Origin of the sequence: Burkholderia seminalis, assembly GCF_001718535.1 — a bacterium.
Classification (GTDB): domain Bacteria; phylum Pseudomonadota; class Gammaproteobacteria; order Burkholderiales; family Burkholderiaceae; genus Burkholderia; species Burkholderia seminalis.
The window spans coordinates 393566-449262 of record NZ_CP013400.1 but is presented as its reverse complement, the minus strand read 5'-3'; the positions used below and the strand labels follow the sequence as shown (position 1 = coordinate 449262).

The following is a 55697-nucleotide window of genomic DNA, read 5'->3' as shown; positions in this document are numbered from 1 at the left end:
GGTCGTTGAGCAGCTTCCGGTATTCGTCGAGCAGCACCTGCCCCGAATCGTCGACCGGAATCACGCGCAGCTTCGCACCCTTGAGCGCGGCAAGCTGCTGCCACGGCACGATGTTCGCGTGATGCTCGAGATTCGACACGATGATCTCGTCGCCCTCGCCGACGTTCTGCACGCCCCACGACTTCGCGATCAGGTTGATCGCCTCGGTCGTGCCGCGCACGAACACGATCTCGTCCGGCGACGACGCGCCGATGAAGCGCTGCACCGTTTCCCGCGCATGCTCGTACGCATCCGTCGCGCGGCCCGCCAGGGCATGCGCCGCGCGGTGAATGTTCGAGTTCTCGTGTGCGTAGAAATACGCGAGCCGGTCGATCACGGCCTGCGGCTTGTGCGTCGTCGCCGCGTTGTCGAACCAGACGAGCTGCTTGCCGTTCACGCGCTCCTGCAGGATCGGGAAATCGCGGCGGATCGCGTTCACGTCGAACGGCGGGTGCGCGCCGCGATACAACTGACCTTGCGGCTCGGCGGCATGCGTATCGTCGACGAAGTAGCGCGGCACGTCGGCGCCCGACGCGCGCGACACCGGCACTTCGCGATGCACGGCGAGCAGTTCACGCAGAGCGTAGTCGCCCGGCAGCCCGAACGCTTCCGGCGACGCGAGGCCGTTCGACGGCACGACGATGTCCTGCGGCGTCCGCTGCCAGCCCTGCAGCGAGCCGTCGGTGAAGTAGTACGGCGAGGCCTTCGCCGCGCCTTCCGGTGCCGGCGCATTCACCTGCGGCACGCCGAGCGCCGCGCCGCCGACGCGCGGTTCGAGCGCGGGCGCGATCGACACCGCGTTGTCGGGCAGCCCGTTCTGCGCGGCCGCATGCGGCGCGAGCGCCGGCACGCGGTTGCCGAGCGACAGCACGTGCGTCGGCGCGGACGGCGCGAGGTTCGCGCCGGGCACCTTGCCCTGCGGCAGCGCGAGCCCCGGCACGCCGGTGCCGGCCCCGCCCGGGCCCGCGAGCGGCGAGCCGCCGGGCACCGGATTGCTGACCGACGCGAGGATCGGCGCGGCCGCCGGCAACGCCGACGGCACGCCGCCGACCGCGCCGCTGCCGGCCGACAGCTCGGGCGCGGTGGCCTGCCCGGGCGGCGTCGCGAAGAACTCGGACGCGAGCCGCGCGAGCGTCGCCGGGTCGGGCAACCCCGCCGGCAGCGGCGCGTGCGGCAGCGCGTGCGCGTCGCCGCCGGGCAGGCCGGGATTAACGGTAGGTGTCGGGATAGTCATGGAACTTGCCGATTTCGACGTCATCGAGGACAGCCAGCGCATCCGGCGAATGGACCGCGAGCGAGCAATACAGCGAGATCAGGTACGACGCGATCGCCTGGTTGTTGATCCCCATGAAGCGCACCGACAGGCCCGGCCCCTGCTCGCCCGCGACACCCGGCTGATACAGGCCGACGACGCCCTGGCGCTTGTCGCCGACGCGCAGCAGCAGGATCTTGGTCTTGCCGTCCGCGACCGGCACCTTGTCCGACGGAATCAGCGGGATGCCGCGCCACGTGAGGAACTGCGAGCCGAACAGGCTGACCGTCGGCGGCGGCACGCCGCGCCGCGTGCATTCGCGGCCGAACGCGGCGATCGCGAGCGGGTGCGTGAGGAAGAAAGCGGGTTCCTTCCACACTTTCGTCAGCAGCTCGTCGAGATCGTCCGGCGTCGGCGCGCCCGTCAGCGGGAAAATCCGCTGTTCGTCGGTCACGTTCGCGAGCAGCCCGTAGTCCGGGTTGTTGATCAGCTGGCTTTCCTGCAGTTCCTTGATCGTCTCGATCGTCAGGCGCAGCTGTTCCTTGATCTGATCGTGAGGACTGCTGTAGAGATCCGAGATCCGCGTATGCACGTCGAGCACCGTGCTGACCGCGTTCAGGAAGTATTCGCGCGGCTGTTCCTCGTACGGCACGAAGGTCTGCGGCAGCACGCTTTCGTCCTCGAGCTGCGTGCACGCGGCGCGCACGGCTTCCGGGTTCTTCACCTGGTTCAGCCGGTAGATGCCGGCCTCGACCGGCACCCATTGCAGCAGATGGGTCAGCCAGCGCGGCGTGATCGTGGAAAGCTGGGGGACGGTCTTGGTAGCGTTCGCTAGTTGGCGGGCGGCGTGATCGCTCAGCGCAGCCGCGCCGCTTGCAACGGTCGACATGTGTGGCTCCGGGTTCTTAAGATGAAAAACGGGATTGCTTATGACGCTGGGTGATTATCGGAAGCACGCCCCTGCCGGCTCAACATGCTATAGCCGTCAGGTCCCGTACAACCGAAAGGGAAACGAAATAAGGCAGCCTCAGGTGACGTACGCGCCCGGCAGCAGCGCGGAGATCGACACGTCGAATGCGCGCGCGATCTTGTCGGCGGTGACGATCGACGCGATCGCCTCGCCGCGCTCGATCTCGCCGACGTACGAGCGGTTCAGCCCCGCATGCTCGGCCAGTTGCTCCTGCGACCACGTGCGCGCTTCGCGCAGCTTGCGCACGTTGGCGCCGAAGTGATGGATGAGGTCGCTCATCGCGCCTCCTAGGCGACGCGCGCCGCCGCGCGCGGCGCGGCGTTCGCTTCGCTGCGCAGCACGGCCTGCGTGACGTTTTCGCCGGGCGGCACGTCCTGCGTGAGCCACACGTTGCCGCCGATCACCGCGCCGCGTCCGATCGTCACGCGGCCGAGGATCGTCGCACCGGCATAGATCACGACGTCGTCCTCGACGATCGGATGGCGCGCGAGCCCTTTCTCCAGATGCCCGTCCGCATCGCGCGGGAAGCGCTTCGCGCCGAGCGTGACGGCCTGGTACACGCGCACGCGCTCGCCGATGATCGCCGTCTCGCCGATCACGACGCCCGTGCCGTGGTCGATGAAGAAGCCCGCGCCGATGCGCGCGCCCGGATGAATGTCGATGCCCGTTTCCGCATGCGCCTGCTCGGCGATGATCCGCGCGAGCAGCGGCAGGCCGAGCCCGTACAGCTCGTGCGCGAGCCGGTGGTGGATCATCGCGAGGATGCCCGGATAGCACAGCAGCACCTCGTCGACGCTGCCGGCCGCGGGATCGCCGTGAAAGGCTGCCAGCACGTCGCTGTCGAGCAGCCGGCGGATCTCGGGCAATCGCGCGGCAAAGGCCTGCACGGCTTGGGACGCGACCGCGTCGATGTTGTCGGGCGGCGCCCCGTCGGTATGGCGGTGACGCGCCGCGTAGCGCAACTCGAGCGTCACTTGCGCGAGCAGCGCATTGAGCGCCGCGTCGAGCGCATGGGCCACGTGGAAGTTCTCGCTCTCCTGCCGCAGGTCGGGCGGCCCGAGCCGCATCGGGAACAGCACGCCCTTCAGCGCGCCGATGATCTGCGCGAGCGCCTCGCGCGCCGGCAGGTCGCGCCCGCCGGGTTCGAGCGAGCGCCGCTGCTTCTCGCGCCATGCGCGGCGCACCGTCTGCAGCGATTGAACGATGTCGTCGATGTCGAATGCGGCCATGCTGCCTTCTCCCCGTAACGGCCGTGAATCAGTCCTGCGCCCACGGCAGGCCGCGGAAGCGCCAACCGTTCTGGCTACCGCGCTGCTGCCGCTCGTCGAGGTCGCCCTCGAACCCTTCGAGCACATTGAACACCTGTGTGAAACCGCCCTTCGCCGCGGCCTCGGCCGCCTGGGCCGAGCGGTTGCCGCTGCGGCACAACAACAGCACGACGGCGTCCTTGCCGGTCTTCGCTTCCAGTTCGCGCACGAAGCGCGGGTTGCGCGTCAGGCTCGTGCCGGTCGCCCACGGCACGTGCAGCGATTCCGGCACGTGACCGACGAATTTCCGTTCTTCCGCCGTGCGCACGTCCACCAGCAATGCGTCGCCTGCCGAGAACAGCGCCCACGCGGTTTGCGGCGACACGCCGCCCGCATAGGACTTGCCAGCCGCCGCGGCCGCCGTGCGCGCATCTTCGAGCGCCTGTTGCGCAGCGGTTCGTTCTTCCAGTTCAACCGTCATGACACTTCCTTGTTTTCGCTGATTCGTATGAACAAAAACACCGGGAATTCGGCCGTCGCAGCTTGCGTGCTGTCTATAGCCGTCAGCACCACTATGCGAGGGCCGCCGGGGAAGCAGAACCAATAAAAATTCATTTCCTAATCAGCGCCGCGGGGAATGCAATAGCAGACGCGCGCTATGCGTGCGCGGTCGCTGGCGGGCAGGAAAGGCAGGACGACGACCGTTCGATGTCAGCCATCGAAGGAAATTGAAAGGAGGCGGGAGGCGATCAGCGCGGCATGCGGCGCGCTGTCATGGATTCCAGAATGGCATGAGGGGCGCCATGCATCGACGAGGCCAGCGCACCTCGTCGACGCATGCGCCCGTCAGTGAAGTCAATCAGGCCACCGGATCGACCGGCGCGATCGGCGCACCGCGCGCTTCGATATCGCGCCCCGCGAGCAGGCACAGATCCTCGCGATGATGCGTGGCGACCACCTGCACGCCCACCGGCACGCCGTTCACGACCGACGTCGTGACGGCCAGCCCCGGCAGCTCCATCGCGGGCAGCGCGCGCAACGTGAGCTGCGCCTCCCACACGCGGTCGAAGCCGTCCGGCCCCTGCCTGTCGAGATCGTCCGGGAACGGCAGTTCCGACGACACCGGCAGCAGCAACACCGGGTACGCGTCGAGAAACAGCCGCCATTGCCGCGCCAGCGTCGTGCGGCGAACCAGCGCGCGGCCGATCACGTCGGCGGGCAAATCGCGCACCTTGCCGCGCACGGCCTCGATCACCGCGGCCGCGCCCGGATCGCCGTCCTGCCCGACCGCGTTCGCCAGCGCATCGAAACCGTCGCCCAGCCAAAGCTGTTCCTGCAGCAGCGCGGCCTCGCGCAGCGGCGGGGTCTCGTCGATCTCGTCGATGCTCCAGCCCGCGTCGACCAGCCGGCGCGCGGCATCGCGCAACGCGGCCTCCACTTCGGGCACGACCGCCAGGCCGCGCGGCCGCACGCACAGCGCCGCACGCTTCGGCACCTCGCGCCCGTCGAACGGCGCCGCCACGCTCCACGGATCGCGCGGATCGGGTGCGGAGAACGCGCGCAGCGCGAGCGACAGGTCGTCGATCGTGCGCGCGATCGGCCCCGCCGCCGACATCAGTTGCGCGCCGATCGCACGCTCCGGCGACGACGCATTGAACGCCGGCACGCGGCCGAGCGACGGCCGGATTCCATGGACGCCGCACGCATAGGCCGGGTAACGCACCGAGCCGCCGATGTCGGTGCCGAGCGCAAGCGGGCCGATCCCGGCGGCCACCGCAGCCGCCGCGCCGCCGCTCGATCCGCCCGGCGTCAACGACGGATTGCGCGGATTGCGCGTGCGGCCATGCACGAGATTCGACGTGAACCAGCGCAGCGCGAACGTCGGTGAATTGGTGCGGCCCAGCAGAACCCCGCCGGCCTTCCGGATGTTGGCGACCACCGGGCTGTCGGCGTGCGCGATCAGGTGTTCCTGCAGGCGCGTCCCGTTGGTCGTCGCGAAATCGGCCTGGTCGATGTTGATCTTCACGGTGACGGGTACGCCCGCGAGAGGGCCCGGATCGTCGCCGCGCGCGATCGCGCGGTCGACGTCATCCGCCTGCCGCCGCACGTCGTCGGGGCGGTGTTCGACCACGGCGTTGATCGCCGGATTCACCGCATCGAGACGATCGAGCACGGCGTCGGCCACTTCACGCGCGGACACGTCGCGATGCCGCACGCGCTTCGCGAGTTCGCTTGCCGGCAGTTGCCAGAGTTCGGTCATGACTTCTCCTGGTGGAAAGACATCACACGCGCGCGCGGCGCCGCGCTTCCTCGCGAAAGCGCGGCACCGTGTTCACTCACTGCGCCGCCTGCTTCGCGCGTTCGGCCGCCGCAATGATCGCGTCGGCCACGGCCTTCGGCTGGCTCAGCATCGCGACGTGGCTGCCGTTCACGCGCGTGAGCGTCGCGCCGATCCGCTTCGCCATCGTTTCCTGCAGTGCCGGATCGATCATCCTGTCCTGCGTCGCGACGACGAACGTCGACGGCTTCGCATGCCACGCGGCCTGCGTGACCTTCTCCGAGATGCACCCGCCGTACCAGGGCCCCTGCGTCGCCGCGACGAGGCGCTGCTGCGCGGGCGGCAGGTCCGGCGCGAAATCCTGCGCGATCGCCTTGTCCGACAGCCGCGCGAAACCGCCCGCGTCCTGGCGCAGTTCGCCGGCCCACGACGGGGCCGGCAGCCCCTGCGTGACGTCGGCGATCGACTGGCCGTTGTCGGGCGCGAACGCCGCGACGTACACGAGCGACTTCACCTTGTCGTCGTTGCCCGCCTCGCTGATCACGACGCCGGCCCACGAATGGCCGACCAGCACGACCGATCCCTTCTGCTCGTCGATCGTACGCTTCGTCGCGGCCGCATCGTCGGCAAGCGAACTCAGCGGATTCTGCACCGACACCACGTGCAGACCGCGCGCCTCGAGCAGCGGAATCACGCGGTTCCAGCTCGACCCGTCGGCGAACGCGCCGTGCACGAGCACGACGTTCGTGCCCTTCAGGTCTTCCTTCGGCGCGGCCTGCGCCGCGACCGCACCGGACAGTCCGCCGATCACCGCGGCGGACACCAGAACGCGTTTCATCAAACCGGCCATCGTCATGCTCCTTTCTCTGTCGTGTCGTTCAAATGAAGTGCTGCAACGAAGGCCGCGCCTGCTTGCGACAGGCGCGGCAGCGGGTCACGAATGCGCGTACAGGTCGTCGGCCGCGTTTCGCGCGGCACGCGATTGCGCCGCGTCGCGATGGCCGGCAGACGTCGACGCATCGGCCACGTTGTCGCCTTGCGACTTCGACGGGCCGTTCTGGTCGGAACGCGCGACCTGCAGCGCGGCGATGACGTCTTCCGGGTAGTGCGGTTCGCTACGCGCCGGGTTGTAGCCGGCCTGTTCGAGGCGGACCAGGTCGGCGCGCACGTCGGCACGCGTGAGGCCGTGGCCGGTATCGGCGAACGACAACGCGGGAGCAACGGCGAGGACGGCGACAGCGAGGATTCGAGCGGCTTTCATGAGGGTTCTCCTTGACGGAAGTTGAGGTGTCGATCACTGGGCGCCCGGTGCGAACGTCTGGCACCGAACGTTTGCTGCATGTCGACAGTAGAACCCGCCCACGTATCCCGAATGTTTCCGGAACCGGTGCTTTCTGCATGCCAGTTTTTCCGGAATGGCCGCAGATACAGTGCGATACAAACCCGCTCGCCGATGCATGCCGCCACGCCACGCTCGCCACGCATCATGAAAAAAGGCGTGCCTCGCAAGGCACGCCTTTCCATCGAACGCACACCGCCGCGTCGCGTCAGGGCGCGAGTCGCGTGAACACATAGTCGTGGTTCTTCACCCGCGCCTGGTGACACGCAAAGCACGTCTGATGCTGGCCGATATCGGCCGGCACGCCGTTGATGAAGCGCCCGAAGCCCCAGCCGCCCGTCGACGCATAACGATGCGAGTCCTTCACCATCACCTGCACGGTCGTCGCCTGGCCGGGTACCGTCGCCGGCGCGAACTCCTCGGACTGCCTGCGCTTGTACGCGAGCTTCACGAGGATCGTGCCGTCGGGAAACGGCAGCGTCGCCTGTTCGAGCGCGCGGATCGCGACCGGGTTGCCGAGCACCACGCGCAACTCGTCGAGCGGCGCGGCCTCTTCGGCCGGCGCGACCATTTCCCACTTCCGGTAGCCGGGCGGGATCGTCACGCCGTAGATCGGCGAGGCCGCCGCCGCCGGCTTCGGCTGCTCCGCGAACGCGGCCGGCCCACCGGCCGACAGCGCGCCACCCAGCAGCACGCCGGCGACGAGCGCACGGCGCGCGTCGCGCCGCCATACCCGCACGCGTGCCCGCATCACAGATGCTCCACTTGCAGGATCGCATCGGCGAACGCCTGCGGCGCTTCCTGCGGCAGGTTGTGGCCGATGCCGCCGGAGATCGTCCGGTGCTGGTACTTGCCGGTGAACTTCTTCGCGTAGGCGGCCGGCTCCGGATGCGGCGCGCCGTTCGCGTCGCCTTCCATCGTGATCGTCGGCACCGTGATCGCCGGCCCGGCCGCCAGGCGCCGCTCGATGTCGTCGTACTGCGCCTCGCCCTTCGCCAGCCCGAGGCGCCAGCGATAGTTGTGGATCACGACGGCCACGTGATCGGGGTTCTGGAACGACGCGGCCGTGCGTGCATACGTCTCGTCGGAAAACTTCCACTTCGGCGACGCGAGTTGCCAGATCAGCTTGTTGAACGCGTCGCGATTCGCCGCATAACCGAGCTCGCCGCGCTCGGTCGTGAAATAGAACTGATACCACCACTGGAATTCGGCCTGCGGCGGCAGCGGCTTGCGGTTCGCCTCCTGGCTGCCGATCAGGTAGCCGCTCACCGACACGAGCGCCTTCACGCGCTGCGGCCACAGCGCCGCGATGATGTCGGCCGTGCGCGCGCCCCAGTCGTAGCCGCCGAATACCGCGCTGTCGATCTTCAACGCATCCATCAGCGCGACGATGTCGACGGCCGTCACGGCCTGCTGGCCGTTGCGCACCGTGTCGGCCGAGCGGAACGTCGTCGAGCCGTAGCCGCGCAGGTACGGCACGATCACGCGATAGCCGGCCTTGACGAGCAGCGGCGCGACGTCCGCATAGCTGTAGATGTCGTACGGCCAGCCATGCAGCAGGAACACGACGGGGCCGTTCCTCGGTCCGAGGTCCGCATATCCGACGTTGAGCACGCCCGCGTCGATCTGGTGGATCGTGCCCAGCGACGCGCTGCCGGCCGGGCGCTTCGCGGCCGGTGCATCAGGCGCCGACTGCGCATGCGCGAGCGCGCTGAAGCCGAGGTCGGCCAGGCTCAGGCTCGCCAGCGTCGAGCCCAGGATCAGGCGGCGGCGGGTGTTCACGGTATCGGGCATGACTCGTTCTCCATTGTCGATCGCTAAGGAAGAGGCCCGCGGCACAGGCGGGCAATCAGGTGTCGCCGTTCGCAGCGGCGGCGCATGGCACCGCGCCGCCGTGTGAATCGCTTCACCGGTTTTATATCCGAACCCTCGGGAGGCTTTGTATCCCAACGTATCCGCGTGCGAACCCGACACACAGCGATTCAAAAATCGCGCGAGAAACGACGCTTTCGGGCGACCGCGCGGCACACGCGGCCACCGTGTGGCGGTACGTCAGAGCAGTCTGGCGATCGCCGGCACGCTGAGCACCGCGACGTAGTAGCCCATGAACTGCACGCCCGTGTTGAACGCGAACAGGCGCGACAGCATCCCGCCGAACAGGCCGATCGTCACGATCACCGCCAGCCCCAGCAACTGCCCTTCCCACACGCCGATCACGACGATCAGCCCCGCGAAGGTCGCGATGATCGCTTCATGACTCAGCTTGCGCGCGACGAACGATGCCGCGCGGTGCGCGTGGTGCATCGCGAGCGGATACGCGATCAGCGCGGCCAGCAGGATCGACAGCAGCCCGTAGCCGAGAAACTCGGGCCAGCTCATCAACGTATGCAGGTTGTGGATCTGCCCGCTCGCCGCGTCGACCGTGAAGCGCGGCGGCGCATTGAACAGCGGCGCGGCCGGGCCGGCCGCCACCGGGCTCAGCGGCAGCCCGAACGCGATCAGCGGAATCAGCGCCTCGGCAATGTAGGTCGCCTCCGTCACGCCGTTGCGCGCGGCGATCACCGTCGTCAGCCGCTGGTACGCATGACGCACGCGCGCGCCGACGACCTCGCCCATCAGCACCGTCATCGCGACCGGGCTGAACACGAACGTCGCGCTCGATACCGCGGCCGTGCCGACCGTCCACGCGACCTGCTCGCGGTCGAGCACCTGCAGCGGATTCGGGAAATAGCCGCGCCAGCTTTTCACGTCGGGCGCGAGCACGAACGTCGACGGCCCGTCGCGGCGCATGCGCCGCCGCTCGGCCGGCGACAGGATCGAGAACAGGTCGGCCACGAGCGGCCCGATCGCGATCCCGAGAAAGTAGCTGACGCTCAGCTTCACGCCGTAGCGACCGGTCAGCGCCTGCAGCCCGACCACCAGCATCACGAACGGCACGAGCAGCAGCACCGACGCCCAGCGCCCCGCGGAAAAGTACGCGATGCCGATGGCCGCCGCGAGGAACACCCACGGCGCGGCCTTGGCGATCGCCGCGCCGAACGGCGCGAGCAGCGACGCGAACAGCACCGCGAGCGGCAGCGCGACGAACGCGGCGACGATCGCGCCGGAAATCATCTTGCGCAGCGCGATATGCGGCACGCCCAGCGCGCGCAACAGCGTCGCCTGCTGCAGCAGCGGCGCGGCCATCGTGTCGCCGGGAATGCCGAGCAGCGCGGTCGGGATCGAATGCGTGATGTGCTTGGCCACCGCGCCCGCGAGAAAGAACGTGAACACGCCGGCCGGCGGGACGCCGAGCAGTGCGACGAGCAACGTGAGCGGCGCGATCGTCGTCGTTTCGTCGGTGCCGGAGATCAGCCCGATGGCGGAGAACACGATCGCGCCGAGCAGCCCCATCGCGAACGCGGCCGGCAATGCATGCAGCAGCGCGTCCATCAGCGGCCTCCCGCGCGGGCGCGCCCGGACGACGCGTCGTAGGAGGCGAACAGGTCGAGCAGCCCGAGTTCCTCCATCTCGGCACGCGCGCTGGCCGACAGGTCGCTCGCCGAACCCAGGCCGCCCGACGCTTCGGCGAGCTGCCGCAATGCCGCGTCACGCTCGGCGCCGCCGGCCGCATGTTCGATCACCGTGCGCTTCGGCTTGAACAGCACCGCGCAGATCGTGCCGGCCAGCAGGCAGCCGCCGAGGCCGATCAGCATCGCGTAAGCACGCGCGATCGCCGCGTCGTGGACGAACGACGCGAGCACGACGCGGCCGATCTCGAACGCTCCGAGGCTGATCGCGATGCCGAGCAGCACCGACCACGCGAGATGTTTCGTCGCCACCGTGTCGCCCCATACCTCGACGAGCGTCGCGGCCGATGCATCGGCACCGGCCAACGGCCCGGCACGATGCGGCGCGCGTGCGAGCGCGCTTGAACCGGTCTGTTCCATGTGTCTCCTCCTGGATTGATATGTCGCCGGCCTGGCCGGCGTGGCGCGCCGCACGCCGCGTGCGTGACGCGGCGTGCAGTCCGCGCGTCAGCCGCCGCGGCGGCCCGCGAGCAATTCGACCGCGAAGTCGGTGCGCACGTCTTTCGCCGCGACCATCTGCTGCGCGATCCGGTCGATGTCGGCGCCGGTCGCGCCGGCCGCGACCGCGATGTTGCGGGCATGCAGCGCCATGTGGCCGCGCTGGATGCCTTCGGTCGCGAGCGCGCGCAGCGCGCCGAGATTCTGCGCAAGCCCGACCGCCACCGCAATTTCACCGAGTTCCTGCGCGGAAGTCACGTTCATGATCTTCAGCGCGAGACGCGCGAGCGGATGCGTCTTCGTCGCGCCGCCGACCAGCCCGACCGGCATCGGCATCTCGATCGTGCCGACGAGGTCGCCGTTCGCGGCCTTCTCCCACGTCGTCAGCGACGTATAGCGGCCACTGCGGCTCGCATACGCATGCGCGCCGGCTTCGACCGCGCGCCAGTCGTTGCCGGTCGCGACCACGACCGGGTCGATGCCGTTCATGATGCCCTTGTTGTGTGTCGCCGCGCGGTACGGGTCGGTCGCCGCGAACACGTAGGCGTCGATCACGCGATCGATGACGTCTTCACCGGAATAGACGTCGGTCGCGAGCGTGGCGGCCGCGTACCGTACCTCCGCACGGGCCAGCCGGAGATCCGCGAGGTTGGACAGTATCCGCAACCGTACCTGGCCCCCGGTAATCGCCTCGATGCGCGTCGCGACCGTTTCGGCCATCGTATTGACCGTGTTCGCCCCCATCGCGTCGCGCACGTCGACGATCAGGTGCGCGACGATCATCGCGCCGCGCGGCGTGTCGGGAAACACGTGAACCTCGATGTCGCGGCAGCCGCCGCCGAGGCCGACGAGCACCTTGTCGCGGCTGTTCGCGAGTGCGACCAGTTCGGCCGCATGCCGCAGGATCGCGAGCCGCGCGCCGTACGGATCGTCGACGCCGATCACCTGGACCTGCGCGCGCATCAGCGGGCCGCTGCTCGACGTGCGGAAGCCGCCGGCCGCGCGCGCGAGCTTCGCCATATACGATGCGGCCGCCACGATCGACGGCTCCTCGACGGCCATCGGCACGATCACGTCGCGGTCGTTGATCCGGAAGTAGCCGGCCACGGCCATCGGCAGCTCGAACGTGCCGATCACGTTCTCGATCATCCCGTTGGCGACCTCGAGCGGCAGCGCGCCCGGCTTCGCGAGCAGCGCATGCTCGGCATCGTCGAGCCCGACGGCGCGGGACAGGTGGGACAGGCGTTGCTCGGGCGTGAGCGCGCGGAAGTTCGGCAAGGCGGAATCGATGGGCATGACGGATCGGTTGTCTCGGGGTGGCGGTATTGCCCGTCGGTGCTTGCGGCGGGCATCGGATAGCCGAATAATAGTCACGCTGTACCCTTTGAAAAGGTACAGACGACGCAGACAGTCACCCAACCGTACCCATGACAGTGGGCCGGCCCGACGGAACATGCCGATGAAACAGCGTGCAAGAGCCAGCCTGTCTGGCGCGATGGCGGACAATCTCGCCAGACAGATCGAGGAAGGCGTGTTGCCGGCCGGCGCGAAACTGCCCTCCATCAGGGAATACGCCGAGGCATCCGGCTGCTCGAAGAACACGGTGATCAGTGCATTCGAGATGCTCGCGGCCGACGGCCTGATCGAGCCGCGCCGCGGCTCGGGCTTCTTCGTGACGCGTCGCGCGGCAGCCGCGCCCGACATCGACGAACCGAGCTCGCTCGACCGCGCGATGGACATCGTGTGGCTGATGCGCGAGCAGTTGCACGTGAAGCCCGATGTGCTCAATCTCGGCGAAGGCTTCCCGCCGATCGAATGGCTCGAGGAAACCCGGCTGAACCAGTACCAGCAGCGCATCATGCGCACGAGCGCCGCGTCGCTGTTCCGCTACGGCAGCCGCTTCGGCTACCTGCCGCTGCGCCAGTCGCTGCAGCAGAAGCTCGCCGGCTACGAAATCGAGGCACCGCCCGCGCAGATCGTGCTGACGCACGGCGCGAACCAGGCGATGGATCTCGTGCTGCGCTACTTCGTGCGCCCGGGCGACACCGTGCTCGTCGACGACCCCGGCTACTACCCGCTGTTCGGCAAGCTGAAGCTGAGCGGCGCGAACATCGTCGGCGTGCCGCGCGAGATCGACGGCCCCGATGTCGCGAAGCTGGCCGAACTTGTCGCGACGCACCGGCCGAAGCTGTTCTTCACGCAATCGGTCGGCCACAACCCGACCGCGACCGATACGAGCGCGGCCAAGGCGCACCGCATTCTGCAGCTCGCCGATGCGCACGACCTGATCCTCGTCGAGGACGACGCGCTCGCCGACCTGCGGCCGCGCTCGCTCACGCGCATCGCGACGCTCGACCAGCTGCGCCGGACCATCTATATCGGCAGTTTCTCGAAATCGGTGTCGGCTGCGCTGCGTGTCGGGTTCCTTGCGTGCAATGCGGCGCTTGCGAGCGACCTGGCCGACGTGAAGATGCTGACGCATGTCAGCAGCTCCGAGTACTGCGAACGCACGCTCGACGCGATCGTCAGCGACGGGCACTTTCTCAGGCATACGAATCACCTTCAGGAGAAGCTGCGACGCGCGACCGGCAACGCGCTCGATGCGCTCGGGCGTCTTGGCGCGGAGGTCTATCGGTCCTGCGACCAGAGCCTGTATCTGTGGGCCGCGCTGCCCGGCTGGCCCGATTCGATGCAGCTCGCGCAGGCGATGCTGGCGCGTGGTGTGATCCTCGCGCCCGGCGCGGTGTTTTCACCGCAGGCCGATCGCCCGTCGAAGTATTGCCGCTTTAACGTTGCGTATCTGGCGGACAAGCGGTTTGCGCGGGCCTTGCAGGCGGTTGCCTGAAAACGAATGCGGGCCGCACCACCGCCCGGCCCGCATTCGTCGTACAACCCCGCTTACCCGCGCCGCAACGGCCTGAACCCGGCCCGCACTTCACGCGCGAACAATTCCGGCTCCTCCCATGCCGCGAAGTGCCCGCCCTTGTCGACTTCGTTGAAGTAGATCAGATTGTGATAACTGCGCTCGGCCCAACTGCGCGGCGCCTGATAGATCTCGCCCGGAAACACCGTGATCGCGGCCGGCAACGAGATATCCACCGCGTTGAAGTTGTTCGAGTGATCCTCCCAGTAGATCTGCGCGGCCGACGTCGCCGTGTTCGTCAGCCAGTACAACGAAATGTCGTCGAGAATCTCGTCGCGCGGAATCGAGCGTTCGGGCACGCCGCCGCTGTACGTCCATTGCGAAATTTTGTCGTACATCCACGCAGCCTGCCCGGACGGCGAATCCGCAAGGGCATAACCGACCGTCTGCGGACGCGTGACCATCATCGCCGAGTAGCCGCAGTTGTCGCGATAGAACGTCGCGAGCTGCTCGTACGCGGCCCGCTCCTTCGGCGACAGCGAAGCCGGCGCGGGCGCATCGGTCGCGAGCAGCGTCGCGATATCCGGCGGCACCGTCGCCGGCATGTTCACGTGAATCCCGGCCAGCCCCTGCACGCGCTGCATCGCCATCCGGTGCGAAATCACCGAGCCGCAGTCGCCGCCCTGCGACACGAAGCGCGTATAACCGAGCCGCGCCATCAGTTCGCCCCATGCCCGCGCGATGTGGTCGGAGCCCCAGCCGGTCTTCGTCGGCCGGCCCGAGAAACCGAAACCCGGCAATGACGGCACGACGACGTGGAACGCATCGTCGGCGCTCGCGCCGTGCGCGGTCGGGTCGGTCAGCGGGCCGATCGCCTTCAGCAGCTCGAAGATCGAACCCGGCCAGCCGTGCGTCATGATCATCGGCATCGCGTTCTCGTGCCGCGAGCGTACGTGGATGAAATGAATGTCGAGCCCGTCGATCTCCGTGATGAACATCGGGAAACCGTTCAGGCGCGCCTCGCCCTTGCGCCAGTCGTAATCGGTGCCCCAGTAGCGCAGCAGCGCCTGCATGCGCGCGAGCCGCACGCCCTGCGATTCGTCGGCGACGGTCTCGCGGCCCGGCCAGCGTGTCGCGGCAATGCGGCGGCGCAGGTCTGCCACGGTTTCGTCGGGAATGTGCGCGGTGAACGGGCGTATGCCGCTCGCGCCGGTTGCGGCATGCAGCGCGGTGGGCAGCATCGCCGAGACGCCGGCGGCCACGGAAGTGGCCAGCAGGTGGCGACGCAGCGGGGAAAACGGTGTGGAAGACATCGTTCGGCATCTCCTTTCGTGAAGTGGAAAGTGAACATGCCGCGCTCGGGATCGCGCCCAGGCTTTCGATCCGGCGCGCCCTCGTCACACGGCGTCGCCCATTTGAAAGGTCTGATGTATCCCGGATTTGTCTGATTTGTACGCGTTTGTAGTCGCTGCATGGCGAGCGGCCCGCGCCGCCGCCCGCTCTTCGTGCAACGCTTAGAGCGCCTTGACGATCGCGCCGTCGACGCGAATGTTCTGCCCGGTGATGTAGCCCGCGCCGTCCGACAGCAGGAACGCGACCGTCTTCGCGATCTCGCCGGTCTTGCCGAAGCGGCCGGCCGGAATGCGTGCGACGATCTCCGGCGTTTCCGGCCAGCTGTCGATGAAGCCCGGCAGCACCGCGTTCATCCGGATGTTCTCGGCCGCATAGCGTTCCGCGTACAGCCGCGTCCACGCGCTCAGCGCCGCGCGCAGCGCCGACGACACCGGCATCGGCTGCTCGGGCGCATCCGCCGCGAAGCTCGAGATGTTGACCACCGCGCCGCCGCCCTGCTTCTGGAAGATCGGCGTCACGCGGCGCATCACGCGCACCACGTTCAGCAGGATCAGGTCGAGCCCCGCATGCCAGTTGTCGTCGGTGATCGCCAGCAGGTCGCCTTTCGGCGGATGGCCGGTGTTGTTCACGACCGCGTCGATCCGGCCGTAGCGGGCAACCGTTTCCTGCACGAGCCGGTCGATATCGGCTTCTTCCGTCACCGAGCCCTGGATGCCGAAGCCGCCGAGTTCCTCGCCGAGCGCCACCGCGCTGCCCGACGGCGACATCAGCGCGACGCGATAGCCCGTCGCCGCCAGTTCGCGCGCGATCGCCGCGCCCATGCCCTTGCCTGCCGCTGTGATCAACGCCACTTTTTCTACAGTCACGATTTGCTCCTCGTTCCGATTCCGTTGCCGCGCAGCCGCCGTTCGGCCCGCCATGGTGGTAATGTAGGCGCATCGAATCCGACTGTCGAACCAGTATTTCTGCCGCCAGCCGATAGTTTTTCTACAGCATGACGATGCCGCCACGCCCTTCCCGACTGCCGCCGCTGAATGCGCTTCGCGCGTTCGAGGTATCCGCGCGGCACCTCAATTTCCGCGCCGCGGCCGACGAGATCGGCGTCACGCAGGGCGCCGTCGCGCAGCAGGTGCGCCACCTCGAGGACGTGCTCGGCCTGAAGCTGTTCGAGCGCCTGCCGCGTGGCCTCGCGCTCACGCACGACGGCGCCGCGTATTTCTCCGACGTGCAGCGCGCGCTGCACGCGATCGCCGACGCGACCGACAAGCTCGTGAAGCGGCGTGCCGCGCTGACGATCAGCACGACGCCGTCGTTCGCGTCGAAGTGGCTGATCCCGCGGCTCGCGCGGTTCACCGAGGCCCATCCCGACTACGACGTGCGCGTGATCGCCGACCCGCAGATCGCGACGTTCCGCCACGACGGCGTCGATCTCGCGATCCGCTACGGCAAGCCGCCGTTCGGCAAGCATCTCGTCGCGCATGCGCTGTTTCCGCTCGACGTGTGCGCCGTGTGCAGCCCGGCGCTGCTCGCTGCGCCGGCTTCGCCGCGTGCGCTCCTCGGCCAGGTGCTGCTGCATGACGCGCACGACCTGTGGCCCGAGTTTCTTGCGGCGCTGCCCGAACCGGTCGACGTCGATCCGCACAAGGGGCTGCGCTTCAACCAGACGTCGCTCGCGATCGATGCGGCCGTCGCCGGCCAGGGCGTCGCGCTCGCGACCGATCCGCTCGTCGAGCGCGACATCGCGGCCGGCAGGCTGTGCAAGCCGTTCGATTTCGCGTTTCCGCTGTCGATGGGGTTCTATCTCGTGTATCCGGCCGAGCGGCGCGACGACGATGCGATCGCGGTGATGCGCGAGTGGATGACCGGGCAGGCAGCGTCGGACGGGCGGCCTTGAGTGCTTTAAATCCTTGGAGCGCCTTGATCGTCCTGCGTCAGTGTCAGGGAGCGATCCAGCGCGCCTCGTAGCCGCTTTCACCGTTCAGATCGAACACCGCCCGGCGATGCCCCGTTCGCGCGAGTTCGAGCCAGTCGATGCGCGTGACCGTCATGTGGATCAGGCAGAAGTTTTCGTAGCCGTCGCCGGATGGTGTGGTGCCGTCGATATGCGCTTGTTCCGGTGACGCGATCGGCGTGCCGGGCGGCAACGGCGCGCGATACAGCAGCAGCGTATGCGGACGGCTCGACGCCCAGATCGCACGCCGTTGTGCTTCGTCTTCGCAGATCGATGCAATGCCTTGCGCGCGAATCTGCACGAGCGCGTCGAGATCGTTCGCAACGATCGAGAAGCGTGGATCGCGGCGCAACTCCGCGACTTTCTCCGAGCGCGCATCGGTATGAAACGACAGCACGCGATCGGCCCGGCTCACCTGACGCAATACGATCGTCCGGACCTTCGGCGTGCCGTCGAGGCCGAGCGTGGCGGCCTGCAGCATCGTGAACGGCGAGCGCCGCGCGCCGACGCCGGTTTCGAGACAGGACCAGAGGCGGTCGTAGGTTTGCGCGAGCGATTCGGAGGTCGAGTCGGACATGAGGCGATGGCGATCGTCGGTGTTTCGATCGCGCCAGCTTAACCGGTTGTTTCAGCGGCGGCTCGCCTGCGACGCGGGCCGCCGTGCTTGTGCCGGTCAGTTATAGCCGAGCACGGCCGGGGCGACATCGCCCGCATCGGACGCCGGCTCCGCGCCGAAGCGGCCGAGCACGTCAGCCACGTATTGCGGCCCCGCGCTGATCTGCGACGAGCGATGCCTGGGCGGCCGCTTGTCGCCCGTGACTGACGCCGCGCCCGTCGATGCCGTTTCGTTGACGGTGATATTCATGTGGATGTCTCCTCACGCGGCCAGCGCCGCGCCGTAAGCGCGCACGAGGCGCGCGACACCTTCCCGGATCGCTTCGACGTCCGGCGCGGCGAACGACAGGCGCAGCGACGCTGCGTCGACGTTGTCCGCGAAAAACGCCTTGCCGGGAACGAACACGATCTTGTTGGCGATCGCCTGTTGCAGGAGCACGTCCGACGGCACCGCGCCGATCCGCGCCCACACGAACATCCCGCCTTCGGGACGGTGGAATTCGATCGCATCGCCGAACCCGTCGCGCAGCGCGTCGCACATCGCGTCGCATTTGCGCTGGTACGCGGCCGTGATGCGCGGCAAGTGGCGTTCGAGCGCGCCGTCGGCCAGGTATTCGGCGGCGGTCGCCTGCGTCCACGGCGCGCTGCACAGGTCGACCGTCTGCTTCGCGATCACGCAGCGCCGCGCGATCTCGGCCGGCGCGATCGTCCAGCCCACGCGCAGCCCCGGCGCGACGATCTTCGACAGGCTCGCGAAATGCACGATCCAGTCGCGCGCGCCGTCCACTTCACCGGCCAGCGCGAGCATCGACGGCACGGCTTCGCCCGCGAAACGCAGGTCGCCGTACGGATCGTCCTCGATGACCAGGAAACGGTATTGCACCGCGAGACGCAGCAGCTTCAGCCGGCGTTCGCGCGTGAGCGTCGCGCCGGTGGGGTTCGCGAAGGTCGGAACGGTGTAAAGCAGCTTCGGTTGCGCGATCGCGCCGGAGGCGAGTTGCTCTGCAAGACGGTCGACGTCGAGCCCTTCACCGTCGACGGGGATCGTCACGATGCGCGCCTGCTGCAGACGCATCGCCTGCAGCGTGGCCGGGTAAGCCGGCTGTTCGGTCAGCACGACGTCGCCGGGCGACACCATCACGCGCAGCAGCAGGTCGAGGCCCTGCTGCGAGCCCGTCGTGACGAGCAGTTCGGCCGGCGTGCACGCGACGCCGCGACGCGCCATCAGCGCGATCAGTTGCTGCTTCAGTTCGGCGAGGCCGTCGGTCGGGCCGTATTGCAGGCAGCGGACGGGCTGCGCGTATGCGCGCTCGGCGGCCGCGTTCAGGCCGTCGACGTCGAACAGGTCGCTGGCCGGATAGCCGCCCGCGAAGGAAATCATGCCCGGTTCGGACAGGTACTTGAACAGTTCGCGGATCGGCGAGCCGGCGGGATTCTGGAATGAGGGAGTGAACGCGTACATGTCGTCGTGAGCTGGAGGGCACGGGCGGCCGGGATAGCCGTCGAGTGCCAACCGCCGGGGCGCTTTTGGCGCCGCGGCAGTGAATTCGAGCCACGATTGTCGATAGTCATTAAGGGCTCGGCAAACGATATCTATGCACTAGGTCTTGCGGTTTGGTCATTAAATCCCGGGTTTAGACGGAGTGAGGCCGGGTTGTTGACAGGTAGACGAACATCAAAAAAAAGCGAGCGTGACGCTCGCCCGACCGATGCGCTTCGCTCGGCCGACATGGTTGAAATTTCTGACAAGCCGGCACAGATGGAACACGAAGATCAGAGATCCCCGCGCACCTCACCCGTTCCCAACGCGCTCCGCTGCCGGTTGACCTCCGCCCAAAGCGCATCGCTGTCGTCATCGCGCAGCAGGATCATCCAGTCCAGTTGATCGTCGGTCACGCCGAAGTACGCCAGGATGTCCCGGCGAACCGTATCGACGAACTGCGCGTATTCCGGGGTGGCCTGGGCCTGCGCGTGCAAGGCATCGTAGGCTGCATCGTCCTCACCGCCGCCGTGCTCGTCGATATAGCGCGAGATCCACTGGTCGCATTCGTAGTCGTAATCGGCCTCGGCGCGCATCGCTTGCACGGCCGTGTGGAGATCCAGTTGGGCAAACGCGGCGATCGCCGCCGTGGTCGCCTCGTCAAATGTAGTCGTCATTCCATTTCTCATGCTGGTCATGGCGCATCATCGCACGGGCCGCCCCCGGGCAGACGCAGCGAATCCGGCTGGCTCGTAACGGCCAGATGCGCACGAACAAGGGGCGGCCGTAACCGCCCCCGCCATTCAATCAACCACCCACACCCCGATTCGCCTCGATCACCGTCAACGCGGCCATATTCACGATCCGCCGCACGGTGGCGCTCGAAGTCAGGATGTTCACCGGCGCATTGACGCCGAGCAGGAACGGCCCCACCGCCACATTGCTCCCCGCCTCGGTCTTGAGCAGGTTGTACGCGATGTTACCGGCGTCGACATTCGGACAAACCAGCAAGTTCGCCGCGCCCTTCAGCGGCGACATCGGCAGTAGCTTCGCACGCAGCCCTTCATCCAGCGCACAGTCGCCATGCATCTCGCCATCCGCCTCGATATCCGGCGCCTGTTCCCGCATGATCTCCAGCGCCCGGCGCATCTTCACGCCCGAGGCCGCGCTTCCCGACCCGAAGTTCGACCGCGACAGCAGCGCGACCTTCGGCGTCAGGTTCAGCCATTCCATCTGCCGGGCCGCCGCGATCGTGAATTCCGCGATCTGCTCCGCATCGGGGTTGTCGTTGACGTGCGTATCCACCAGCGCGACCGTCCGCTGATCGAGCAGCAGGATGTTCATCGCCGCGTAGGTCGACGCACCGGGCTTCTTGCCGATCACTTCGTCCACGAATCGCAGGTGATTGTGATACTCGCCCACCGTCCCGCAAATCATCCCGTCCGCATCGCCGAGCTGCACCATCATCGCGCCGATCAGCGTGAGGCGGCGGCGCATTTCCACGCGCGCCATTTCCTTCGAAATGCCGTCGCGGCAACGCAGTTCCCAATACTTCGTCCAGTACTGCGGGAAGCGTTCGTCATACTCCGGATTGGTCACTTCGACATCCTGACCGAGTCGCAGGCGCAGGCCGAACCGCTCGATGCGCGCCAGCAGCACCTCCGGACGCCCGACCAGGATCGGACGCGCGAGCTTCTCGTCGACGATCACCTGCACCGCACGCAGCACGCGCTCGTCTTCGCCCTCGGTGAACACGATCCGCGCCTTGCCGCCGTCACGCACGAGCCGACGCGCGGTCGCGAACAGCGGCTTCATGAACGCGCCCGAGTGATAGACGAACTGCTGCAGCTGCTCGACATACGCGTCGAGATTCTCGAGCGGGCGCGTCGCCACGCCGCCTTCCATCGCCGCCTTGGCCACGGCCGGCGCGATTCGCACGATCAGGCGCGGGTCAAACGGCTTCGGAATCAGGTATTGCGCGCCGAACGACACGTCGTACGCGCCGTAGGCCGCCGCGACCACTTCGTTCTGCTCTTCCTCCGCCAACCCCGCGATCGCGTGCACCGCGGCGATTTCCATTTCGCGCGTGATCGTCGTCGCGCCCACATCCAGCGCGCCGCGGAAAATGTACGGGAAGCACAGCACGTTGTTGACCTGGTTCGGATAGTCCGAGCGGCCCGTCGCGATGACGACGTCGTCGCGCGTCTCGTGCGCCAGTTCCGGGAAGATTTCCGGCGTCGGGTTGGCCAGCGCGAGAATCAGCGGACGCGCCGCCATCGCCTTCAGCATCTCGGTCGTGAGGATGCCGCCGACCGACAGCCCCAGGAACACATCCGCGCCGCCGATCACTTCGGCCAGCTTGCGCGCATCCGTTTCCTGCGCGAAGCGCGACTTGGCCGGGTCCATCAGCACGGTGCGGCCGCGATAGACGACGCCCTCGATGTCGGTCACCCAGACGTTTTCCACCGGCAGCCCGAGGTCGACCAGCAGGTCCAGGCACGCCAGCGCGGCTGCTCCGGCGCCCGACGTCACGACCTTCACGTCCTTGATCGACTTGCCGACGACCTTCAGCCCGTTGATGAACGCGGCGGAAACGGTAATCGCGGTGCCGTGCTGATCGTCGTGGAAGACGGGAATCTTCATGCGTTCGCGCAGCTTCTGCTCGACCGTGAAGCATTCCGGCGCCTTGATGTCCTCGAGGTTGATGCCGCCGAACGTGGGTTCGAGGCCGGCAATGATGTCGACCAGCTTGTCCGGATCGGTCTCGTTGATCTCGATGTCGAACACGTCGATCCCGGCGAACTTCTTGAACAGGACGGCCTTGCCTTCCATCACCGGCTTCGATGCGAGCGGGCCGATGTTGCCGAGGCCGAGCACCGCGGTGCCGTTCGTGATCACGCCGACCAGGTTGCCGCGGCTTGTGAAGCGGTGCGCCTGCAGCGGATCGGCGGCGATCGACTCGCACACGCTCGCCACGCCGGGCGTATAGGCCAGCGCCAGATCGCGCTGGGTCACCAGCGGCTTGCTCGCCACGACCGAGATTTTCCCGGGGGTCGGAAACTCGTGATAGTCGAACGCGGCCTGTTGCTGTGTCTCTGTCTGTTTCATGTTTTGGGTCCCGGCGTGGGCGCCAGGCCAGTCCCGGCGCGATCCATGGAGGTGATTCTAGGGATCTGCCATAACGTGATGATTCTGTTTTAATATCGGCTCATCACTTTTTCCTAATGAATACATGACCAGTCAATGAATTTTGACGCAAACGACGTGGTCAGGCGGCTGGGCGCGCGTCTGAAGATTCGGCATCTGGTGCTGTTGCTGCAGATCCAGCAGCACGGGTCGCTGACGCGCGTCGCCGAGTACATGGCCAGCAGCCAGCCGGCCGTGACGAACGCGCTGTCCGAGCTGGAGAGCATGTTCGGCACGCCGCTGTTCGAGCGCTCGTCGCGCGGCATGCGGCCCACCGCGCTCGGCACGGTCGTGCTGGAGCGCGCGAAGGCGATGATCAAGGATCTCGACCACCTCGCCCGCGAAATGGAGGCCGTCGCCGCCGGGCACGCGGCCCATCTGCACATCGGCGTGATTCCGTTCATCTCCGGCCAGCTGCTGTCGGCGGCGCTGAAGCGGTTGCAGGCACGGATGGAACGGCGGCTGACCGTGACGATTCACGAAGGCACCAGCGATCAGCTGCTGTTGCAACTCAGGGATCACGGCGTCGACATCGTGATCGGCCGCGCGTCGTCGGCGATCGATCTGGGGCAGGTTTCGTTCGAAGTGCTGTACCAGCAGCAGCCGCGCGTGATCGCGAGCCGGCGGCTGGCGGCCAAGCTCGCGCGCATGCCGCTGGACTGGCACAAGCTGCACGCGCTCGACTGGATTCTCGGCGCGCCGCATACGCCGATGCGCGAACAGGTGACCGACCTGTTCCTGTCGGCCGGCATCGCGCCGCCCGTGCCGATCGTCGAAAGCTACTCGTCGAAGCTGATCGGCGAAATGATCGCGTCGAGCGACGAGGCCGTGTCGATCGTGCCGGCCGATATCGCGGAAGAACTGGTGCGGATTGCCGGCGTGGCGATCGTGCCTTACTCGCTCGTGTGGACGCTGCCGCCGATCGCGCTGTTTACCCGCTCCGCCGATTCGCGCTCGCCCGCGCGCGATCTGCTCGTCGACGCGCTGCGCGCGGTGTGCAAGGAGACGTACGGGGACATGCAGCGATAAGCGGCTATTTGCTCGCGGCGAGGCGGCGCAGGATTTCCGCGCGCTCGGCACTCAACACGTGGTCCGAGCCCTCGCCGCGGTCGTAGCGCCTGGTTGTGCGGTAGGAAAAACGCTTCGCATATTGATTGGCGGCGGGATCGAACACCCACGCGTCGACTTCGAAGAAGTGCTTGCCGAAATGATCCTCGTCCTTCTCCCAGATATAGTCCGCGCGGACAAACACCGGGTAGGGCGAAACGTCCGGCAGCTTCCACATCGCGCGGTCGGCCATCTCCGTTTCGGTCACTTTGGGCATCAGGTTCTCGATCTTGCCATTCGGGCCGACACGCAGGACGGCCACACGCTCCAGCATCCCGCTGCCGCCGCCCGAGAACATCCCCGAGAAGAACACCCACGAGCCGCCCGATGCGATCGGCAGCCGTTCGGAGCGAGGATTCAGGCCGAACTGGTACACCTCCCGGGACGAACCGGGAAGCGGCGCCGGCGGCATCTCGAAGCACGGCGCATGGTCGGGAAGCACGCAGAGCTTCACGCCGGAAAGCGGGAGCCCGTCGCTATCGAGCTGGCCTTCCGTCTGCGTGTAGCGCGGAAATGCGGATTCGCCGGCGGAGGCCGCCCGAACGCCGGCAATGCCGACGACTGCCAGACTCAAGATTGCCGCGAACATCTTGCCGGTCCTGCGCATACACCCTCTCTCTTTCTGATTATTTGACGGCTGCAGATTGTCGATGATCTGGCCGGTTCTGGCAAAAAGGCGCATCGCCGGTTTCATTCGCTTCGACGAAGTGCGTGAGAGAAACCCTTCAACGTTCCGGTCGGTGCGGGGCAACCGGTTTCTCGTACAACGACCAGTCGCGGCCATCCGACTTGATCCCCACGCGGACGAAGCCGAGCGATTCGTAATAAGCGCAGAGCTTGGTGTTTTCGGCAGCGCAGTCGAGTCGAACGAAACGCCGGTCGATGCGGCTCACCTCGCGGGCGCACCAATCGAGCATGACGCCGCCGATCCCGAGCCCGTTGAAACCTCGCCGCACACATAGCCCGTGCACGTAACCGGCAACCGGTTCTTGCGGCCCCCAGTGCGGGTCATCGTCGAAACTCAGCGAGAACGTTCCGACCAACGTGCCGTTCTGTTCGACGACATACACCGATTTCTCGGCGACATGGTTTCGTACCCACCGCTCGGAGAAGCCGTCACCCTCCTTGCCCCACACATAGTCGCCATGCGCGACTTTCTTTGCGTGCGCATCGTTCCGGATCTGCGTAAGTGCCGGTACGTCGTCTGCCGTGGCTCGGCGGATGTCATTCGAATTCACGCTCGTCTTTCCGTTGAATCTTCGCGGCGTCGCACGACGGCCTTCATCTCGCCGACCCGCATTCGCAATAACAAACGTAACGACCTTACGAAGTCGTACCCTGGAACCAGCGTGAACATGGGCCCGAATAAATGAGCACGGTCGCAATCGCATTGGCGAAAAAGGACACTTCGAACAGAGTCATCCTGAACGGGGGTGCCATCACGATGAAGGCTAGCGTCGTGACAATCGTGAGTATCAGTTCCAGCGTTCGCGCCAGCTTTTGTCGCTGGCAAAGGCCGATGATCAGGCTCGCGTTCAAGAGCAGCCAGAATGCCTGGACCACGGCGATCAGGGCAATGCCCTTACGCATCAGCGTTGCCTTTTCCGCGGGCACTTCACCAAGTTGATCGAAACCCAGCCTCTGAAGCCAGACAGCACATCCGACCTCGATGAGCCAGACAATCGCGAAGAGCGCGACGGCATGACGGATCTGCGGCGGCGCGTCCGTGTGAAACGCCGGCATGGCCTTCAGTTTGCTGATTGGCATCGTCTTTTCGGGAGGCCGATGGCCCCCGCCCCGGGATGTACTTCTATTGTCTGCACCGCATGCCGATATCACTCTTCTGTGCGTTTCGGCTGAGTGTAGCGTACTCGCTGTCCGATTCGAAACGATCGTCCGATAGAAGCTGAAGCGGCCGACCATTCGCAACAACAAAACTCACCGCCCTTGATGCTCCGCGATCGCGACAACGCACAGCGCATGATCAGCGATCTGATCACGACCGTAGATTTGCTCGCATCTCGACAAGCCCGCATAGAGATGTTCGATCGTCGGCATGTCGATCATCACCGCTCGCAATCTGTCATATCCCCGAACACACTGGTTGCGTTCCAGCTCGTATGTCGAGGGCGAGTGTTTCAGAACAGGAAACATCGGAAAGGCCCTCGGTAATTGCTGCGGTGCAATCGGCGAACTGGGTAGGATCGACGACGTACTCGTAACGAGGAAATCGTCAAAGCGAATCAACGCCGATACCGCCGCCTGCATGCAATATTTGTAGGCGGCCTCGGGCGATTCGTCGAGGGATGGAGCCGGAAAACTGAAAATCATCCCAAGACCAAAACGAAATGATGGCTGGCCGAAAAAGGGGCGTTGAGCAAAGGGAAACTGCGCAGACACATCAACCGTGTGCATCACCAGAATCCAAAGCAGCAGGTATTTTCGCAAGAGCAAGTGTTCCAATTCGAAACGCGCTGTCGAGTCAGCCGGGCGCAGACTCGATCCGAGTGCAAGCGTGATTCGCGCCCCCCTAACCGAAGGACAAGTAAATCCCGGCGCCAGCAACGAGGACGAACAAAGGCGCAATGACAAGACAGACCACCCGCCGGATACCGCGCAGGCGAGTCGCCCCGAAATACAATCCAGCCACGCCGACACAAAGCGTAACGGGCCAGTATTCAACACTCGCGGCAAGCACCATGATGTAGAAAGGCCAATCGATGGTCATTTCACTCATCGCGACACGCTCTCTTGCGTGTTTGGTGCATCATCCCTCCGCCTGATGACACACCACCTCGATATTGTGCCCATCCGGCCCGATGACGAATGCCGCGTAGTAGTTCGCGTGATAATGCGGCCGCAGCCCGGGCGCACCGTTGTCCTTCCCGCCCGCCTCCAGCGCCGCGCGATAGAACACATCGACTTGCTGCCGATTGTCGGCCACGAACGCGATGTGGAGATGCGCCGGTTTCTCGTCCGACTGGAACAGACACAACGAGGCCTTGGCGGGCGTACTGATCTCGATACCGTAAGAAGGCTCGCCCTCGCCCACGGTCACTGCCCCGATCGGTGCAAGCGCCTTGAGGAAAAACGCCTTGCTGGCGGCAAAGTCGCTGACGCCGAATTTGACGTGGTCAAACATGAGATCCCCTCGGATAGATGGGCGGGCCTGCACCCGGGTGTGATGTCGAGACCACCGCGATGGTGCCACACACTGCCTGCAGCAGTACACCTCTTCGCTCACCAACAAAAGAGGCCCGACAACGTCGGGCCAATGAGCGGGATACAAGGAACACCCGCTCACCCCATACCGGGCCGTCACGCGACGCGACGTGACATTGGCGAGATCCTGTGGATACCTGACGATCGCATGTCGATACCTTGCTCACCTGAAAGGATTCGAAAAAACCATGCGCATCCGGTTGGCGCTCATTCGAGCGCCGACAGCACCCGCTCGAAAAAATAGGCCCGCGCCGGAAAGCGCGGGCCGAGCGGAAGTCACCAAACGCCTTGGGGGGGACAAGGCGCGACCAGTCTAGCCCGAGTCACCGGAAAGAAGATTTCATGCGGGATTACAGCTATTACTTCATATGACGAAGCAACGGCCGGCGTCGGCGCCGGTTTGGGACACGTCATTTGTGAGCCCCCATTGCCGCGCGACCGGCTTGACCATCGTCGACGCTGTGCAGCGCATCGCCGGTTTGTTATGGTCCGATAGCGTGATGTCCCAACCCTGAGCACCCACACCGAAAAAGGCGGCCCAATGATCGACCACGTCTACCTCTCCGTCACCGACATCGACAAGTCGCTGGCCTTCTACGCCGCAGCGTTGAAACCGCTCGGCTGGCGCATCTTCGGCAACTACGACTCCGCGTCGGGCCCCGAGGGCGTCCCCGATCTCTACGGCATCGGCGACGACGTGTACGGCAAGGGCACCGCGGTCGGATCGAGTATCTGGCTGCGCCAGCGCAAACCCGGCGAGACGGGGCTGTATCTCGGGATCGTCTGCGACTCCAACGAACGGGTCGACGCCGCTTACGCAGCCGCGCTCCAGGCAGGCGGCATCGACGAGGGAAAACCGGCGGATCGCACCTACTTCGCTCGCGGCTACTACGCGGCGAACGTCGCCGACTTCGACGGCAATCGGCTCGAGTTCGTCCACAAGGCGTGGAACCCGAAGCGGCACGCATAGCGCCAACGGCGGCGCCGGTCGGACGCGCGCGGGCTCAGGTCGGCACGCCGCCCAGATGCTGCGTGAACCATTCCGCCGCTGCCCGACTGGTTGCGTCGAAGTGCTCGATATACGGCGTGAAATGCCCGCCCTTGATCTGGAGCAGGCGCTTCGGTTCGAGTGCGTTTGCCCATGCCTTGAGGCACAGGTCGGTCGGCGTCAACACGTCCTGATCGGCGACGATCATCAGCAGTGGCGTCGGCGAGATGCGATCGGCGTACTGGCCCGGTTCGTTCTCGCGGGACATCTCCGCACTGCGTAACGTCACTTCGTTTCGCCAGCTCGGCGCAAACTGCGCGGCCGATTCGGTGAAGAACCGGTACGCATCCGCGCCGGCCATCGCGCACGCGGCCGACGGGTCGGCACTGACGGCCGGCAACATGGCCGGCGCGCTGCCCGCGAAGCGCTGCCTGCGGTCTTCGTCAAAACGCGCCAGCATTGCCGGTACGAGATCGGAACGCGTGCGGCGCAAGCCCGACTGGTATCCGCTGATCGTCGGCACCTGCGACACCACGCATTTCACGCGCCGGTCGATCGCGGCAACTTCGAGCACGTGGCCGCCGCTGTAGCTGGTGCCCCAGATACCGATGCGTTCGCCATCGACATCGGCACGCGTCAGCAGGTAGCCGATCGCATCACGATAGCCGCGCTTCTGTTGTACGGGGTCGATTTCCTGACGGGGCAGCCCGTCGCTCGCGCCGAAGTTCTTGTGATCGTAGAGCAGCACGGCAAAACCACTCGCGGCGAACACCTCCGCGTAGCGGTCCAGATACTGCTCCTTCACGGCCGAAAAGCCGTGCGCCATCACGATGGCAGGATACGTTTCGCTGTCGGCGACGCGCCGCGTCGGCACGTAGAACCAGCCCCGCAGCGTCGCGGATTCGGACGGGAATTCGATGTCGTGGCGCGTCATGTCGGCTGGCCTCATTCGGTCGGTGGATTCGATGACCGACACGATATGCCCGCACGCCATGTCCCGCGTGTTCCGGTAAGACGTGTGCTACGCCGAATCGGACAATTTCGCGTAAGCGCTCGGCGTCATGCCGGTGAAGCGGCGAAACACGGTCGAGAATGCGCTCGTCGTTTCGTAGCCCAGTTCGGCCGCGACGGCGATCACCGAGCAACCCGACGCCAGCAGTGGGCGCGCGGCTGAAATACGCGCTTGTTGTCGCCACTGGCTGAACGACAAGCCCGTTTCGGCCTGGAACAACCGCGCCAAGGTTCGGCTCGACGCACCGACTTCACCGGCCCATTCCGTCAGCGTTCGTTGATCGGCCGGATCCGACAGGATGGCATCGCAGACGCGTGCAAGCCGCCGGTCCCGGCCAGACGGAAGCCTTAACGGCTGCTCGGGCGACCATTCGATTTCAGCGAGCATGAGCTGGATGACGAGATCGTCGCGTCCGGCGGGATGCGTGTCGATCGGCAGGGACGACGCGCGCACGATCAGTTCACGCAGCAGCGGCGACACCTCGACCAGTCTCGGTTGATTCGGATAAGCCGACGGGTACGCGCGCGGGTCGACGTACGCCGTTCGCATTTCGAGGAGGCCGTGTGCACGCATCGCATGCGGAAGGTCCGGTGGAATCCAGAGTGCGCGATGCGGCGGGATCATCCACAGAGACTGGCTCGCACGGACTTCGGCTATGCCCGTCGTCGTGTAGACGAGTTGCGCGCGCGGATGCTGGTGTTCCGCGACGACGAAACCGTCGGGAAATGCTTTCGGCATGACTGCAGCGATACCCGGTGCGTGCTGGTAATCGCGCGGGTCGGTGCTCTTCGGCGCGTATACGCGGCCAGTCCGCTTCGGGTGGGCCGTCGCGTCGAGCATGATCGCTTTACCTTCGCCCTGCATCGCGCGTCCTTTCATTTGCGCGGGATGGCCGGGTGATGCGGTCGCGCGAGTCGGACAAACGACACGGGTCCGCCTGCAGCGTGGAATTCCGTTCGGTCGCCCCGATGATTGCACCACGTCGCCAAATCACACGGGTACCCGCAGGATCGGAACCCATCTGCCCGGAATGAGCGTCGACTCTTTCTCGGCAATCTTCTCCGCGCCGAGCGCCATATAGAACGGCACGGCGTTGGGATCTGCCTCGATCACGAAGCTTCCGATTCCCTTCGCGGCGGCTTCCTTCCTGAGCGCGGACCATAGCGCACGTGCGACGCCCTGCCCCATATGATCCGGATGAACGAACAGCCATCCGCGCGTAAGCGCATCGGAATCGGTCGCAGCCCTCACCCAGAACCCGATGATCCGTTCTTCCGTTTCGGCCACGTACGCCATCGAGCTCTCGATCATCTCGGGCGTCACCGTGAGATCGGCTCGCCAAAGATCCAGCCACGCCTCGGGGTAGCCCCAGTGCGCTTTCGAAAGAAATGCCAGTTTCGTGAGTGCGTCTGCATCGGCGGGCCGGCCGGCACGAATGACAAATCGGCGGTGCATCCGGTCTCCTTTCCCGGTCGGTAAAGACCGACGACCATGCGCGGCATGCCTCTGTCGGAGGCATCAGGCGCTGGACGACGCGTTGAAGCAGGCGGAACTCGGCGTAGTCACCGGTGGAGGCGGCAACCGCTCGAACGATCACGTGGTCGAGTGGGTCGGCATCGAAACTCACCGTGCCCATTCGGGACCGCTAGACCAGGACAGCGCACGCCACCGCGCACCGTCCCGGCAACGATCCGGTGCGCGCCCGCGCCGAACAACCGCGTCAAAGAATCCGGTTCAACGCATCCGAGAACCGCTCGACCGCGCCATCGACGTCGTGCAGCTTGTCGAGACCGAACAACCCCAGCCGGAACGTCTTGAAGTCCTCCGGCTCGTCGCACTGCAGCGGCACGCCGGCCGCGATCTGCAACCCGACATCCGCGAACTTCTTCCCGGTTCGAATCCCGTCGTCGTCCGTATAGCTGACCACGACACCCGGCGCCTCGAACCCTGCCGCCGCCACGCTCCTGAACCCCTTCTCCGCCAGCAGCGCACGAATGCGCTCGCCCAGTTCGAGCTGCTCGGCCTTTACCTTGTCGAAACCGTACGCGTCGGTTTCCTTCATCACGTCGCGCAGCGTCGTGAGGCTGTCGGTCGGCATCGTCGCGTGATACGCAAACCCGCCGCCCTCGTACGCCTCCATGATCTGCAGCCACTTGCGCAGATCGCACGCGAAGCTGGTGCTGGTCGTCGAATCGATGCGTTCGCGCGCAAGCGGGCTGAACATGACCATCGCGCAACACGGCGACGCGCTCCAGCCTTTCTGCGGCGCGCTGATCAGGATATCGACGCCGCTCGCCTGCATGTCGACCCAGACGGTGCCCGACGCAATGCAATCGAGCACGAACATGCCGCCGACCGCATGCACGGCATCGGCCACCGCACGCAGATACCCGTCGGGCAGCAGCATCCCGGAAGCCGTTTCGACGTGCGGCGCAAACACCAGATCGGGCTTGTGCTCGTTGATCGCGGCGACCACTTCGTCGATCGGCGCCGGCGCATAGGCGGCCTGCCGGCCCGTTTCGACCGGACGCGCTTTCAGCACCGTCGTTTCGGACGGAATGCTGCCCATGTCGAAGATCTGCGACCAGCGGTAACTGAACCAGCCGTTGCGGATCACGAGGCACTTCCTGTTGGTCGCGAACTGCCGCGCCACGGCTTCCATGCCGAACGTGCCGCTGCCCGGGACGATCGCGACCGCCTTCGCGTGGTAGACCTTCTTCAGCGTGGCGGAAATGTCGCGCATGACGCCCTGAAAGCGCTGCGACATGTGGTTGACCGAGCGATCGGTGTACACCACCGAATATTCGAGGAGCCCCTCGCGGTCAACATCGGGAAGTAAACCTGGCATGCTCGCCTCCGGTGAAAGATAAACGATGGAAACGCGGCGCGCGGCGCCTGCGATTCGATACTGCTTCGCACCCATGCGGATGCGTCATTTCCTCGACGAAAGCAGATTCTAACGAACGCCGCCGGCCGATTGGGGCATATTTTGTCCGCCGGCCCGTGCCGCGCGCGTAGCCCTGTTCCGTGTAAGGGTTAACGACGCGTGCGGCCATCCGCCCATAACATGTCGACCAGACCCTTCACGAAGGAATCCTCGATGACCTCCTCTTCAGCTTCGTCACGGCAGTCGTCCATCGATCCGGCGCTCGCCGAGCGCATCGATGCGGTCCTGTCCCGCCAGCTCGACACGCAGCGCCTCGTCGGCGCGGTGGTCCTGGTCGCGCGCGACGGCGAACTCATCTACCGCCGCGCGGCCGGGTTCGCGGACCGCGAATCGCGCACGCCGATGCGCGAGGACACGCTGTTCCGGCTCGCATCGGTGACGAAGCCGATCGTCTCGGCGGCCGCGATGGCGCTCGTCGCGCAACGCAAGCTGTCGCTCGAGGACGACGTGACGCGCTGGCTGCCCGAGTTCCGCCCCGCACTGCCCGACGGCCGCGTGCCGACGATCACGCTGCGACAGTTGCTCGCGCATACCGCCGGCCTCGGCTATCGCTTCAGCGAGACCGACACGAACGGCCCCTATGCGCGTGCCGGCGTCTCCGACGGGCTGGACGGCGCGACGATCACACTCGCCGAAAACCTGCGCCGGATCGCGAGCGTGCCGCTGCAGTTCGCGCCCGGCACCGACTGGAACTACTCGCTGTCGATCGACGTCGTCGGCGCGCTGATCGAGGCCGTCTGCGGCGTGCCGCTCGCCGACGCGATCGATGCGCTCGTGCTCCGCCCGCTCGGCGCGCGCGACACGGCCTTCGTCGCGCGCGATCCGGCGCGGCTTGCCACGCCGTACGTCAACGACACGCCGCAGCCGCACCGGCTCGCCGAGAACGAGACGGTGCCCATCGACGCAGGGTTCGTCGGCGTCACGTACTCGCCGTCGCGCGCGCTCGACGCGCAGGCTTTCGCATCGGGCGGCGCCGGCATGGTCGGCACCGCCGGCGATGTGCTGACGGTGCTGGACACGCTGCGCGCGGGCGGCGGCGCCATCCTGCCCGCGGACCTCGTCGACGAAATGGGCCGCGTGCAGACCGGCGACCTCGAGCTGGCGGACCTGCCGGGCGCGGGCTTCGGGATCGGGTTTTCGGTGCTGCGCGACCCGCAGGCGGCCGCATCGCCCGAATCGGTCGGCACCTGGCGCTGGGGTGGCGTCTACGGTCATTCCTGGTTCGTCGATCGCGCACGCGGGCTGACCGTCGTGTCGCTGTCGAACACGCTCTACGAAGGAATGAACGGCCAGTACACGCTGGATCTGCGCGACGCCGTCTATGGCGCCGGCTGACCCGCACGAAAAAAAGGCCCGACACGCGTCGGGCCAACGGGTTTGAGGCACAAGGAGAATCCCGCCCACAACACGACCGGGCGGTCACGCCGCACTATACGACGTTCTTTTCGACGATCGGCCGGTTTTCCAGCACACGCGCCCAGCCGAGCGACGACAGGTCGAGCGTGTCGTAACGCCCGCCCAGAATGAGCTCGCTGACGCCGCGCCCCGTCGCCGGCCCCTGCTGCAATCCGTGGCCGCTGTAGCCGTTCGCGAACACGACGTTGTCGAGCGCCGGGTGATAGCCGATGATCGCGTTGTGGTCGAACACGTTGTACTCGTAGTACCCGGACCAGCAGTTCTCCACGCGCAGCGCCTCGAATTCCGGCACGCGATTCGCGAGCGTCGGCCAGATCACCTCGTCGAACAGGTCATGATCGACTTCGTCGAGCGGCAGGTCGTCCGGGTCGCGATCCGGGCTCGGCGACGTGCCGCAGATATACGTGCGCCCTTCCGGCCGGAAATACACGCCGGTCGGGTCGATCAGCAGCGGGCAATCGGCGAGCTTCGCCGGCGACGATACGTTGAAGATGCTGCGGCGCCGCGCATACACGGGAATGTCGATGCCCATCATCGACGACAGCGTGCGCGCCCATGCGCCGGCTGCATTGACGAGCGTGTCGCATGCGTAGCGCTCGCCGTCGCCCGTCACGACATGCGTGATCTTGCGCCCGTCGCGTACCACGTCCTTCACGTCGGCCGGCACGTAGCGCGCACCGAGCGCCTGCGCCTTCTTGCGCAGCGCCTGCACGAGCCCGTAGCCGTCGAACCAGCCTTCGCCGCTCGCGCCGTACGCGCCCGACACGAGATCGTCGACGTTCAGCCACGGAAACTTCGCGCGCAGCGCGTCGCGGTCCATCAGGCGGATATCGGCGCCGAGGCGCGTCTGCAGCGCATGATTCTCGCGCAGCGTCGCGTCGCCGGCCGGCGTCGCGAGGAACAGGTAGCCGCCTTCGTGCAGGTCGATCGACGGCCGGTTGCCGTCCACTTCGAGACGCTCGCCGATCGTGCGCAGGAAGTCGATGCCGAACAGCGACATCTCGATCGACAGCGGCGTCGAGAACTGCTGGCGAATCGACGCGGCCGACAGCGCCGACGACGACCGCGCATAGGTGGGGTCACGTTCGATGACGGTCACGGCGACCGTGGGATCGGTGGCGCGCAGGAAATAAGCGATCGAGCTGCCGATCACACCACCGCCGACGATGACGACTTGAGAACTCACGACTGACTCCGGTTGCACGTGAAAGGCGCAGCCCGCCGGCCGCGCCCGTAGGTTGTTCGTGCCGCGTCGCGCGCGGCCTCGCGTGGGCGGACTCCCCGGCGATCGCTTCGGCTATTTCAGCACGTCCGGCATCGCCGCGAAAGCCCGCTCGCGCGTATCGCGGTCAGTCCGACGATTGAGTCGTGACGGGCTGCCACGCGGCGTTCTTCACCTCATACAGCGTCGAGCTCGGGTTCTTCAGGTCGCCCGTGTTCGTGAACGCGATCGTGCCCGTGATGCCGTCATAGCGCGTGCCCTTCAGCGCGCCGTTGAAATCGGCCGGCTTCGTCGAGTTCGCCTTCTGCATCGCGTTGATCGCGATCCACGTCGCGTCGTACGCGAACGGCGCGTACGCGAGCATGTCGACGCCGTACTTCTGCCTGAATTTCGTTTCGAACTGCTTGCCCTTCGCGAGACGCGACAGCGGCTGCCCGTATTCCCACACCGACGCGCCCTCGGCCGCATTGCCGGCGAGCTTGATGAAGTTCGCGTTCATCACGCCGCCGCCCGCGAGGAATTGCGCGCGGATGCCGAGCTGGCGCATGCGCTTCACGAGCATCGCGGCCTGCGCGTCGAGGCCGCCGAAGAACACGAGGTCGGCATTGGTGCTCTTGATCTTCGTGAGCTGCGCGCTGAAGTCGACGGCCTTGTCGTTCGTGAACTCGCGCGCGACGATCGTGCCGCCGTTCGCCTTCACGGCCCGCTCGAACTCGTCGGCCTCGCCCTGGCCGAACGCGGTGCGGTCGTCGATGATCGCGATGCGCTTCGCCTTCGTCACGCTCGCGGCGTACGCGCCGGCGTTGCCCGCGTTCTGCGTGTCGGTCGCGATCACGCGGTACACGGTGCCGAGCCCGGCGCGCGTGATGTCGGGATTGGTCGCCGACGGCGTGATCATCGGAATGCCGGCTTTCGCGTAGATCTTCGACGCGGGCAGCGTCGTGCCCGAATTGAAGTGGCCGATCACGACGGCCACCTGCGCGTCGGCGAGCTGCTGCGCCGCCTGTACGCCGGTACGCGGATCGCTCTGGTCGTCCTGCGATGCGATCACGAACTTCACCGGCTTGCCGCCGACCGTCGTGTGCGCGGCATTCGCTTCGTCGACCGCCATGCGCACGCCGTTCTCGATGTCCTTGCCGTATGCGGCGCCGCCGCCCGTCAGCGGGCCGGCCACGCCGACCTTCACGACGGTTTCCTGCGCATGGGCCGCGCCTGTCTGGAACGCGAGGAGCGCAGCGGTCAATGCAACGCCGGAAAGCGAACGAATGCGGAACGTCATGGCAATCCTTCTTCTGTGGGTCGGGATGCAACGCGCGGCGGCCGCGCGTCGGCGACCTCTCGCGCGTCGGTGATGGCATGCGCTGCCGGGGCGTCATTCGATGCGCCAACCGGCCGGCCGATCACCGCGATTCCGTCTCCGAAGAACCTTTCATCGCGAAAGAGGTGAAGGGATTGTGGGTAGCCAATACCCGCGCAGCAAACGAAATATCGGAACTATGTTGTGAGGATTTTTCATCAAGTTCCGCGTTCGCGGGCGACCCCGCGGCCAGTACGGCGGGGGGTCGAGCGTGGAAGGCTGCAAGAGGGAGCGGCGGCGGCACCCTCGGGCAAAGGCCGGCCGTGGTCATGCCGATCGCGCATCATCGTCGCGACGACGGCCCGGCCGGCCTTTGCGACGCCCGCGGCGGGCGTCGCGTCATCGGTCAGCGCCGATCGGTACGCACCGGCTTGCGCACCGCGTCGGCCGCCTCGCCGGCCTTCTCCTGGATCTTGCCGGCCTGCTGTTCGGCCACCCCTTCGGCTTCCGCCTTGCGGTCGCCCGTTACCTTGCCGAGCGCTTCCTTGACCGAACCCTTGACCTGTTTGAGCTTGCCTTCGATGCGATTCCTGTCCATGGTCGTCTCCTGCGATGGTGAGGGAGAACCGGCGATGCGGCGGCCCGCGCCGCCCCGCCGAGTGGACAGGATCGCAAGCGAACGCGGCGGGCGGCAGATGCGGATGCACCAGTGTGCGTGGTGCATTCGTACCGTCGGCGTCAGTCCTTGCCCTTCGTGCCGCCCTTCTCGCCGCGTGCACCGTTCGCCTCGGCCGCGCCGACGATCCCGCGCTCGCGCGCCCACACGATCGCCTCGCCGCGGCTGTGCACGTCGAGCTTCGCGTAGATCGTCGCGACGTGATTGCGCACGGTGTTCGGCGCGAGCCCGAGGCGGCCCGCGATCTCCTTGTCGGCAAGGCCGTGGCACAGCAGGTCGAATACGTCGCGCTCGCGCGCGGTCAGGTCCGACAACTGCGCGCCCGCGTCCGGCGCATTCGCGCGCCGCACGTTCGCGAGCTTCTCGATCAGCGTGCGGCTGAACCACGACGCATCCTGCATCGCGGTCTCGATCGCATAGACGAGCTCCATCTCGGTACGCTTGCGATCGCTGATGTCGAGCAGCGCGACGAGCAGGCAGTCGCGGCCGTGGATCGCGACCGGATCGGCCGACACGACGCAATCGCGCACATCGCCGTCGCGCGTGCGGATCTGCACGTCGGCGTTGCGGACGTTGCCGTCGCGCGCGAGCCGGCCTTCAATGCGCTGCCATGCGCCGCGCTCGGCCCACAGCCCGATCTCGTCCGCGGATTTGCCGAGCAGCGCGTCCTGCGCATGGCCCGTCATCGCGGCGAACGCATCGTTCACGTCGAGCAGTTCGAAGCGGTCGGCCGTGACGATCGCGGTCGCGACCGGCGCCATCCGGAATGCCGTCGCGAAACGCTCCTCGCTCTGCTTCAGCGCGCGCTCGGCCTGCTTGCGCGGCTCGAGATCCATGAACGTGAACAGCATGCACGCCTCGCCGTTCATGTCGATCGGCTGCCCGGCGACGACCACCGCCTTCGTGCTGCCGTCCGCGAGTTTCAGAACGGCTTCCATCTGCGGGATCGTCGCGCCTTCGCCGAGCCGTTCGATCGCCAGCTCGCGCCGCTCGGCCTGTTCGAGCACGTCGACCTCGTACACGGAGCGGCCGAGCACGTCGTCGCGCGCGTGGCCCGTCATGTCGAGGAAGCCCTGGTTGACCTTCACGTAGCGCAAGTCGTCGAGCCGGCAGATCACGGCCGGCGCCGGGTTGGCGTTGAAGGTGCGCTCGAAGCGCTCCTCGGCGCTCGCCCATTCGGTCGCATCGTGCAGCACGAGCGCGAGGCAGTCGGGTTCGCCGGCCGCGTTCGTCAGCACGAGGCTGCGAATGCGGTGCACCCAGCTCACGGTTTCGTCGGCGGCCGATTCGACTTCGACCGTCACGTCGCTGAACTCCTCGCCGGCGATCACGCGATCCATCGGATAGTGACCGTCGCGCACCGGATGGTTGTTCCGGTAGCGCAGCCGGAAGCGCTCGCGGTATTCGGTGACGTCCGCGCCGAGCGCGGCCAGTTCGGTCACGCCATGCATCGCGAGCGCGGCCTCGTTCGCCCAGACGATCCGCTGGTCGGGCTCGATCAGGATCACGCCTTCGGTGAGCCCCGCGATGATCTGGTGCAGCTGGCGCCGGTCGGTGTGCGACTTGAGCGCCTGTTCGTCTACTTGTTCGTTCATCGAGTCGTTGTCCCTGTCGTCAACATGACCGCCCGCCAATTGCCCCGTTACGCCGCACGCCCCGGCCGGCGCGTGCGGTGATGATCGCGTACCGCGCGAGGACGCGACAGGCGCGAATGCACTACCTCCAATAGTACATTCGCATGCCGCATCGGCACCGTGCGGTGTCCGGCCCAACGGCACGGCAAGGCCCTCGCGCCGGTGCCCGCGCGTTGCCCGGGTCGTGATGCGTTCCCCGTTCCTGCCCGCCCGTGCCATTCCCGGTGCAAACGCACTAGCCGATCCGGTGAATTTGCGCGATGTCCGCTCGCGTTCGCGTCGGTACGCTGGTACTGCATCGGCGCTCATGCGCTGCCCTTTCACACCGCAGAGGAGGACAACCGGATGAAGCTGCATCAGACACCCGATCCGACGCGGCCCGAGCCGGCCCCGGACGCTCCGCCCGAACCGCCGCCCGGCACCGATCCGCCGGTGCCGCTGCCGCCGGACCTGCCGCGCCCGGACATGCCGCCGCGCGAGCCCGGCTACGACACGCCGATCGCCCGGTAACCCGCGGCACGCTCCGTGCTCGTCGATCCATTCATTCAACACGCCCATCGAAGGAGAACATCCATGAACAAGACCTCGCACCTTTCGACGCTGCTCGCCGTCAGCGCGGCCTTCCTGCTGTCCGCCGCGCCGCTCACTAACGCGCACGCCCAGGCCTCGTCGGCCGACAGCGGCATGGCGACCGAATCGAACCAGCCCGTCACCGACACGTGGATCACGACCAAGGTGAAGGGTGAACTCGCGACCACCGACGGCGTGAAGAGCACCGACATCAGCGTGAAGACGGTCGACGGCGTCGTCACGCTCACGGGCGTGCTGCCGACCAAGACGGCCGTGAAGAAGGCCGTCGCCGTGACGCGCGCGATCAAGGGCGTGAAGCACGTCGACGCATCCGGCCTGAAGGCGAAGGCCTGACCTCCCGCGCGGCGGCTGCCGCGCTTCCCCCGCAGTTTTCCCATCACGACCAAGGAGCACACGATGAACGAGGACAAGATCAAGGGCCAGTGGAAGCAGTTGACCGGCAAGCTGAAGGCCAAGTGGGGCAAGCTGACCGACGACGATCTCGCGGTCGCCGAAGGCAATCGCGACTACCTGGCCGGCAAGCTCCAGGAACGTTACGGGATCGCCCGCGATGAAGCCGAAAAGCAGTTGAAGGATTTCGATCGCGAGCTGTAACGCATCCGGCAATTTCACCCGCCGCGGCGCCGATGGCGTCGCGGCCATTCAGGACAACGATATGGGTAAATACCTGATCGCCTGGCTGCTCGGCGTACCGTTCGGGCTGCTGGTGCTGTTCTATCTGATCACGCACGTCTTCTGACGGCGCGGCGCCCGGCACGCGCCCGCCGCCTTCGCGGCACACACCTCCCCTTCGACGACACGACCGACGGCCACGGACGGCTTCGCCGCACGACCGTCGACGCGCGCCGACGCTGCATCGCGAGCCCCCCAACGCAGATCGGGCAGGACGCATGCACGTCCTGCCCGACCGGTTCGTCGCTTCCGCCGCCGTGCCGCGTTACTTCGCCGCGTTCGCCGTCATCTTGAAGATGCCTTGCGCGTTGCCCGCATCGAAACGCAGGTCGGTCACCCAGCGGCGCGCGCCCTGGTCGAACGTGCGCTTGCGCGTGATGAACTCGTAGAACGAGCCCGGCACGTTGCGCTTCACCGTGCCGCCGTCGCGGGTGCGGAACTCGCGCTCGACGGTGTCGGCGCGATACGCGGTCTGGAACACGCGGCCCGAGCGCGAACGCTCGACTTCCGGCTTCATCGGGCGACCCTTCGCCTTCTCGTCGTCGGACAGCTTGAACACGTCGGCGACACGGTCGGTCGCGTGGTTGAACGCGTTGCCTTCGGTCGCGATCCACGCCATTTCCGCCGATTCCATCAGCAGCGTTTCATAGTCGAGTTCGTTCGGCACGTCGTGCTGGCGCGCGAACGCGCCGACGATTTCCGGCAGCAGCGCCTGCGCGGCGTCCAGCGGCAGCCAGCCTTCGCGCTCGACCTCCCACAGCAGCGCGACGGCCGCCGGCGACAGCGGATCGCGCGACGAGCTGACGACGTTCGTCACGGCCTGCTGGAACTCCTTCGAGAAACGTTCCGGATGCAGTTCGCTGACGAAGAACTGCGCGATTTCGTCCGGCGCGTCTTCGTGCGCGTACGCGCGGCCCGTCATGCCGAGCTTGTCGAGCGGGTAGCGGCCGTTCAGGCGGAACCCGAGCGGACGCAGGATGCGCGTGAACGCGGCTTCGCCCGGCGGCAGCGCGCCCGTGTGCGGCCAGCGCACCGTGCGCAGCGCGCCGTGATCGAAATAGACCGAGCCGCCGCTTTCGATCGCTTCGGCCGTGTAGGCGCGGCCGTTCGCCGAACGTTCGAGCAGCCCTTCGAACAGCGCCATGTTCATCGCCTGCGCGATTTCCGCGCGCGTCACGACGCCGTCCTCCCATTCTTCGAGGATGGCCGGCATGTTCAGGGTCGAGAACAGGGCGTCGGTCTTCGCCTGTCCCAGCAGCTTCGTCAGCAAGCTCTCGATATTCGGATTGCGCATCAGGATTCTCGTCTCGGGGGACCGCCGGCAAACGTGCCGGCAACTCGTCGGCCGGCCGCCCGCGGGCGCCTGACCTTGCGTGGGGAGCATTATTCAAAGGGTTGCCGCCGGGCGTAAAGCGAGATTAAATTGACACGTGATGAGTTTTTGGAATTATTACCTGTCCCCCGCCCGCCTTCCGCCCTCGCGCGGCGCGGCCCCGTTCGTCAGACGAAACGAGCATCATGCGTAAATTCAAGATTCCCAACATGGGCGCGCTCGTGGCTTTCGAAGCCGCCGCGCGCCACGAGAGCTTCACGCACGCGGCCAAGGAGCTGTTCCTGACCGAAAGCGCGGTGTCGCGCCAGATCGCGACGCTCGAGGCCAGCCTCGGCGTGCGGCTGTTCGCCCGGGTGAAGCAGCGCGTCGTGCTGACGCGCGCCGGCAAGCTCTACGGCACGCAGGTGCGGCGCGCGCTGGAAACGCTCGACCGCGACACGCTGTCGATCATCGCGCACGGCAGCGGCGGCGGCTACCTGGAGCTCGCGGTGCTGCCGACCTTCGCATCGCACTGGCTGATCCCGCGCATCAAGAGCTTCTACGACCGCACGCCCGACGTGCGCGTGAACATGGGCAGCCGCACCGACCTGTTCTCGTTCGAGGACACGCACTTCGAGGCCGCGATCCACTACGGCAAGCCGACCTGGCCCGGCACCTCGTCCGACTACCTGTTCGGCGAGGAGGTCGTGCCGATCTGTTCGCCCGCGCTGCTCGACGGGCCGGTCGAGCGTGTCGAGGATCTGCTCGCGTATCCGCTGCTGCACTCGACCACGCGTCCCGGCGCGTGGGCGCAGTGGTTCGAAACCCATGGCGTCGAGGACATCCGCACGATGCAGGGCGTGCGTTACGAACTGCATACGATGCTGATCAGCGCGGCCGCGGCCGGGCTCGGCATCGCGCTCGTGCCGAAGTTCTTCGTCGAGGAACAGCTTCAGCAGCTCGGCCTGGTCGTGCCGTGCGACGCCGCGACGGTCGGCGATTCGGCGTACTACCTCGTGTATCCGACGGAATTCAGCCACAGCAAGCCGCTGGAGCTGTTCCGCGGCTGGCTGCTCGAACAGGCGAGCGCGTATGCGGCGCCGGCGCGCGCGGAGGAGATGGACGATACGGAGGACGACGAGGACGACGAGGACGTCGAATGACGGCGCCGCCGGCAACCTGCCAACCGGCGCCGCGAGCGTCGGCAACGAGATGCAGGCCGTCCTGACGAAGGCCTGCATCGCTCACCGCAAGCGCGTTACATGTGCCATTTCACCGTGGCGGTCAGCGTGCGCGGATCGCCGGGCATGTTGTACAGGTCCGCATTGCCGTGCGCGGCGATGAAGTAACGGCGATTGAACAGGTTGTCGAGCGTGAGCGTCACGTCGACCTTCTTGCTGCGGTACCCGGCGCCCAGATTGAACACCGTGAACGACGGCAGCGTGACGAGATCGCTCGCCGACGCATAACGTGCCGACTGGAACTGCATGCCGGCCGCCGCGTAGAAGCCGTACGGCAGCTCGCGCTTCAGCCACAGGCTCGCGCTGTGGCGCGGCATCAGCCCCGGCGTGTTGCTCGACAACGCGAGGCCGGCCGCCGTCGATTGCGGGGAACCGTCGACCGTGCCGTTCAGGTACGCGTAACCCGCATACACCGACCACTTCGGCGCGATCTCGCCGGTCAGGCCAAGCTCCATCCCGCGCACGTGCTGCGTGCCGATCGGCAGCGCATACCCGGGGTTCGCCGGATCGCCGATCTGCTGGTTGGTCTGGCGCATGTCGAACAGCGCAACGCTGGCCGTCGCCTTGCCGCCGAGATCGACGCGCGAGCCGACTTCATACGCGGTGGTCTTCTGCGGCGCGAGCGCGGCGCCGTTCGCGAACGCGCCGGAGCTGATCAGCGTATCGGCGAGCGGCGAGAACGACTGGCTGAACGATCCGTACAATGTCAGCCAGTCGAGCGGCTCGTAGATCAGCCCGACACGCGGGCTCCACGCGTGATCGGTGCGGTCGAGATTGACGTTCGACGACGTATAGTCGTGGCGGATCTGGTTCAGGTAGTCGAAGCGCAACCCGGCGAGCACCTTCCAGTGCTCGGTCAGCGAGATCAGGTCCTGCGCGTAGACGCCCGCGAGCCCGACGACGGTCGACGCGTTCGTCTTCGCCCGCGCGCCGGTCGGCACGCCGGGCAGGACCACCTGTTGCGGATCGAAGAGATCGGAGGTCGCGACCTTCGTCACGCCGTAGATCGTGTCGAACTTCTGCTGCTGCGACAGTTCGAGCCCGTACAGCAGCTCGTGGCGCATGCCGAACAGCGACGTCTTCTGCGTGAGTTCGAACAGGCCGTCGATGCCGTGATCGGTACGCTGGCGCGTCGACTGGTCGAGCGTGACGACCGGGTGCGCGGCCGTCTTGATCGGCTCGTACGTCACGTAGTTCTTGCGCTCGAGCGAGAAGTCGTACGCGCGGATCGCGCCATGGAACGACAGCGAATCGTTGAAACGGTGATCGAGCGACACCGTCGCGCTCTTCGCGGAGACGTCGTTGTACGAGCTGTTCGCCGCGTCGGCCGAACCGTAGTACGTGTTGATCGGCACGTCCACCGGCCGGCCGCGATACGCGGGCAGGCCCTGGTCGGACGTGCGGCGGTCGTGCAGATAGTCGAATTCGACGTTCAGCATGGTGTCGCTGTCGAGCTTGAATTGCGCGGACGGCGCGATCGCCTGCCGGTTCAGCTGAAACTGGTCGCGAAAGCTGTTCGAGTTCTCGGCCGCGCCGGTGATGCGAAAGCGCGCCGCGTCGTTCGCGTTCCAGCCGAGGTCGAATTCGCCGCGCCGCTCGCCGCGCGTGCCGAGCGTCACGCCCACGTCGTTCACCGGGTTCGCCAGCGGCCGCTTCAGCACGCGGTTCACGATGCCGCCCGCCGAGCCGCGCCCGTACAGCACGGCCGCCGGCCCCTTCAGCACCTCGACGCGATCGACGTTCGACAGGTCGCGGTAGTACAGCGCGTCGTCGCGAATGCCGTCGACGTACTGGTCCGTGATGCTGTTGAAGCCGCGGATCGTGATCTGGTCGCGCTGGCCGTCGCCGACCGAGAAGCCGACGCCCGGCACGTTGCGCAGCGCGTCCTGCAGCGACGTCGCGTTCTGGTCCTCGATCACCGCGTGCGGGACGACGTTCACCGTCTGCGGCACGTCCATCAGCGACATGTCGGTCTTGGTCGCCGCGCGCGAGTGGCCGCCATCGTACGACGCATGCTCGGCGGCCGCGTTGACGGAAATCGCGGGCAAGGTGGCCGCGGCATCGCTCGCCTGGGCGAACGCGGTGCGGGCGCCGGCCAGCGACGCGGCGATCAGAAGCGCATGGCAGGCGCTCTTGTTGAGTTTCATCGTGAACGTAGGGGTGGTGAAGAAAAACGGCGAACGGAAACGTGTCCGGTCAACGCGCGCGTCACGCGGCGAATCGGCCGACGACACCCTTTTCCGTGAAGAAGGCTGCGGCGCGCGGAGGATCGCCCCGTCGCGCATGCCGGCCGCGAATGGCCGGCGCGGGTGGATGCCGGCCGGCACGACCGGCGCGAAAGAGCCGTGACGCGATGTCATGGCTCGTAACGGAGCGAAATATTAAACGAGAATGATTCGTGTTTTTAATTAATTTTCGACGTGTCGCCTGCCCACAACGTGCGCCTGCTTAACGCTCTGCATTCCCGACAAATGCCTTTCATTTTTGTAGATTTGACCGGCCTTTTCGTAATAAAAACGAAAGACCAGGATTGGCCGCGCCAGGCGGAAACGATCAGGGGGAAGGCGGGATTCGGGAAGCGACGGCGGAGAGACTGGGGAGGATTCCGAAGGATCTGGCCACGCAGGCAGCACGCATGCAAAAGTCCGGTGCGCGCCGGACCGGGCAACCCCGACCCGGCGCTCCGGGCAGCCGACCTCGCATCGGCAACGCGGCGGACCTACTTCCGTTCTTCACTCCGTCTGCTCTCAGGCTCACTTCATTATTTTCTTCGCCGCGCCGCGCCATTATCCGCTCAATTCGGTCGAAGTGAAACGTTTGCGAATGCACCCTGCACGTTATACCGGCCATTCGGCAACAGTCTTTCCAAATACTTACAGCCTCCGTCATGCCATTCGGCGATTCTTGCATTCGCGACGGCGTTCCTTTTTAATGGAACTGGTTCCATTCATTGATTCGGCCAGGTTTCCGCGTGACGCGCCGTCGCGTGCGCGTCATCATGCCGATTCAGGATCGAGGATCATTCAGCTCAGGATTCGCATCACCCGTCCTTCCCGGACACCCCGTCAAACGAGACCGTCATGCCCGATTCCGCCTCCCTGCAGCAGCTGTTTCCCGCCTATCAGGACATCCCCGCCGAGTTCCGGCTCTCCGCCCCGATCCACCAGCGCGTGTCGCTCGTCGACGGCGCACTGCGACCGTGGGACGGTGCGACCAAGACCGTGCTGTCGCCCGTATGCGTGCGGCAGGCGGACGGCAGCGTCGAGCAGGTCGAAATCGGCAGCTACCCGGTGATGGGCGAAACGGAAAGCGACGCGGCGCTCGACGCCGCGGTGCGCGCGTACGATGCCGGCCGCGGCGAGTGGCCGACGATGAAGGTCGAGCAGCGCATCGCGTGCATGCAGGACTTCATCAAGCGGATGGTCGCGCAGCGTGAACTGGTCGTGAACCTGATCATGTGGGAGATCGGCAAGAGCCTCGCCGATTCGCAGAAGGAGTTCGACCGTACCGTCACGTACATGACGCAGACGATCGATGCGCTGAAGGAACTCGACAACGCGAACTCGCGCTTCGTGATCGCGGAAGGCACGATCGGCCAGATCCGCCGCACGCCGCTCGGCGTCGTGCTGTGCATGGGCCCGTACAACTATCCGCTGAACGAAACGTTCGCGACGCTGATCCCCGCGCTGCTGATGGGCAACACCGTGGTGTTCAAGCCGCCCCAGTACGGCACGCTGCTGTTCGAACCGCTGCTCGAGGCGTTCCGCGACGCGTTCCCGAAGGGCGTGATCAACACGATCTACGCGCCGGGCGCGGTGGTCGTGCCGCACATGCTCGCGTCGGGCAAGATCAACGTGCTTGCGCTGATCGGGTCGAGCAAGGTCGCCGATCACCTGAAGAAGCAGCACCCGAAGTCGCACCGGCTGCGCGCGATCCTCGGCCTCGACGCGAAGAACGCCGCGATCGTGCTGCCCGACGCCGATCTCGACCTGACCGTGAAGGAGTGCCTGCTCGGTGCGCTGTCGTTCAACGGCCAGCGCTGCACCGCGCTGAAGATGCTGCTCGTGCATCGCTCGATCGTCGACGAATTCCTGAAGCGCTTCACCGCGGCGCTCGAACAACTGAAGATCGGCATGCCGTGGGAGAAAGGCGTCAGCATCACGCCGCTGCCGGGCATGCATCGCACGGCCTACATGACGGACGCGATCGACGATGCGAAGGCGAAGGGCGCGCAGGTCGTCAACCATTCGGGCGGCGAGTTCAGCAAGACGCTGTTCTATCCGGCCGTCGTGTATCCGGTGTCGGAAGGGATGAAGCTGTACCGCGAGGAGCAGTTCGGGCCGATCATTCCGGTCGCGCCGTTCGACGACGTCGACACCGCGCTCGACTACGTGACGACGTCGGATCACGGCCAGCAGGTCAGCATCTTCGGCTCCGATCCGGCGCAGATCGGCGCGCTCGTCGATCCGCTCGTGAACCAGGTATGCCGCGTGAACATCAACTGCCAGTGCCAGCGCGGGCCCGACGTGTTCCCGTTCGCCGGCCGCAAGGATTCGGCCGAAGGCACGCTGTCGGTGAGCGACGCGCTGCGCGCGTTCTCGATCCGCTCGATGGTCGCCGCGAAGCAGACCGACAGCAGCAAGCAGCTGCTCGATTCGATCGTGTCGGATCACCACTCGAAGTTCATCAACACGGGCTTCATTTTCTGAAGCCGGGTTGATCGACGTCGGAGCCTCCGTCGCGCGCCCGCGCGGCGGAGGATGACAGTCCCTGCCGCGCGGCTAGACGTTCGACGCCAGCAGCCGAACCCCCGCCACGCCGAACACGACGGCCAGACACGCGTCCATCGCGCGCCGGCCGCGCACGTACAGCCGGCGCGCGCCGTCCATCGAGAACACGAGCGCATAACCGCCGAACACCAGGCAGCCGATCACGAGGCAGCCCGGCACGACGGCGCCGTGCGACGCCCCCGCGCCGTTCGACGACAGCGCGACGATCGATACCCACACGAGAATCGCCTTCGGATTGGTCAGGTGAAGCATCGCGCCCCGCACGTAGAAGCGCGACAGCCGCTGCTCGCGCGCCGCGTTCACCGTTGCCGCCGCCGGCCCCGACAGCGCCGCGCGCCCCGACTTGAACGCGAGCCACAGCAGGTACAGCCCGCCGAAAATCTTGATCGCGACCAGCAGCTTCGACCACGCGAGCAGCGCGGCCGACACGCCGAGCGCCGCCACCGTCGCCCAGCACATCGACCCTGACATGACGCCGAGTGCGAACACCAGCGCCGCCTTGCGGCCCTGGTTCGCGGCCACCGACATGATCGCCAGGTTGCTCGGCCCCGGGCTGGCCGTGCCGATGAAGTAAGCCGTATAGGCGAGCAGCAGGTTGGCCGAGAAGAAGGCGTGGACGCTCATGTCGAACCTCGCAGGGATGATCTGGAGATTGTTGGCAAACGCGCGCCGTCTGCCCATGGACAGTTGGTCGCCGTTTCGCTGGGCCAATTCCCCGGTTCGCCGGGCCAATTCGCCGGGCCGGTTCGGCGGCCGCGCCAGCGATCGCCGCTCGCGCAAGCGTCTCGGTTTTGAAACACCCGGCGCATGCGCGGCCCGCTTGCGCCGCTCGGCGCCGGGCGCCGCGTTCCGGCATGCCGCACCGGCGAACGCACGTCGGACGTGGCCGGGACGCGCGAAACGCCTCGTTCCAGCCGTTCGTCGACGGAATCGCGCGACGGGTTTTATGCGGGCGTTACGTTACATCCCTGAAGCATTTCGACGTGTCGAGCCGTTTTGCGTGCGCGGCATACATCGCGCCGCGCGTATGGATGCCTTCCTCGACCGCCGCCGCGACCCAGCACCGGCGGGACTCGCCGACGTCGCGTTAACACGCCACAACAATACTCAACATTCGTCTCGCGACGCTGGTACGGAACCTGCGTTCCGTTCGGGTGAACACCGCGCCGATCAAGACGCGGACACACCTCCACCCACGGGCGCGTCCACGGATGCGCCCGAACGATCCACATACGCACGAGGCTCTTCATGGATGCGCTGCCCAACTCGTCCGATACGTCGTTCCAGCTCTTTCTCGCGAAAGTGCTCGAACAGCCCCTGCCCGACTGGACCGAAAAACAGCAGATGGAACTCGAGATGGCGCGCACGCTGTCAACGCAAATGGTCACCCTTGCCGAAGACATGCGCGGTCGTACGCCCGATCTCGCACGCTGCCTCGTGCTGCTGCGCTACGCGAAAGTGCTCGACTTCATGCTGACGTCGCTTGCGTCGCACCGCGACATTCATCCGCAGACGCTGCGCACGCTGTTCCGGCTCGCGAACCTGAAGGTGGACGACTCCTATCCGGCTTGAACCGGCCCACCGCACCGGCTGCCGCGGACGGCCATCGCGACGGGCACGGCCGCCGGGCTCCGATCACCGACATGCTCCTCGTGAACACGGCCGACTTCGACCGGATCTGGCCGGCCATCTGCGACACGCCGGCCTGGTCCGTGACGAAAGGCCAGGGCAGCTTCCTCACGTTCGAGTTCGGCCAGCCCGCGCTGCATGTGCGGGAGCCGCGCGGCGGCGCCTCCGGCCAGGCCGCCCCGGCACGCGACAGGCAGGCGTCGCGGCGCGTGACCGTCGCGGGCGACGGACAGCTGTGGATCTGCTACTGCCACTGGTCGATCGCGCTCGACGGCCGTGAACTCGCGCATAGCGAATCCCGCGCCGGCGACATCGCGGCCGCCGCGCGGCAGCTCGACGGACAGTTCCTGAGATCGGTCGCGCCGCGCGCCGAACCGGGTGCGTGGGTATTCGACTTCGACCTCGGCGGCAAGCTGACGACCTGGCCGTACGGCGACGATCCGACCGACGAGCAGTGGCATCTGTACGACGCGCGCACGGGCAACGTGCTGACCGCGCTGGCCGACGGCACCTGGTCGTACGGCCCCGCGAACGTCGCGCCGGACCCACGATCAGCCGCTCCGGAATAGCCCCCGCGTTCCGCTTCCGGACGCACACCAGCCGATCCCGCTGATGCAAGCCGCGCGCCGGCCCGGCCGCGCAAACGGATGTACAATCGCGCGCCATGAACGCACTTCGCCGCTTCCTGCTTCGGCCCGGCGTCGCGCGACAGCTGCTGTGGGGATTCCTCCTCGTGACGCTGCTGTCCCGCGCGCTGATGTCGGGCGCCGTGATGCTCGATCCGGACGGTCCGGATGCGGGCTCGGTGGTGCTGTGCTCGGGCCGCGGCCCGCTGATCGTCACCGGCGCCGCGCTGGCCGCCCGCTTCGATGCGAGCGCGCCGATCACGCCGGCCAACGATGCGCGGGCACTCGCCGATGCGCTCAAACACGACGCGCATGCCGACAAGACGGCGTCCGCCGGCAACGGCGACGGCCTGTGCGCATTCGGCGCGGCACTGTTCACCGCGCTCGCGTCGTTCGTGCTGCTGGTGCTGCTGTTTCCGGCCGCGGCGCCACGACGGTTCCGCGTCCACGTCGACAGTCTTCCCTTCGTGCGATCGATCCTCGACGATCGCCCGCCCTCTCGCGCCCCGCCTCTGTTCTGCTGAACGTTCCGCCCTGCGGCGCATGCACGTCGACGTGCATGCGCGTTCATGCCGTTCGTTTCACCCGACCTGATTCAAGCGTTCATCCGCATGCCCGCGTCGCGCGGGCGATGCCGCGTTGCGCATCGTTTGCGCATCACGCGGCGCCGCCCGCCGCGTCGATGCGCGCACGCGGACGCGACGCGCGTTGACGGCGGCCGGCCGTTGCCGGCCTTGCCGCTCGACGAACACGAGGAGCTGACACCATGTCGACCACCGTCGATCGGGCCATCTCGCCCACCCGTTCCACCGGCGCCGGTTACCGGACGCTCTGGCGCTGGCACTTCTATGCCGGCCTGTTCGTGATGCCGTTCCTCGTGATCCTCGCGATCACCGGCACGCTCTACTGTTTCCAGCCGCAAATCGAGCCGCTGCTGTATCCGCACCGGCTGGTCGTCGAGCCGCGCGCCACGCCGCGGCTCGACGCCGATACGCTGCTCGCACGCGCCCGCACCGCGATGCCGGCCGGCGCAACGCCGGTCTCCGTGCAGGTCTCCACCGCGCGCGACCGCAGCGCCGAATACGTGTTCCGGCTGCACGACGGCAGCCGCGAGAGCGTGTACGTGAACCCGTACGACGGCAGCGTGCTCGGCACGCTGAGCGTCGAGAACCGCTTCATGCAGGTCGACCGGATGCTGCATCGCAAGCTGCTGCTCGGCAAGACGGGCGAGCTGCTGATGGAGCTCGCCGCGTGCTGGACCTTCGTGATGATCGGCACCGGCATCGCGCTGTGGTGGCCGCGTGGCGCCGCGCGCGTCGGGCGTGCGCTGCGGCCCGACCTGTCGCTGCGCGGCCGGCCGCTGTGGAAAAGCCTCCACGCGACGGCCGGCATCTGGCTCGCCGCCGGCACGGTCGCGTTCATCCTGACCGGGCTGCCGTGGTCCGGCTCATGGGGCAAGAACTTCAAGGCACTCGCGACGAGCGTGAACCTCGGCGCGCCGGAAGGCGCATGGGGCGGCGCATCGGTACGCTCGACGCGACCGGGCACTGCCACGACGCCCGAGCCTGCGCACGCGCAGGCTGCCGCACCATCGACGCATCACCACGATGCCGGCGACGCGATGCCGGGAATGGTGATGGACGACCTGCCGTTGCCGCAAACGCCGTGGGCGGTCGGCAACGTGCCCGTTCCGCATTCGCCGTCGGCGCCGACACCCGCGCCGCTGCCGCTGACGCGCGCGATCGCGATCGTCGCCGGCCTCGGCGTGACGAGCGGCTACACGCTCGCGCTGCCGTCCGGCACGGACGGCGTGTTCACCGCGTCGTACTTCCCGGCCGACCCGAAGGCCGAACGCACGATCCATCTCGACCAGTACAGCGGCGCGGTGCTGAAGGACATCCGCTACGACGACTACGGCGCGGTCTCGCAGGCCGTGTCGTACGGCACGTCGCTGCACATGGGCCGCTACTTCGGGCTCGCGAACCAGATCGTTTGCGCGGTGTTGTCGCTCGGGCTGGCCGCGCTGGCCGTCACGGGCACGGTGATGTGGTGGAAGCGCCGCCCGGCCGGCAAGCTGGGCGCACCGTCGCGCGAACGCGGCACGCCGCCGATGCGCGGCTGGATCGCCGGGCTCGTGCTGCTCGGCATCGTCTTCCCGCTGATGGGCATCACGATCGTCGCCGTCTGGCTGGTCGACCGGCTGCTGTTCGGCCGCGCGACGCGCGCCGCGGCGTGATCGACGCAAGCGCGGCCACCCATTCGAAGGAAACCGAAACAATGAAGTTCAGATTGATGCTGCCCGCCGCCGTTCTCGCGGCCTTCTCTCCCGCCGGGCAGGCACAGGAAAGCGGCGTCGACCGCACCGGCGCCACGCTCGCCCCGATCCGCGTCGATGCGCGGAAAGCCCCCGCGCTCGCGCAGCCGCTCGACACCGGCAGCCATCTCGGGCTGTCGTCGCTCGAAACACCCGCGAGCGTCGAGCAGATCAACCGCGCGGCGCTCGACACGCGCGGCGACCGTTCGATCATCGATGCGGTGAGCCGCGCCGCCGGCATCAGCGCGTCGCCGCACCCCGGCAACGGCAACTCGGAGCTCGCCGCGCGCGGCTTCGTCGGCGCGTCGTCGGTCACGCAACTCTACGACGGCGTGCGCCCGTACGGCGCGATCGGCGTCACGTTCCCGTTCGACACATGGTCGGTCGACCACATCGACGTGCTGCGCGGCCCCGCTTCGGTAATCTACGGCGAAGGCGCGATCGGCGGCGTGGTCAACATCGTGCCGAAGAAGCCGACGCGCACGCCGATCCGCAACGAACTGCAGGTCGGCGGCGGCACCGAGGGCACCGCGCGGACCGCGTTCGGCAGCGGCGGCGCGATCAACGACAAGCTGTCGTACCGCTTCGACGTCAGCGGCAACCGCTCGTCGAACTGGGTCGACCGCGGCGATTCGCGCAATCTGTCGGTCTCCGGCGCGCTGCGCTACGACGTGACGCCCGACCTGTACGTGACGGCGTCGTATGCGCAGGGCTTCCTGCATCCGATGCAGTACTTCGGCGCGCCGCTCGTGAACGGCGCGCGCGATCGCGCACTCGACAGGAAGAACTACAACGTCGGCGACAGCGACATCGCATTCCGCGACAGCTGGGCCACCGTCTCGGCGAACTGGCAGCCGAGCGACAGCCTGAACGTGACGACCACGCTGTACCGGATGAAGAGCAACCGTCACTGGAAGGACGCCGAGTACTACACGTACCTGCCGTCGAGCGCGCAGGTGCGGCGCAGCAGCTACACGGAAATCTTCCACGACCAGGAGCAGTACGGCAACGTGACGACGGCCACCGTGAGCAGCGCGCTGCTCGGCATGCGCAACACGTTTTCGGCGGGCGTCGAGTTCAACCACACGACGTTCCAGCACGACAACAACTCGCCGTATTCGGGTACCTCGACGGTCGATCCGTTCGGCTTCGACCCGGGCAGCTTCATCAACACGGCCGGCACCTATCCGAAGTACCGCAGCCAGTCGAACCAGTACGCGCTGTTCGCGGAGAACCGGCTCGCGATCACGCCGCGCTGGTCGGTGATCGGCGGGCTGCGCTACGACTACGCGAGCGTGAACCGCGACGATCTCGTGAACGGTGGCGCCTTCACGAAGGTGTTCGCGAACACCGGCTGGCGCATCGGCACCGTGTACGACGTGCGGCCCGGTCTCGCCGTGTACGGCCAGTACGCGGTCGCGGCCGATCCGGTCAGCTCGCTGCTGTCGCTGAATGCGTCGAAGGCGGGCTTCACGCTCGCGACCGGCAGGCAGATCGAGATCGGCGTGAAGCAGTCGTTCCTCGACGGCAAGGCGGAATGGACGCTCGCCGCCTACCGGATCGTCAAGCGCAACCTGCTGACGGCCGACCCGGTGAACCCGAACCAGTCGATCCAGGTCGGCCAGCAGTCGTCGCGCGGGCTCGAGGCGACGGTCGGCGCGGAGATCGCGAAGGACTGGCGTGTCGACGCGAACGTGTCGATCCTGCGCGCGAAGTACGACGATTTCCAGCAGTCGTCCGGCGGCACGACGGTGTCACGCGCGGGCAACGTGCCGGTGTCGGTGCCGCAGCGGCTCGCGAACCTGTGGGTCAGCTGGCGCTTCGCGCCGGACTGGACGGGTATCGCGGGCGTCAAGTACGTCGGCAAGCGCTTCGCCGATACCGCGAACCAGCTCGTGATGCCGTCGTACACGACCGTCGACCTGGGCCTCGCGTGGAAGCCGCGCAAGGACACGACGATCACCGCGCGCGCGTACAACGTGTTCAACCGGCGCTACGTGCAGTCCGCGTACTACAACGAGACGCAGGTCCTGCTCGGCAACGACCGGCGGTTCGAAGTGCTGGCGAACTACCGGTTCTGACGGGGCATGCGCAACGGCGCTGCCGGTCGGTCTCCGGCAGCGCCGCGGCGGGCACCCGCGCGCCGATCACGCCCGCGTGCCTGCCGCACGCCCGGCCATCCACTTCCGGTACCGTCGCGTCTGGCACTGCGCGGCCAGTTGCTGCCGCACCAGCGCGCGCAGCGGCGACACCTGCGGGTGCGTGCGGCGGCCTTCGCTGAGCCGCGCGAGCTGGAACTTGACGACGGCCATGTTGGCCAGCGCGCCCAGCGCCTTGTTCTTCCAGCGGATCGGCTGCAGCGCCGGCGCGCTGTCCTTGCCCGCGCGCCAGTCGCGCGGCAGGTTCGGGTCGATCGACAGCGCGGTCGCGATGCCGACCATCGCGACGCCGCTGTTCACCACCTGCTCGGCCACCGCACGACGCCGGATGCCGCCCGTGACCATCAGCGGCATCCGCGCGACGGCCGCGATGTCGCGCGCGAATTCGAGGAAATACGCTTCGCGCGCCAGCGTGCGCCCGTCGCGTGCCTCGCCCTGCATCGCCGGCACTTCATAGCTGCCGCCCGACAACTCGACGAGATCGACGTCGAGCGGGTTCAGCAGCTCGACCACGCGCTTCGCGTCGTCCGCGCTGAAACCGCCACGCTGGAAATCGGCCGAGTTCAGCTTCACCGCGACGACGAATGCGGGCGACACCGCCGCACGCACGGCCTTCACGATATCGAGCAGCAGGCGCGCGCGATTCTCGATGCTGCCGCCCCACTGGTCCTGCCGGCGGTTCGTCAGCGGCGACAGGAACTGGCTGAGCAGATAACCGTGCGCCGCGTGAACCTGCACGCCGGTGAAGCCGCTTTGCTCCGCGAGCTGCGCGGCGCGCACGAAGCGCTGCTGCACGTCGCGGATATCGGCTTCCGTCATTGCCTTCGGCACCGGGAACTGCTTCGACAGCGCGCCGAGCGCGAGCGGCACGGCCGACGGCGCGAGCGTCGTCTGGCCGAGCGCCGCCTGCATCTGGCGCCCCGGGTGATTGATCTGCATCCACACGTGCGCGCCGCCCGAGCGCGCGATCTGCGCCCAGCGGCGGAAGCGGTCGAGATGCGCGTCGCTTTCGAGCACGACGCCGTTCGGTCCCGTCATCGCGCGGCCGTCCACCATCACGTTGCCGGTCAGGATCAGGCCGGCCTGACCGTCGGCCCACGCCTGGTACAGGCGCAGCAACGCGTCGGACGGGGCGTGGTCCGCATCGGCCATGTTCTCTTCCATCGCGGCCTTGGCCAGACGGTTCGGAATCACCGCCCCGTTGGGCAGTGTCAGCGGCGCAAACAGATTCATGGTGGACATCCTCGATTGACGATGCCCAACGATAACTTTAAAGTCAACTTTAAGGTCAAGCCCTTTTGGAGCACACCATGAAAATCGGCGAACTGGCGAAGGCGAGCGGCCTCGCGGCGTCGCGCATCCGCTTCTACGAGGCGAGCGGGCTGCTCGAACCGGCCCGCCGCCAGGCGAACGGCTATCGGGAATACGGGGCGGAAGCGCTGACGCGGCTCGCGATCATCGACCGCGCGCAGCGCGCGGGCTTCGCGCTTGACGAAATCCGCGCGGTGCTGCCGCCCGATCTCGGCGCATGGCCGCGCGACGAGCTCCTTGTCGCGCTGCGGCACAAGGTCGACGACATCGCGCTGCTCGAACAGCGGCTCGCGCAGAACCGGCAGCAGCTGGAAGCGCTGATCGACGAAATCGAGAACAAGCCGGCAGGCGAGGATTGCGCGGGCGCCGCGCAACGAATGCTCGACCGGCTTTGCGAGCAGGCCAGCCAGCCGCTGGAGCCCGCACCCGTGGTACGGCCGACGCGCAAGCGGGCATGACCGACTCCACCTCCCCGTTCGATCAACCCGCACCGTGGCGAGACGCGTCGACGCAAGCGCGTCGCCGTGCGCCGCGCAACCTCATGACCCTATCCGCATGACGCTCCCCCGTATCAGAGGATGGCTCGTCGCCGCGCTGCTGAGTTTCGGCATCGGCAGTGCCTGCGCGTCGACGTGCGACGACACGCATGCGTCGATCCGTTGCCCGGACACGTCGGCACTGCCGGCCGACATCGTCGCGCAGCTGCCGGCCGGCTACGAAGCGCTGGATGCCGCTTCGGGGCCCCTGACCGACGGCACGCGCAGCGGTTACGTCGTCGTCGCGCATCGGCCCGGCGATTCGACGCATACGCCGTCGCCGCGCCCGCTGCTGATCTTCGTGCAGGGCAACGACGGACGATACCGGCTCGCGGCGCGCAACGACACCGTGATCATGAAAGCCGAAGAAGGCGGCATGGGCGACCCGTATCTCGACGGCGTCGCCGAGCATGCG

At 66.9% G+C, this 55697-nt stretch carries 56 protein-coding genes (2 of these 56 running past the window's edge); 18 read left to right on the top strand and 38 right to left on the bottom strand.

The annotated features are described in order from the left end of the window. From WJ12_RS22725 to WJ12_RS22665, 13 genes are all read right to left on the bottom strand, one after another. Positions 1 to 1273, bottom strand: partial view of a family 2A encapsulin nanocompartment cargo protein cysteine desulfurase gene (locus WJ12_RS22725; protein ID WP_059559760.1) — the 5' portion only. It extends 728 nt beyond the left edge of the window; 1273 of the gene's 2001 nt are visible here — the first part of the coding sequence; it begins with the start codon at positions 1271 to 1273; its stop codon lies off the left edge, out of view. Continuing rightward, positions 1248 to 2180: a family 2A encapsulin nanocompartment shell protein gene (locus WJ12_RS22720; RefSeq protein ID WP_034188401.1), complete on the bottom strand. Its 933-nt coding sequence runs from the start codon at positions 2178 to 2180 to the stop codon at positions 1248 to 1250. The genes WJ12_RS22725 and WJ12_RS22720 overlap by 26 nt, the downstream gene beginning before the upstream one ends. Before the next feature lie 138 nt (positions 2181 to 2318). After that, a complete protein-coding gene (locus tag WJ12_RS22715; protein WP_034188402.1) occupies positions 2319 to 2540 on the bottom strand; it encodes a helix-turn-helix domain-containing protein in 222 nt (73 codons plus the stop codon). Between the two features lie 8 nt (positions 2541 to 2548). Continuing rightward, positions 2549 to 3490 carry a serine O-acetyltransferase EpsC gene (gene epsC, locus WJ12_RS22710; protein ID WP_034188403.1) on the bottom strand — a complete coding sequence of 314 codons (942 nt, stop codon included), beginning with the start codon at positions 3488 to 3490 and terminating at the stop codon, positions 2549 to 2551. Positions 3491 to 3518: 28 nt separating this feature from the next. Beyond that, a complete protein-coding gene (locus tag WJ12_RS22705) occupies positions 3519 to 3989 on the bottom strand; it encodes a rhodanese-like domain-containing protein (protein ID WP_049030959.1) in 471 nt (156 codons plus the stop codon). A 378-nt stretch (positions 3990 to 4367) separates the two neighbouring features. Beyond that, positions 4368 to 5768 (bottom strand): amidase family protein, encoded by a 1401-nt coding sequence (locus WJ12_RS22700; protein WP_059559765.1) that lies wholly within the window; start codon positions 5766 to 5768, stop codon positions 4368 to 4370. 76 nt (positions 5769 to 5844) lie between these two features. After that, positions 5845 to 6636, bottom strand: a complete 792-nt coding sequence (locus WJ12_RS22695; protein ID WP_069246035.1) for an alpha/beta fold hydrolase — start codon at positions 6634 to 6636, stop codon at positions 5845 to 5847. A gap of 84 nt (positions 6637 to 6720) precedes the next feature. Continuing rightward, positions 6721 to 7047, bottom strand: coding sequence for a DUF4148 domain-containing protein (locus tag WJ12_RS22690; protein WP_049030956.1), 327 nt, complete (start codon positions 7045 to 7047; stop codon positions 6721 to 6723). 286 nt (positions 7048 to 7333) lie between these two features. Next, complete coding sequence (locus WJ12_RS22685; protein WP_059559768.1) at positions 7334 to 7876, bottom strand: cytochrome P460 family protein; 543 nt, start codon at positions 7874 to 7876, stop codon at positions 7334 to 7336. After that, on the bottom strand, positions 7876 to 8919 hold the full coding sequence (locus WJ12_RS22680) for an alpha/beta fold hydrolase (protein WP_049035281.1): 1044 nt from the start codon (positions 8917 to 8919) through the stop codon (positions 7876 to 7878). Before WJ12_RS22680 ends, WJ12_RS22685 begins: the two co-directional genes overlap by 1 nt. A gap of 258 nt (positions 8920 to 9177) precedes the next feature. Further along, positions 9178 to 10557 (bottom strand): tripartite tricarboxylate transporter permease, encoded by a 1380-nt coding sequence (locus tag WJ12_RS22675; RefSeq protein ID WP_059559771.1) that lies wholly within the window; start codon positions 10555 to 10557, stop codon positions 9178 to 9180. Next, the gene (locus WJ12_RS22670; protein ID WP_059559773.1) at positions 10557 to 11054 is read right to left on the bottom strand and encodes a hypothetical protein; all 498 of its coding nucleotides are present in this window, start codon (positions 11052 to 11054) and stop codon (positions 10557 to 10559) included. The genes WJ12_RS22675 and WJ12_RS22670 overlap by 1 nt, the downstream gene beginning before the upstream one ends. A gap of 87 nt (positions 11055 to 11141) precedes the next feature. Continuing rightward, a complete protein-coding gene (locus tag WJ12_RS22665; RefSeq protein WP_059559776.1) occupies positions 11142 to 12428 on the bottom strand; it encodes a hydroxymethylglutaryl-CoA reductase, degradative in 1287 nt (428 codons plus the stop codon). Between the two features lie 163 nt (positions 12429 to 12591). On the opposite strand from WJ12_RS22665, the gene WJ12_RS22660 reads away from it, so the two are divergent. Further along, positions 12592 to 13977, top strand: a complete 1386-nt coding sequence (locus WJ12_RS22660) for an aminotransferase-like domain-containing protein (RefSeq protein WP_059560081.1) — start codon at positions 12592 to 12594, stop codon at positions 13975 to 13977. Between the two features lie 53 nt (positions 13978 to 14030). Here WJ12_RS22660 and WJ12_RS22655 read toward each other — a convergent pair whose 3' ends face one another. Then, complete coding sequence (locus WJ12_RS22655) at positions 14031 to 15308, bottom strand: epoxide hydrolase family protein (RefSeq protein ID WP_059559778.1); 1278 nt, start codon at positions 15306 to 15308, stop codon at positions 14031 to 14033. A gap of 201 nt (positions 15309 to 15509) precedes the next feature. Beyond that, on the bottom strand, positions 15510 to 16214 hold the full coding sequence (locus WJ12_RS22650; protein ID WP_034188601.1) for an SDR family oxidoreductase: 705 nt from the start codon (positions 16212 to 16214) through the stop codon (positions 15510 to 15512). Positions 16215 to 16348: 134 nt separating this feature from the next. Between WJ12_RS22650 and gcvA the strand changes: the two genes are divergently transcribed. Continuing rightward, entirely contained in the window at positions 16349 to 17242 is an 894-nt protein-coding gene (gene gcvA, locus WJ12_RS22645) for a transcriptional regulator GcvA (RefSeq protein WP_049035276.1), read from the top strand. Positions 17243 to 17285: 43 nt separating this feature from the next. Here gcvA and WJ12_RS22640 read toward each other — a convergent pair whose 3' ends face one another. From WJ12_RS22640 to WJ12_RS22620, 5 genes are all read right to left on the bottom strand, one after another. Continuing rightward, on the bottom strand, positions 17286 to 17876 hold the full coding sequence (locus WJ12_RS22640) for a pyridoxamine 5'-phosphate oxidase family protein (protein WP_059559781.1): 591 nt from the start codon (positions 17874 to 17876) through the stop codon (positions 17286 to 17288). Positions 17877 to 17972: 96 nt separating this feature from the next. After that, positions 17973 to 18164, bottom strand: a complete 192-nt coding sequence (locus tag WJ12_RS22635) for a hypothetical protein (RefSeq protein WP_034188415.1) — start codon at positions 18162 to 18164, stop codon at positions 17973 to 17975. Positions 18165 to 18176: 12 nt separating this feature from the next. Beyond that, positions 18177 to 19376, bottom strand: a complete 1200-nt coding sequence (locus WJ12_RS22630) for an aminotransferase-like domain-containing protein (RefSeq protein WP_049035272.1) — start codon at positions 19374 to 19376, stop codon at positions 18177 to 18179. A gap of 311 nt (positions 19377 to 19687) precedes the next feature. After that, positions 19688 to 20071: a hypothetical protein gene (locus WJ12_RS22625; protein WP_059559784.1), complete on the bottom strand. Its 384-nt coding sequence runs from the start codon at positions 20069 to 20071 to the stop codon at positions 19688 to 19690. A 130-nt stretch (positions 20072 to 20201) separates the two neighbouring features. Then, positions 20202 to 22502, bottom strand: a complete 2301-nt coding sequence (locus WJ12_RS22620) for an NADP-dependent malic enzyme (protein WP_059559786.1) — start codon at positions 22500 to 22502, stop codon at positions 20202 to 20204. 135 nt (positions 22503 to 22637) lie between these two features. Here WJ12_RS22620 and WJ12_RS22615 point away from each other — a divergent pair, with 135 nt between their 5' ends. Beyond that, positions 22638 to 23609: a LysR substrate-binding domain-containing protein gene (locus WJ12_RS22615; protein ID WP_059559787.1), complete on the top strand. Its 972-nt coding sequence runs from the start codon at positions 22638 to 22640 to the stop codon at positions 23607 to 23609. 4 nt (positions 23610 to 23613) lie between these two features. Here the strand turns inward: WJ12_RS22615 and WJ12_RS22610 are convergent, their stop codons facing one another. From WJ12_RS22610 to WJ12_RS22585, 6 genes are all read right to left on the bottom strand, one after another. After that, positions 23614 to 24438, bottom strand: coding sequence for a hypothetical protein (locus WJ12_RS22610; RefSeq protein WP_226103873.1), 825 nt, complete (start codon positions 24436 to 24438; stop codon positions 23614 to 23616). Beyond that, the gene (locus WJ12_RS22605; protein ID WP_059559790.1) at positions 24413 to 24925 is read right to left on the bottom strand and encodes a GNAT family N-acetyltransferase; all 513 of its coding nucleotides are present in this window, start codon (positions 24923 to 24925) and stop codon (positions 24413 to 24415) included. The genes WJ12_RS22610 and WJ12_RS22605 overlap by 26 nt, the downstream gene beginning before the upstream one ends. 85 nt (positions 24926 to 25010) lie before the next feature. Beyond that, positions 25011 to 25454 carry a hypothetical protein gene (locus tag WJ12_RS22600; protein WP_034188422.1) on the bottom strand — a complete coding sequence of 148 codons (444 nt, stop codon included), beginning with the start codon at positions 25452 to 25454 and terminating at the stop codon, positions 25011 to 25013. Positions 25455 to 25625: 171 nt separating this feature from the next. After that, positions 25626 to 26135: a hypothetical protein gene (locus WJ12_RS22595; RefSeq protein WP_156444807.1), complete on the bottom strand. Its 510-nt coding sequence runs from the start codon at positions 26133 to 26135 to the stop codon at positions 25626 to 25628. 82 nt (positions 26136 to 26217) lie between these two features. Continuing rightward, positions 26218 to 26424: a hypothetical protein gene (locus WJ12_RS22590; protein WP_059559795.1), complete on the bottom strand. Its 207-nt coding sequence runs from the start codon at positions 26422 to 26424 to the stop codon at positions 26218 to 26220. Positions 26425 to 26454: 30 nt separating this feature from the next. Next, the gene (locus WJ12_RS22585; RefSeq protein WP_059559798.1) at positions 26455 to 26829 is read right to left on the bottom strand and encodes a VOC family protein; all 375 of its coding nucleotides are present in this window, start codon (positions 26827 to 26829) and stop codon (positions 26455 to 26457) included. Positions 26830 to 27450: 621 nt separating this feature from the next. Here WJ12_RS22585 and WJ12_RS22580 point away from each other — a divergent pair. Beyond that, positions 27451 to 27879 carry a VOC family protein gene (locus WJ12_RS22580; RefSeq protein ID WP_034188425.1) on the top strand — a complete coding sequence of 143 codons (429 nt, stop codon included), beginning with the start codon at positions 27451 to 27453 and terminating at the stop codon, positions 27877 to 27879. 34 nt (positions 27880 to 27913) lie between these two features. On the opposite strand, the gene WJ12_RS22575 is transcribed toward WJ12_RS22580, so the two are convergent. The 4 genes from WJ12_RS22575 to WJ12_RS22560 all read right to left on the bottom strand — a co-directional run bounded on the left by WJ12_RS22575 (position 27914) and on the right by WJ12_RS22560 (position 31757). Beyond that, complete coding sequence (locus WJ12_RS22575; RefSeq protein WP_059559802.1) at positions 27914 to 28831, bottom strand: alpha/beta hydrolase; 918 nt, start codon at positions 28829 to 28831, stop codon at positions 27914 to 27916. A gap of 87 nt (positions 28832 to 28918) precedes the next feature. Beyond that, positions 28919 to 29749 (bottom strand): AraC family transcriptional regulator, encoded by an 831-nt coding sequence (locus tag WJ12_RS22570; RefSeq protein ID WP_069246034.1) that lies wholly within the window; start codon positions 29747 to 29749, stop codon positions 28919 to 28921. A 150-nt stretch (positions 29750 to 29899) separates the two neighbouring features. Beyond that, on the bottom strand, positions 29900 to 30364 hold the full coding sequence (locus tag WJ12_RS22565) for a GNAT family N-acetyltransferase (RefSeq protein WP_049028879.1): 465 nt from the start codon (positions 30362 to 30364) through the stop codon (positions 29900 to 29902). A gap of 265 nt (positions 30365 to 30629) precedes the next feature. After that, positions 30630 to 31757, bottom strand: a complete 1128-nt coding sequence (locus tag WJ12_RS22560) for an aminotransferase class V-fold PLP-dependent enzyme (protein WP_059560087.1) — start codon at positions 31755 to 31757, stop codon at positions 30630 to 30632. A 252-nt stretch (positions 31758 to 32009) separates the two neighbouring features. Between WJ12_RS22560 and WJ12_RS22555 the strand changes: the two genes are divergently transcribed. Next, the gene (locus WJ12_RS22555) at positions 32010 to 33191 is read left to right on the top strand and encodes a serine hydrolase domain-containing protein (protein WP_059559804.1); all 1182 of its coding nucleotides are present in this window, start codon (positions 32010 to 32012) and stop codon (positions 33189 to 33191) included. A gap of 94 nt (positions 33192 to 33285) precedes the next feature. Here WJ12_RS22555 and WJ12_RS22550 read toward each other — a convergent pair whose 3' ends face one another. The 4 genes from WJ12_RS22550 to WJ12_RS22535 all read right to left on the bottom strand — a co-directional run bounded on the left by WJ12_RS22550 (position 33286) and on the right by WJ12_RS22535 (position 38062). Beyond that, a complete protein-coding gene (locus tag WJ12_RS22550; RefSeq protein WP_059559807.1) occupies positions 33286 to 34458 on the bottom strand; it encodes an NAD(P)/FAD-dependent oxidoreductase in 1173 nt (390 codons plus the stop codon). Between the two features lie 163 nt (positions 34459 to 34621). Then, positions 34622 to 35773, bottom strand: coding sequence for a branched-chain amino acid ABC transporter substrate-binding protein (locus WJ12_RS22545; RefSeq protein WP_034188431.1), 1152 nt, complete (start codon positions 35771 to 35773; stop codon positions 34622 to 34624). A 424-nt stretch (positions 35774 to 36197) separates the two neighbouring features. Next, complete coding sequence (locus tag WJ12_RS22540; RefSeq protein ID WP_034188432.1) at positions 36198 to 36389, bottom strand: CsbD family protein; 192 nt, start codon at positions 36387 to 36389, stop codon at positions 36198 to 36200. Between the two features lie 140 nt (positions 36390 to 36529). Further along, positions 36530 to 38062, bottom strand: a complete 1533-nt coding sequence (locus WJ12_RS22535; RefSeq protein ID WP_034188433.1) for a helix-turn-helix transcriptional regulator — start codon at positions 38060 to 38062, stop codon at positions 36530 to 36532. Between the two features lie 384 nt (positions 38063 to 38446). Between WJ12_RS22535 and WJ12_RS36475 the strand changes: the two genes are divergently transcribed. The 3 genes from WJ12_RS36475 (at position 38447) to WJ12_RS22525 (ending at position 39286) form a co-directional block, all read left to right on the top strand. Continuing rightward, positions 38447 to 38611, top strand: coding sequence for a hypothetical protein (locus tag WJ12_RS36475; RefSeq protein WP_167361896.1), 165 nt, complete (start codon positions 38447 to 38449; stop codon positions 38609 to 38611). Positions 38612 to 38674: 63 nt separating this feature from the next. Beyond that, complete coding sequence (locus tag WJ12_RS22530; protein WP_034188434.1) at positions 38675 to 39025, top strand: BON domain-containing protein; 351 nt, start codon at positions 38675 to 38677, stop codon at positions 39023 to 39025. Between the two features lie 63 nt (positions 39026 to 39088). Then, positions 39089 to 39286 (top strand): CsbD family protein, encoded by a 198-nt coding sequence (locus WJ12_RS22525; RefSeq protein WP_069245820.1) that lies wholly within the window; start codon positions 39089 to 39091, stop codon positions 39284 to 39286. 343 nt (positions 39287 to 39629) lie between these two features. Here the strand turns inward: WJ12_RS22525 and WJ12_RS22520 are convergent, their stop codons facing one another. Beyond that, positions 39630 to 40658, bottom strand: coding sequence for a DUF1338 domain-containing protein (locus tag WJ12_RS22520; protein WP_034188436.1), 1029 nt, complete (start codon positions 40656 to 40658; stop codon positions 39630 to 39632). 224 nt (positions 40659 to 40882) lie between these two features. On the opposite strand from WJ12_RS22520, the gene WJ12_RS22515 reads away from it, so the two are divergent. Beyond that, complete coding sequence (locus WJ12_RS22515; protein WP_059559810.1) at positions 40883 to 41839, top strand: LysR family transcriptional regulator; 957 nt, start codon at positions 40883 to 40885, stop codon at positions 41837 to 41839. Between the two features lie 95 nt (positions 41840 to 41934). On the opposite strand, the gene WJ12_RS22510 is transcribed toward WJ12_RS22515, so the two are convergent. Next, complete coding sequence (locus WJ12_RS22510; protein WP_069246033.1) at positions 41935 to 44064, bottom strand: TonB-dependent receptor; 2130 nt, start codon at positions 44062 to 44064, stop codon at positions 41935 to 41937. Between WJ12_RS22510 and WJ12_RS36050 the strand changes: the two genes are divergently transcribed. Both WJ12_RS36050 and WJ12_RS22505 read left to right on the top strand, forming a co-directional pair. After that, positions 44054 to 44266, top strand: coding sequence for a hypothetical protein (locus tag WJ12_RS36050; protein ID WP_156444808.1), 213 nt, complete (start codon positions 44054 to 44056; stop codon positions 44264 to 44266). The genes WJ12_RS22510 and WJ12_RS36050 overlap by 11 nt on opposite strands. A 731-nt stretch (positions 44267 to 44997) precedes the next feature. Further along, entirely contained in the window at positions 44998 to 46626 is a 1629-nt protein-coding gene (locus WJ12_RS22505; protein WP_034188439.1) for an NADP-dependent glyceraldehyde-3-phosphate dehydrogenase, read from the top strand. 72 nt (positions 46627 to 46698) lie between these two features. Here WJ12_RS22505 and WJ12_RS22500 read toward each other — a convergent pair whose 3' ends face one another. After that, on the bottom strand, positions 46699 to 47331 hold the full coding sequence (locus tag WJ12_RS22500; protein WP_059559818.1) for a LysE family translocator: 633 nt from the start codon (positions 47329 to 47331) through the stop codon (positions 46699 to 46701). A 624-nt stretch (positions 47332 to 47955) separates the two neighbouring features. On the opposite strand from WJ12_RS22500, the gene WJ12_RS22495 reads away from it, so the two are divergent. From WJ12_RS22495 to WJ12_RS22475, 5 genes are all read left to right on the top strand, one after another. Then, on the top strand, positions 47956 to 48279 hold the full coding sequence (locus WJ12_RS22495; RefSeq protein WP_034188441.1) for a hypothetical protein: 324 nt from the start codon (positions 47956 to 47958) through the stop codon (positions 48277 to 48279). Between the two features lie 71 nt (positions 48280 to 48350). Next, entirely contained in the window at positions 48351 to 48905 is a 555-nt protein-coding gene (locus WJ12_RS22490; protein ID WP_059559821.1) for a hypothetical protein, read from the top strand. A gap of 95 nt (positions 48906 to 49000) precedes the next feature. Continuing rightward, on the top strand, positions 49001 to 49486 hold the full coding sequence (locus WJ12_RS22485) for a hypothetical protein (RefSeq protein WP_034188443.1): 486 nt from the start codon (positions 49001 to 49003) through the stop codon (positions 49484 to 49486). Positions 49487 to 49728: 242 nt separating this feature from the next. After that, on the top strand, positions 49729 to 51198 hold the full coding sequence (locus tag WJ12_RS22480; protein WP_059559824.1) for a PepSY-associated TM helix domain-containing protein: 1470 nt from the start codon (positions 49729 to 49731) through the stop codon (positions 51196 to 51198). A gap of 41 nt (positions 51199 to 51239) precedes the next feature. Beyond that, positions 51240 to 53357 carry a TonB-dependent receptor gene (locus WJ12_RS22475; RefSeq protein ID WP_059559827.1) on the top strand — a complete coding sequence of 706 codons (2118 nt, stop codon included), beginning with the start codon at positions 51240 to 51242 and terminating at the stop codon, positions 53355 to 53357. Between the two features lie 66 nt (positions 53358 to 53423). On the opposite strand, the gene WJ12_RS22470 is transcribed toward WJ12_RS22475, so the two are convergent. Further along, positions 53424 to 54668: an NADH:flavin oxidoreductase/NADH oxidase family protein gene (locus WJ12_RS22470; protein WP_059559830.1), complete on the bottom strand. Its 1245-nt coding sequence runs from the start codon at positions 54666 to 54668 to the stop codon at positions 53424 to 53426. Between the two features lie 77 nt (positions 54669 to 54745). On the opposite strand from WJ12_RS22470, the gene WJ12_RS22465 reads away from it, so the two are divergent. Both WJ12_RS22465 and WJ12_RS22460 read left to right on the top strand, forming a co-directional pair. Continuing rightward, a complete protein-coding gene (locus WJ12_RS22465) occupies positions 54746 to 55204 on the top strand; it encodes a MerR family transcriptional regulator (protein ID WP_059559832.1) in 459 nt (152 codons plus the stop codon). A gap of 97 nt (positions 55205 to 55301) precedes the next feature. Next, positions 55302 to 55697, top strand: partial view of a hypothetical protein gene (locus tag WJ12_RS22460; protein ID WP_034188448.1) — the 5' portion only. It continues 300 nt past the right edge of the window; the window shows 396 of its 696 coding nt (coding positions 1-396); it begins with the start codon at positions 55302 to 55304; its stop codon lies beyond the right edge, outside the window.

What these genes read in the sequence shown, in the direction of transcription:
- WJ12_RS36475 (WP_167361896.1), top strand. Translation starts at nt 38,447, where the DNA reads ATGAAGCTGCATCAGACACCCGATCCGACGCGGCCCGAGCCGGCCCCG.
- WJ12_RS22655 (WP_059559778.1), bottom strand. Translation starts at nt 15,308, where the DNA reads ATGTCTTCCACACCGTTTTCCCCGCTGCGTCGCCACCTGCTGGCCACT.
- WJ12_RS22680 (WP_049035281.1), bottom strand. Translation starts at nt 8,919, where the DNA reads ATGCCCGATACCGTGAACACCCGCCGCCGCCTGATCCTGGGCTCGACG.
- WJ12_RS22465 (WP_059559832.1), top strand. Translation starts at nt 54,746, where the DNA reads ATGAAAATCGGCGAACTGGCGAAGGCGAGCGGCCTCGCGGCGTCGCGC.
- WJ12_RS22515 (WP_059559810.1), top strand. Translation starts at nt 40,883, where the DNA reads ATGCGTAAATTCAAGATTCCCAACATGGGCGCGCTCGTGGCTTTCGAA.
- WJ12_RS22545 (WP_034188431.1), bottom strand. Translation starts at nt 35,773, where the DNA reads ATGACGTTCCGCATTCGTTCGCTTTCCGGCGTTGCATTGACCGCTGCG.
- WJ12_RS22670 (WP_059559773.1), bottom strand. Translation starts at nt 11,054, where the DNA reads ATGGAACAGACCGGTTCAAGCGCGCTCGCACGCGCGCCGCATCGTGCC.
- WJ12_RS22695 (WP_069246035.1), bottom strand. Translation starts at nt 6,636, where the DNA reads ATGGCCGGTTTGATGAAACGCGTTCTGGTGTCCGCCGCGGTGATCGGC.
- WJ12_RS22555 (WP_059559804.1), top strand. Translation starts at nt 32,010, where the DNA reads ATGACCTCCTCTTCAGCTTCGTCACGGCAGTCGTCCATCGATCCGGCG.
- WJ12_RS22720 (WP_034188401.1), bottom strand. Translation starts at nt 2,180, where the DNA reads ATGTCGACCGTTGCAAGCGGCGCGGCTGCGCTGAGCGATCACGCCGCC.
- WJ12_RS22700 (WP_059559765.1), bottom strand. Translation starts at nt 5,768, where the DNA reads ATGACCGAACTCTGGCAACTGCCGGCAAGCGAACTCGCGAAGCGCGTG.
- WJ12_RS22470 (WP_059559830.1), bottom strand. Translation starts at nt 54,668, where the DNA reads ATGAATCTGTTTGCGCCGCTGACACTGCCCAACGGGGCGGTGATTCCG.
- WJ12_RS22590 (WP_059559795.1), bottom strand. Translation starts at nt 26,424, where the DNA reads ATGAGTGAAATGACCATCGATTGGCCTTTCTACATCATGGTGCTTGCC.
- WJ12_RS22500 (WP_059559818.1), bottom strand. Translation starts at nt 47,331, where the DNA reads ATGAGCGTCCACGCCTTCTTCTCGGCCAACCTGCTGCTCGCCTATACG.
- WJ12_RS22660 (WP_059560081.1), top strand. Translation starts at nt 12,592, where the DNA reads ATGAAACAGCGTGCAAGAGCCAGCCTGTCTGGCGCGATGGCGGACAAT.
- WJ12_RS22565 (WP_049028879.1), bottom strand. Translation starts at nt 30,364, where the DNA reads ATGCACCGCCGATTTGTCATTCGTGCCGGCCGGCCCGCCGATGCAGAC.
- epsC (WP_034188403.1), bottom strand. Translation starts at nt 3,490, where the DNA reads ATGGCCGCATTCGACATCGACGACATCGTTCAATCGCTGCAGACGGTG.
- WJ12_RS22520 (WP_034188436.1), bottom strand. Translation starts at nt 40,658, where the DNA reads ATGCGCAATCCGAATATCGAGAGCTTGCTGACGAAGCTGCTGGGACAG.
- WJ12_RS22600 (WP_034188422.1), bottom strand. Translation starts at nt 25,454, where the DNA reads ATGCCAATCAGCAAACTGAAGGCCATGCCGGCGTTTCACACGGACGCG.
- WJ12_RS22585 (WP_059559798.1), bottom strand. Translation starts at nt 26,829, where the DNA reads ATGTTTGACCACGTCAAATTCGGCGTCAGCGACTTTGCCGCCAGCAAG.
- WJ12_RS22490 (WP_059559821.1), top strand. Translation starts at nt 48,351, where the DNA reads ATGCTCCTCGTGAACACGGCCGACTTCGACCGGATCTGGCCGGCCATC.
- WJ12_RS22475 (WP_059559827.1), top strand. Translation starts at nt 51,240, where the DNA reads ATGAAGTTCAGATTGATGCTGCCCGCCGCCGTTCTCGCGGCCTTCTCT.
- WJ12_RS22630 (WP_049035272.1), bottom strand. Translation starts at nt 19,376, where the DNA reads ATGTACGCGTTCACTCCCTCATTCCAGAATCCCGCCGGCTCGCCGATC.
- WJ12_RS22505 (WP_034188439.1), top strand. Translation starts at nt 44,998, where the DNA reads ATGCCCGATTCCGCCTCCCTGCAGCAGCTGTTTCCCGCCTATCAGGAC.
- WJ12_RS22530 (WP_034188434.1), top strand. Translation starts at nt 38,675, where the DNA reads ATGAACAAGACCTCGCACCTTTCGACGCTGCTCGCCGTCAGCGCGGCC.
- WJ12_RS22705 (WP_049030959.1), bottom strand. Translation starts at nt 3,989, where the DNA reads ATGACGGTTGAACTGGAAGAACGAACCGCTGCGCAACAGGCGCTCGAA.
- WJ12_RS22525 (WP_069245820.1), top strand. Translation starts at nt 39,089, where the DNA reads ATGAACGAGGACAAGATCAAGGGCCAGTGGAAGCAGTTGACCGGCAAG.
- WJ12_RS22560 (WP_059560087.1), bottom strand. Translation starts at nt 31,757, where the DNA reads ATGCCAGGTTTACTTCCCGATGTTGACCGCGAGGGGCTCCTCGAATAT.
- WJ12_RS22575 (WP_059559802.1), bottom strand. Translation starts at nt 28,831, where the DNA reads ATGACGCGCCACGACATCGAATTCCCGTCCGAATCCGCGACGCTGCGG.
- WJ12_RS22625 (WP_059559784.1), bottom strand. Translation starts at nt 20,071, where the DNA reads ATGACGACTACATTTGACGAGGCGACCACGGCGGCGATCGCCGCGTTT.
- WJ12_RS22510 (WP_069246033.1), bottom strand. Translation starts at nt 44,064, where the DNA reads ATGAAACTCAACAAGAGCGCCTGCCATGCGCTTCTGATCGCCGCGTCG.
- WJ12_RS22495 (WP_034188441.1), top strand. Translation starts at nt 47,956, where the DNA reads ATGGATGCGCTGCCCAACTCGTCCGATACGTCGTTCCAGCTCTTTCTC.
- WJ12_RS22635 (WP_034188415.1), bottom strand. Translation starts at nt 18,164, where the DNA reads ATGAATATCACCGTCAACGAAACGGCATCGACGGGCGCGGCGTCAGTC.
- WJ12_RS22615 (WP_059559787.1), top strand. Translation starts at nt 22,638, where the DNA reads ATGAATTTTGACGCAAACGACGTGGTCAGGCGGCTGGGCGCGCGTCTG.
- WJ12_RS22580 (WP_034188425.1), top strand. Translation starts at nt 27,451, where the DNA reads ATGATCGACCACGTCTACCTCTCCGTCACCGACATCGACAAGTCGCTG.
- WJ12_RS22485 (WP_034188443.1), top strand. Translation starts at nt 49,001, where the DNA reads ATGAACGCACTTCGCCGCTTCCTGCTTCGGCCCGGCGTCGCGCGACAG.
- WJ12_RS22570 (WP_069246034.1), bottom strand. Translation starts at nt 29,749, where the DNA reads ATGCTCGACGCGACGGCCCACCCGAAGCGGACTGGCCGCGTATACGCG.
- gcvA (WP_049035276.1), top strand. Translation starts at nt 16,349, where the DNA reads ATGCCGCCACGCCCTTCCCGACTGCCGCCGCTGAATGCGCTTCGCGCG.
- WJ12_RS22535 (WP_034188433.1), bottom strand. Translation starts at nt 38,062, where the DNA reads ATGAACGAACAAGTAGACGAACAGGCGCTCAAGTCGCACACCGACCGG.
- WJ12_RS22480 (WP_059559824.1), top strand. Translation starts at nt 49,729, where the DNA reads ATGTCGACCACCGTCGATCGGGCCATCTCGCCCACCCGTTCCACCGGC.
- WJ12_RS22675 (WP_059559771.1), bottom strand. Translation starts at nt 10,557, where the DNA reads ATGGACGCGCTGCTGCATGCATTGCCGGCCGCGTTCGCGATGGGGCTG.
- WJ12_RS22665 (WP_059559776.1), bottom strand. Translation starts at nt 12,428, where the DNA reads ATGCCCATCGATTCCGCCTTGCCGAACTTCCGCGCGCTCACGCCCGAG.
- WJ12_RS22620 (WP_059559786.1), bottom strand. Translation starts at nt 22,502, where the DNA reads ATGAAACAGACAGAGACACAGCAACAGGCCGCGTTCGACTATCACGAG.
- WJ12_RS22640 (WP_059559781.1), bottom strand. Translation starts at nt 17,876, where the DNA reads ATGTCCGACTCGACCTCCGAATCGCTCGCGCAAACCTACGACCGCCTC.
- WJ12_RS22540 (WP_034188432.1), bottom strand. Translation starts at nt 36,389, where the DNA reads ATGGACAGGAATCGCATCGAAGGCAAGCTCAAACAGGTCAAGGGTTCG.
- WJ12_RS22715 (WP_034188402.1), bottom strand. Translation starts at nt 2,540, where the DNA reads ATGAGCGACCTCATCCATCACTTCGGCGCCAACGTGCGCAAGCTGCGC.
- WJ12_RS22690 (WP_049030956.1), bottom strand. Translation starts at nt 7,047, where the DNA reads ATGAAAGCCGCTCGAATCCTCGCTGTCGCCGTCCTCGCCGTTGCTCCC.
- WJ12_RS22685 (WP_059559768.1), bottom strand. Translation starts at nt 7,876, where the DNA reads ATGCGGGCACGCGTGCGGGTATGGCGGCGCGACGCGCGCCGTGCGCTC.